Annotated in this window: 55 protein-coding genes and 1 pseudogene (1 of these 56 running past the window's edge); 39 read left to right on the top strand and 17 right to left on the bottom strand. The window is 35.5% G+C overall.

Annotated features, from left to right (window positions below; genetic code table 11):
• A pseudogene (locus tag K5S59_RS16005) lies at positions 1-362 on the bottom strand (cell wall anchor protein); the annotation flags it as partial.
• A 202-nt stretch (positions 363-564) separates the two neighbouring features.
• Here K5S59_RS16005 and K5S59_RS16010 point away from each other — a divergent pair.
• From K5S59_RS16010 to K5S59_RS16040, 7 genes are all read left to right on the top strand, one after another.
• Positions 565-1,443, top strand: a complete 879-nt coding sequence (locus tag K5S59_RS16010) for an ROK family protein (RefSeq protein WP_097844100.1) — start codon at positions 565-567, stop codon at positions 1,441-1,443.
• Positions 1,444-1,571: 128 nt separating this feature from the next.
• Positions 1,572-2,168 (top strand): TerD family protein, encoded by a 597-nt coding sequence (locus tag K5S59_RS16015; RefSeq protein WP_001121594.1) that lies wholly within the window; start codon positions 1,572-1,574, stop codon positions 2,166-2,168.
• Between the two features lie 23 nt (positions 2,169-2,191).
• Positions 2,192-2,776, top strand: a complete 585-nt coding sequence (locus tag K5S59_RS16020) for a TerD family protein (RefSeq protein ID WP_000146729.1) — start codon at positions 2,192-2,194, stop codon at positions 2,774-2,776.
• 80 nt (positions 2,777-2,856) lie between these two features.
• Positions 2,857-3,435, top strand: a complete 579-nt coding sequence (locus tag K5S59_RS16025; protein ID WP_000236651.1) for a TerD family protein — start codon at positions 2,857-2,859, stop codon at positions 3,433-3,435.
• 72 nt (positions 3,436-3,507) lie between these two features.
• Positions 3,508-4,299: a TerC family protein gene (locus K5S59_RS16030; RefSeq protein WP_000025698.1), complete on the top strand. Its 792-nt coding sequence runs from the start codon at positions 3,508-3,510 to the stop codon at positions 4,297-4,299.
• Positions 4,300-4,409: 110 nt separating this feature from the next.
• Positions 4,410-6,041, top strand: a complete 1,632-nt coding sequence (locus K5S59_RS16035; RefSeq protein ID WP_000492847.1) for a YceG family protein — start codon at positions 4,410-4,412, stop codon at positions 6,039-6,041.
• Positions 6,042-6,059: 18 nt separating this feature from the next.
• On the top strand, positions 6,060-7,142 hold the full coding sequence (locus K5S59_RS16040) for a toxic anion resistance protein (RefSeq protein ID WP_001064416.1): 1,083 nt from the start codon (positions 6,060-6,062) through the stop codon (positions 7,140-7,142).
• Positions 7,143-7,177: 35 nt separating this feature from the next.
• Here K5S59_RS16040 and K5S59_RS16045 read toward each other — a convergent pair whose 3' ends face one another.
• Positions 7,178-9,844 (bottom strand): cation-translocating P-type ATPase, encoded by a 2,667-nt coding sequence (locus K5S59_RS16045; RefSeq protein ID WP_120449434.1) that lies wholly within the window; start codon positions 9,842-9,844, stop codon positions 7,178-7,180.
• A gap of 193 nt (positions 9,845-10,037) precedes the next feature.
• Positions 10,038-10,262 (bottom strand): DUF1128 domain-containing protein, encoded by a 225-nt coding sequence (locus tag K5S59_RS16050; RefSeq protein WP_000366197.1) that lies wholly within the window; start codon positions 10,260-10,262, stop codon positions 10,038-10,040.
• 173 nt (positions 10,263-10,435) lie between these two features.
• On the opposite strand from K5S59_RS16050, the gene K5S59_RS16055 reads away from it, so the two are divergent.
• Genes K5S59_RS16055 through K5S59_RS16065 form a run of 3 tightly spaced genes read left to right on the top strand, consistent with a single transcriptional unit; the run spans position 10,436 to position 12,345 of the window.
• Positions 10,436-10,900, top strand: a complete 465-nt coding sequence (locus K5S59_RS16055) for a low molecular weight protein-tyrosine-phosphatase (protein ID WP_001992473.1) — start codon at positions 10,436-10,438, stop codon at positions 10,898-10,900.
• 53 nt (positions 10,901-10,953) lie between these two features.
• The gene (locus K5S59_RS16060; protein WP_001085386.1) at positions 10,954-11,469 is read left to right on the top strand and encodes a DUF4075 domain-containing protein; all 516 of its coding nucleotides are present in this window, start codon (positions 10,954-10,956) and stop codon (positions 11,467-11,469) included.
• A 6-nt stretch (positions 11,470-11,475) separates the two neighbouring features.
• Positions 11,476-12,345, top strand: a complete 870-nt coding sequence (locus K5S59_RS16065) for a YihY/virulence factor BrkB family protein (protein WP_001226525.1) — start codon at positions 11,476-11,478, stop codon at positions 12,343-12,345.
• A 184-nt stretch (positions 12,346-12,529) separates the two neighbouring features.
• Here K5S59_RS16065 and K5S59_RS16070 read toward each other — a convergent pair whose 3' ends face one another.
• Entirely contained in the window at positions 12,530-14,455 is a 1,926-nt protein-coding gene (locus tag K5S59_RS16070) for a heavy metal translocating P-type ATPase (protein ID WP_120449436.1), read from the bottom strand.
• A gap of 270 nt (positions 14,456-14,725) precedes the next feature.
• Here K5S59_RS16070 and K5S59_RS16075 point away from each other — a divergent pair, with 270 nt between their 5' ends.
• From K5S59_RS16075 to lepB, 3 genes are all read left to right on the top strand, one after another.
• Positions 14,726-15,676, top strand: a complete 951-nt coding sequence (locus tag K5S59_RS16075) for a DMT family transporter (protein WP_120449439.1) — start codon at positions 14,726-14,728, stop codon at positions 15,674-15,676.
• Positions 15,677-15,797: 121 nt separating this feature from the next.
• The gene (locus tag K5S59_RS16080; protein WP_001051061.1) at positions 15,798-16,478 is read left to right on the top strand and encodes a lysoplasmalogenase; all 681 of its coding nucleotides are present in this window, start codon (positions 15,798-15,800) and stop codon (positions 16,476-16,478) included.
• Between the two features lie 253 nt (positions 16,479-16,731).
• Positions 16,732-17,268: a signal peptidase I gene (lepB, locus tag K5S59_RS16085; RefSeq protein WP_098258679.1), complete on the top strand. Its 537-nt coding sequence runs from the start codon at positions 16,732-16,734 to the stop codon at positions 17,266-17,268.
• Positions 17,269-17,382: 114 nt separating this feature from the next.
• Here the strand turns inward: lepB and K5S59_RS16090 are convergent, their stop codons facing one another.
• Complete coding sequence (locus K5S59_RS16090) at positions 17,383-20,145, bottom strand: tetratricopeptide repeat protein (RefSeq protein WP_000151443.1); 2,763 nt, start codon at positions 20,143-20,145, stop codon at positions 17,383-17,385.
• A 422-nt stretch (positions 20,146-20,567) separates the two neighbouring features.
• On the opposite strand from K5S59_RS16090, the gene K5S59_RS16095 reads away from it, so the two are divergent.
• The gene (locus tag K5S59_RS16095; RefSeq protein WP_000434863.1) at positions 20,568-21,164 is read left to right on the top strand and encodes a DedA family protein; all 597 of its coding nucleotides are present in this window, start codon (positions 20,568-20,570) and stop codon (positions 21,162-21,164) included.
• A 7-nt stretch (positions 21,165-21,171) separates the two neighbouring features.
• On the opposite strand, the gene K5S59_RS16100 is transcribed toward K5S59_RS16095, so the two are convergent.
• The 3 genes from K5S59_RS16100 to K5S59_RS16110 all read right to left on the bottom strand — a co-directional run bounded on the left by K5S59_RS16100 (position 21,172) and on the right by K5S59_RS16110 (position 22,472).
• Positions 21,172-21,600: an EamA family transporter gene (locus tag K5S59_RS16100; RefSeq protein WP_000100307.1), complete on the bottom strand. Its 429-nt coding sequence runs from the start codon at positions 21,598-21,600 to the stop codon at positions 21,172-21,174.
• 154 nt (positions 21,601-21,754) lie between these two features.
• The gene (locus tag K5S59_RS16105) at positions 21,755-21,901 is read right to left on the bottom strand and encodes a BH0509 family protein (protein WP_001250571.1); all 147 of its coding nucleotides are present in this window, start codon (positions 21,899-21,901) and stop codon (positions 21,755-21,757) included.
• Between the two features lie 154 nt (positions 21,902-22,055).
• A complete protein-coding gene (locus K5S59_RS16110; RefSeq protein WP_000550223.1) occupies positions 22,056-22,472 on the bottom strand; it encodes a pyridoxamine 5'-phosphate oxidase family protein in 417 nt (138 codons plus the stop codon).
• A 177-nt stretch (positions 22,473-22,649) separates the two neighbouring features.
• On the opposite strand from K5S59_RS16110, the gene cax reads away from it, so the two are divergent.
• Both cax and K5S59_RS16120 read left to right on the top strand, forming a co-directional pair.
• A complete protein-coding gene (gene cax, locus K5S59_RS16115; protein WP_000482143.1) occupies positions 22,650-23,705 on the top strand; it encodes a calcium/proton exchanger in 1,056 nt (351 codons plus the stop codon).
• Between the two features lie 81 nt (positions 23,706-23,786).
• Positions 23,787-24,584, top strand: coding sequence for a YfkD famly protein (locus K5S59_RS16120; RefSeq protein WP_033655967.1), 798 nt, complete (start codon positions 23,787-23,789; stop codon positions 24,582-24,584).
• A gap of 35 nt (positions 24,585-24,619) precedes the next feature.
• Here the strand turns inward: K5S59_RS16120 and yfkAB are convergent, their stop codons facing one another.
• The gene (yfkAB, locus tag K5S59_RS16125; protein WP_220784065.1) at positions 24,620-25,747 is read right to left on the bottom strand and encodes a radical SAM/CxCxxxxC motif protein YfkAB; all 1,128 of its coding nucleotides are present in this window, start codon (positions 25,745-25,747) and stop codon (positions 24,620-24,622) included.
• Between the two features lie 214 nt (positions 25,748-25,961).
• Between yfkAB and K5S59_RS16130 the strand changes: the two genes are divergently transcribed.
• From K5S59_RS16130 to truA, 6 genes are all read left to right on the top strand, one after another.
• Positions 25,962-26,144 (top strand): SE1561 family protein, encoded by a 183-nt coding sequence (locus K5S59_RS16130; RefSeq protein WP_000513558.1) that lies wholly within the window; start codon positions 25,962-25,964, stop codon positions 26,142-26,144.
• A gap of 206 nt (positions 26,145-26,350) precedes the next feature.
• Positions 26,351-27,871, top strand: a complete 1,521-nt coding sequence (fumA, locus tag K5S59_RS16135) for a class I fumarate hydratase (protein WP_000413501.1) — start codon at positions 26,351-26,353, stop codon at positions 27,869-27,871.
• A 126-nt stretch (positions 27,872-27,997) separates the two neighbouring features.
• The gene (gene pdaA, locus K5S59_RS16140) at positions 27,998-28,780 is read left to right on the top strand and encodes a delta-lactam-biosynthetic de-N-acetylase (RefSeq protein ID WP_120449441.1); all 783 of its coding nucleotides are present in this window, start codon (positions 27,998-28,000) and stop codon (positions 28,778-28,780) included.
• A gap of 59 nt (positions 28,781-28,839) precedes the next feature.
• Positions 28,840-29,703 (top strand): DNA-3-methyladenine glycosylase family protein, encoded by an 864-nt coding sequence (locus K5S59_RS16145; protein WP_000269449.1) that lies wholly within the window; start codon positions 28,840-28,842, stop codon positions 29,701-29,703.
• 10 nt (positions 29,704-29,713) lie between these two features.
• Entirely contained in the window at positions 29,714-31,093 is a 1,380-nt protein-coding gene (gene rlmD, locus K5S59_RS16150; RefSeq protein WP_000615215.1) for a 23S rRNA (uracil(1939)-C(5))-methyltransferase RlmD, read from the top strand.
• A gap of 56 nt (positions 31,094-31,149) precedes the next feature.
• Positions 31,150-31,887 carry a tRNA pseudouridine(38-40) synthase TruA gene (truA, locus tag K5S59_RS16155; RefSeq protein ID WP_001067312.1) on the top strand — a complete coding sequence of 246 codons (738 nt, stop codon included), beginning with the start codon at positions 31,150-31,152 and terminating at the stop codon, positions 31,885-31,887.
• A gap of 53 nt (positions 31,888-31,940) precedes the next feature.
• Here the strand turns inward: truA and K5S59_RS16160 are convergent, their stop codons facing one another.
• The gene (locus K5S59_RS16160) at positions 31,941-32,138 is read right to left on the bottom strand and encodes a hypothetical protein (protein ID WP_000063922.1); all 198 of its coding nucleotides are present in this window, start codon (positions 32,136-32,138) and stop codon (positions 31,941-31,943) included.
• A 157-nt stretch (positions 32,139-32,295) separates the two neighbouring features.
• Complete coding sequence (locus K5S59_RS16165; RefSeq protein ID WP_001258434.1) at positions 32,296-33,699, bottom strand: sigma-54 interaction domain-containing protein; 1,404 nt, start codon at positions 33,697-33,699, stop codon at positions 32,296-32,298.
• Positions 33,700-33,974: 275 nt separating this feature from the next.
• Between K5S59_RS16165 and K5S59_RS16170 the strand changes: the two genes are divergently transcribed.
• The 3 genes from K5S59_RS16170 (at position 33,975) to K5S59_RS16180 (ending at position 37,133) form a co-directional block, all read left to right on the top strand.
• Positions 33,975-34,229 (top strand): biotin/lipoyl-containing protein, encoded by a 255-nt coding sequence (locus K5S59_RS16170; protein WP_000784766.1) that lies wholly within the window; start codon positions 33,975-33,977, stop codon positions 34,227-34,229.
• 99 nt (positions 34,230-34,328) lie between these two features.
• Complete coding sequence (locus tag K5S59_RS16175) at positions 34,329-35,750, top strand: amino acid permease (RefSeq protein ID WP_120449443.1); 1,422 nt, start codon at positions 34,329-34,331, stop codon at positions 35,748-35,750.
• Positions 35,751-35,858: 108 nt separating this feature from the next.
• Positions 35,859-37,133, top strand: a complete 1,275-nt coding sequence (locus K5S59_RS16180) for an acetylornithine deacetylase (protein WP_120449446.1) — start codon at positions 35,859-35,861, stop codon at positions 37,131-37,133.
• 99 nt (positions 37,134-37,232) lie between these two features.
• On the opposite strand, the gene K5S59_RS16185 is transcribed toward K5S59_RS16180, so the two are convergent.
• A complete protein-coding gene (locus tag K5S59_RS16185) occupies positions 37,233-37,886 on the bottom strand; it encodes a DUF1232 domain-containing protein (RefSeq protein WP_001123722.1) in 654 nt (217 codons plus the stop codon).
• A 130-nt stretch (positions 37,887-38,016) separates the two neighbouring features.
• On the opposite strand from K5S59_RS16185, the gene ytaF reads away from it, so the two are divergent.
• Positions 38,017-38,628, top strand: a complete 612-nt coding sequence (gene ytaF / locus K5S59_RS16190) for a sporulation membrane protein YtaF (RefSeq protein WP_000100743.1) — start codon at positions 38,017-38,019, stop codon at positions 38,626-38,628.
• A gap of 115 nt (positions 38,629-38,743) precedes the next feature.
• Positions 38,744-38,902 carry a hypothetical protein gene (locus tag K5S59_RS16195; protein ID WP_000532409.1) on the top strand — a complete coding sequence of 53 codons (159 nt, stop codon included), beginning with the start codon at positions 38,744-38,746 and terminating at the stop codon, positions 38,900-38,902.
• Positions 38,903-38,924: 22 nt separating this feature from the next.
• Here the strand turns inward: K5S59_RS16195 and K5S59_RS16200 are convergent, their stop codons facing one another.
• Both K5S59_RS16200 and glsA read right to left on the bottom strand, forming a co-directional pair.
• Positions 38,925-39,266, bottom strand: a complete 342-nt coding sequence (locus K5S59_RS16200; RefSeq protein WP_000766602.1) for a DUF3969 family protein — start codon at positions 39,264-39,266, stop codon at positions 38,925-38,927.
• 176 nt (positions 39,267-39,442) lie between these two features.
• A complete protein-coding gene (glsA, locus tag K5S59_RS16205) occupies positions 39,443-40,372 on the bottom strand; it encodes a glutaminase A (RefSeq protein WP_001149867.1) in 930 nt (309 codons plus the stop codon).
• A gap of 324 nt (positions 40,373-40,696) precedes the next feature.
• Between glsA and nagE the strand changes: the two genes are divergently transcribed.
• From nagE to K5S59_RS16265, 12 genes are all read left to right on the top strand, one after another.
• Positions 40,697-42,190: an N-acetylglucosamine-specific PTS transporter subunit IIBC gene (nagE, locus tag K5S59_RS16210; RefSeq protein ID WP_000938886.1), complete on the top strand. Its 1,494-nt coding sequence runs from the start codon at positions 40,697-40,699 to the stop codon at positions 42,188-42,190.
• Between the two features lie 262 nt (positions 42,191-42,452).
• Positions 42,453-43,694 carry a serine hydrolase domain-containing protein gene (locus tag K5S59_RS16215; RefSeq protein WP_098238092.1) on the top strand — a complete coding sequence of 414 codons (1,242 nt, stop codon included), beginning with the start codon at positions 42,453-42,455 and terminating at the stop codon, positions 43,692-43,694.
• Positions 43,695-43,885: 191 nt separating this feature from the next.
• Positions 43,886-44,701 (top strand): hypothetical protein, encoded by an 816-nt coding sequence (locus K5S59_RS16220; RefSeq protein WP_000022139.1) that lies wholly within the window; start codon positions 43,886-43,888, stop codon positions 44,699-44,701.
• 169 nt (positions 44,702-44,870) lie between these two features.
• Positions 44,871-45,272: an LSm family protein gene (locus K5S59_RS16225; protein ID WP_000335525.1), complete on the top strand. Its 402-nt coding sequence runs from the start codon at positions 44,871-44,873 to the stop codon at positions 45,270-45,272.
• Positions 45,273-45,289: 17 nt separating this feature from the next.
• Positions 45,290-45,484, top strand: coding sequence for a hypothetical protein (locus K5S59_RS16230; RefSeq protein WP_000899471.1), 195 nt, complete (start codon positions 45,290-45,292; stop codon positions 45,482-45,484).
• Positions 45,465-47,045 carry a glycosyltransferase family 2 protein gene (locus K5S59_RS16235; RefSeq protein ID WP_073518169.1) on the top strand — a complete coding sequence of 527 codons (1,581 nt, stop codon included), beginning with the start codon at positions 45,465-45,467 and terminating at the stop codon, positions 47,043-47,045. The genes K5S59_RS16230 and K5S59_RS16235 overlap by 20 nt, the downstream gene beginning before the upstream one ends.
• A complete protein-coding gene (locus K5S59_RS16240) occupies positions 47,035-48,279 on the top strand; it encodes a nucleotide sugar dehydrogenase (RefSeq protein WP_001103210.1) in 1,245 nt (414 codons plus the stop codon). The genes K5S59_RS16235 and K5S59_RS16240 overlap by 11 nt, the downstream gene beginning before the upstream one ends.
• Positions 48,276-49,241: an NAD-dependent epimerase/dehydratase family protein gene (locus tag K5S59_RS16245; protein WP_000037045.1), complete on the top strand. Its 966-nt coding sequence runs from the start codon at positions 48,276-48,278 to the stop codon at positions 49,239-49,241. The genes K5S59_RS16240 and K5S59_RS16245 overlap by 4 nt, the downstream gene beginning before the upstream one ends.
• The gene (locus K5S59_RS16250; protein WP_120449448.1) at positions 49,234-50,781 is read left to right on the top strand and encodes a glycosyltransferase family 2 protein; all 1,548 of its coding nucleotides are present in this window, start codon (positions 49,234-49,236) and stop codon (positions 50,779-50,781) included. Before K5S59_RS16245 ends, K5S59_RS16250 begins: the two co-directional genes overlap by 8 nt.
• Before the next feature lie 339 nt (positions 50,782-51,120).
• A complete protein-coding gene (gene pflB / locus K5S59_RS16255) occupies positions 51,121-53,370 on the top strand; it encodes a formate C-acetyltransferase (RefSeq protein WP_000195477.1) in 2,250 nt (749 codons plus the stop codon).
• A gap of 68 nt (positions 53,371-53,438) precedes the next feature.
• Entirely contained in the window at positions 53,439-54,170 is a 732-nt protein-coding gene (gene pflA / locus K5S59_RS16260; protein ID WP_000238465.1) for a pyruvate formate-lyase-activating protein, read from the top strand.
• Between the two features lie 412 nt (positions 54,171-54,582).
• Positions 54,583-55,749, top strand: a complete 1,167-nt coding sequence (locus K5S59_RS16265) for a diglucosyl diacylglycerol synthase (protein WP_000594695.1) — start codon at positions 54,583-54,585, stop codon at positions 55,747-55,749.
• A 371-nt stretch (positions 55,750-56,120) separates the two neighbouring features.
• Here the strand turns inward: K5S59_RS16265 and K5S59_RS16270 are convergent, their stop codons facing one another.
• The 3 genes from K5S59_RS16270 to K5S59_RS16280 form a co-directional block, all read right to left on the bottom strand.
• Positions 56,121-56,240, bottom strand: a complete 120-nt coding sequence (locus K5S59_RS16270; RefSeq protein WP_000358484.1) for a YfhE family protein — start codon at positions 56,238-56,240, stop codon at positions 56,121-56,123.
• A 110-nt stretch (positions 56,241-56,350) separates the two neighbouring features.
• Complete coding sequence (locus tag K5S59_RS16275; RefSeq protein WP_000914737.1) at positions 56,351-56,908, bottom strand: GNAT family N-acetyltransferase; 558 nt, start codon at positions 56,906-56,908, stop codon at positions 56,351-56,353.
• 241 nt (positions 56,909-57,149) lie between these two features.
• On the bottom strand, positions 57,150-57,671 hold the final stretch of the coding sequence (locus K5S59_RS16280) for an amidohydrolase (RefSeq protein WP_220784066.1). Its footprint extends 609 nt past the window's final position; 522 of the gene's 1,131 nt are visible here — the last part of the coding sequence; the start codon falls outside the window, past its right edge — the gene reads right to left on this strand; the stop codon is at positions 57,150-57,152.

The following is a 57,671-nucleotide window of genomic DNA, read 5'->3' on the forward strand; positions in this document are numbered from 1 at the left end:
GAACCACTGCCATCAGAGCCGTTACTGCCCGAGCCATTGCTGCCGGAACCACTGCCACCCGAGCCGTTACCACCCGAACCACTGCCATCAGAACCGTTACTGCCCGAGCCATTGCCGCCGGAACCGTTACCACCCGAACCACTACCGCCCGAGCCATTGCCATCAGAACCACTATCGTCCTGAGAACCATTGTTTCCTGGAGGTTTATTATTATCTTTTGAGTTACCTTCGGCTAAATGATCGTTATTTTGTACAATTGCGTTTGCTGCTGGAGAGAAGTTTTCTGTTGCTGCATTACCGATATTTAAACCGCTAAAAAAAGATAAAGAGAGTGTTGATGCTAAAATGAAGATTTTCGTCATTGTTTTCCTCCTAAGAAATTAATATTCCATCTAAAATACATCCCTTTGTAATATTTCTTAGGAAAAAGAGTTTTATGCAAAAAAAACTATATATAGAAAAAGGTGGTGTATTTCTGAAGAGAGAAAAGAGTTAGTGTAAATTCTTTATAATAGTAGAGCAGTAGGAATTTTACACGCATTACAGTAGAGGAAGTGACAGCAGATGAAAGAATATATTGCATTTGATATTGGTGGTACACAAATTAAATATGGAATTGTTTCAGAAACAGGAACAGTACGAAAGCATAAAACGGTTCTAACAGAAATTCATTTGGGTGGGGAACAAATCATTCAAAAACTTATTCTTCTATCCAAACAATTAATGAATGAACATACGATTTCAGGAATTGGCATTAGTACTGCGGGAATTGTTAATATTCATAAAGGAGTTGTAACGGGAGGGACAGAGCATATTCCGAACTACGCGACTATTCCTATTATTGATAGATTGCAAGAAGTATTACAAATTCCTGTGTCCGTTGAAAATGATGTGAACTGTGCAGCTTTGGGTGAGAAGTGGAAAGGTATTGGAAACGGAAAAAGAAATTTTATTATGCTTACTCTCGGAACTGGTATTGGAGGAGCGATTTTTATAGACGGAGAGTTATACAGGGGACATTCTTTTAGTGCTGGTGAATGGGGAAATATGTTAATAGAAGGAAAGCAGTTTGAAGAGGTCGCTTCCATTTCAGGGTTAATTCGTCTTGTGCGAAAATATAAAGGTGAAAGTGATTGGAATGGAAAAACGATTTTCGAACTGTATGATAAAGGAGATAGAGAAGTTACGCAAGCGGTTGAGGTTTTCTTTAAACATTTAGCGATTGGAATTAGTAATCTTGCTTATATTTTTAATCCCGAAATGATCGTTATAGGTGGAGGAATTACTGATAGAGGAAATGAGTTCTTAAAAGAAGTAAAAGAAGAGGTAGAAAAATATTTAAACAAAGAGATTTATAGTAATTGTGAGATTGAACTTGCACAAAACGGTAATTGTGCAGGAATGATTGGTGCTATTTACCACTTCTTACATCATCATAAGTAAGTTATATGAATGTTTTCATATAACTGAGAATTTATCCTTTTTATCACTAGGTAAATAATGCTACAATATAAGGGAAGAATACAATATTTTCCGCCTTGGAAAATGCTTTGTAGAAAGGAAGAAACTGCATGCCTATTATTTTAGAAAAAGGTCAAAAGATCGATTTAACGAAAGGACAACCAAAAGTAGCAAAACTACAGGTTGGCTTAGGCTGGGATCCAATTGGGCAATCAGGTGGGTTTCTGTCTTCATTATTTGGAAGTAAACCAAATGTAGATTGTGATGCATCTGTTGTTATGTTAGAAGGGGATCGTTTTGTAAACAAAAACGATTTGGTTTACTTCGGAAACAAGCTTTCTACTTGTGGTAGTATGATTCATTCAGGAGATAATTTAACAGGTGAAGGCGCTGGTGATGACGAAACAATTTTCGTAGAATTACATAAAGTTCCGAGCCGTATTAATCGTTTAGTATTCGTTGTAAATATTTATGACTGTGTAAATCGTCGTCAAGATTTCGGGATGATTCGTAATGCATATATTCGTATTCAAAACCCGCAAACTGGTGAAGAATTAGCACGCTATAATTTATCGGATAATTATGCTGGCAAAACGACTCTAATTGCAGGAGAAATGTATCGTCACGGAAGTGAATGGAAGTTTTCAGCTGTTGGAGAAGGCACACAAGATAAAAACTTAAGTGAGATTGTATCACGTTATCAATAAAATAAACCGAGGAGGAATTGTATATGGCATCAATTTCATTGAAAAAAGGACAAAAGGTCGACTTAACAAAAACGAATCCAGGTCTTTCGAAAGTTCTTGTAGGACTTGGTTGGGATACGAATCGTTATGATGGACAAAATGATTTCGATTTAGATGTTAGTATTTTCTTAGTAGGTGCTAACGGTAAAGTTTCAGGTGCAGAGGATTTCGTCTTCTATAATAACCCAAAAGGTGCGAATGGCGCTGTAGAGCATTTAGGAGATAACCGAACTGGTGAAGGTGAAGGCGATGATGAATCGATTAAAGTAGATTTGAAAAATGTACCTGCACATATCGAACGTATTTGTTTTACAATTACAATTTACGATGGAGAAGGTCGTAGCCAAAACTTCGGACAAGTTTCTAACTCTTTCGTACGCATTTTAGATGAAGAAAAGAATGCAGAGTTAATTCGTTACGACTTAGGAGAAGATTTCTCTATTGAAACAGCTGTTGTAGTAGGTGAATTATACCGTCATGCAGGTGACTGGAAGTTCAATGCAATCGGAAGTGGATTCCAAGGTGGATTAGCGTCTCTATGTAATAACTTTGGTTTAGATGTAGAGTAATAGATTAATAAATCCATCAGTGAAACGTATGTTTACTGATGGATTTATTTTTAAAAATTAAATTATAGAGGTGAATATAAATGGTTATTCAATTGCAAAAAGGACAGAAGATTGATTTAGGTAAGACAAGCCCAGGTTTAACAAAAGCAGTAATTGGTCTTGGGTGGGACATTAAATCTTATGACGGTGGATCAGATTTCGATTTAGATGCATCAGCATTCCTATTAGATGCCAATGGAAAATGTACGAAGGAAACTGATTTTATTTTCTATAATAATTTACAGTCCCCTTGCGGATCTGTTCTACATACAGGGGATAACCGCACAGGTGAAGGTGAAGGCGATGATGAACAACTTGTTGTGGACCTGAAGAAAGTTCCAGCAGATGTGCACAAAATTGCTATTACAGTTACAATTTATGATGGAGAAGGCCGTAGTCAAAACTTTGGACAAGTAGGAAACGCATTCGTTCGTTTAGCAAATGAAGAAACGAATGAAGAAGTTCTTCGTTTTGATTTAGGGGAAGATTTCTCCATCGAAACAGCAGTTGTCTTTTGTGAATTATACCGTCATAATGGACAGTGGAAGTTTAATGCAGTAGGAAGCGGTTTCCAAGGTGGCTTAGGCGCGCTTGTAAGAGCGTATGGCTTGGATGCATAGAAAGGAAACGATATTCGTTTCCTTTTTTTGACCTTTCTATAAATCTAGCAAAGAATAGGGGATATAGGTAAGATGAGTATTTTGCAAGGAATCCTTGATACGTATGCTCAGTTTTTCGACTTGGACATGTGGATTAAAGTGTTGCAAGATCCAGTATCTTGGGGATTAATAGGTACACTTGTTGTACTTGAAGGATTGTTATCTGCTGATAACGCACTTGTATTAGCAGTAATGGTAAAACACCTTCCGGAAGAAAAACGTAAAAAAGCATTATTCTATGGACTTATTGGAGCTTATGTATTTCGATTTATCGCAATTGGAATTGGAATGTTCTTAATTAAATTAGCATGGGTAAAAGTGTTAGGTGCACTTTACTTAGCATGGCTTTCAGTTAAATACTTCATTGATAAACGAAAAGGTAATGCAGAAGAAGAAGAAGCTCATGGTATGAACCAAAACAGTATTCTCTTCAGAATGTTTGGTGTCTTCTGGGGAACAGTTGCGATGGTTGAATTAATGGATATCGCGTTCTCTGTAGATAGCGTACTTGCTGCATTTGGTGTATCAAATCAAGTTTGGATTTTATTATTAGGTGGAATGCTCGGTATTTTAATGATGCGCGGTATCGCTGGTGTATTCTTAAAATTGTTAGAGCGTATTCCAGAACTTGAAACGACAGCATATATTTTAATCTTAATTATTGCAGCAAAAATGTTATTGTCTGTTATTCATATTGAAGTAAGCCATACGCTATTCTTTATTATTTTAGTTGTAGCATTTGGAGCAACGTTTATACTTCACTACATGAAGAATTCTGGACAAGCTAAAGAAGAAGTTGCAGCTACTAAAAATAATCATAAATAATTGAAATGGGTTTGCTCGTTATGCGAGCGCCCATTTTTTATAATCAAAAATAGTTTATAATAGAAGAGAGACTTTATAAAAAAAGTAAATGTTTTTGGAGGTGAACTGTTGTGTTTTCACGTTTTACACTTCAACCATATGCATTAAAAGACGAATCAGATTTAAAGCAATTTGAAGCACTTTTAGAAAAACGCCCACAATATGAACTGACAGAGAATGAGATGAAGTTTAGTTATATAGCAACTCGTATTCTTGGTGTTCCTAATGATGTAGATGAATATTTCAATGAGCTATTTGATTATAGTGAAGTAAAAGGGATTGAGGTTTTGCATGAACAAAATTTAAATAAGGTGATTGATCCCGAAAAACTGCGCCATATTCAAGATGTTTTTACATTACATCAAGAAGCACCGAATGGACTTACAGTAAATAGGCTTGTAGCCCATTTGTCTGGAAAACAACTCTTACCACAAGTAGACAATCCTGACTTACAGCATTATATACATACGATGTTTATTTCTGTATTGAAATTGTATGAAAAACAACATAACCAATCATTAAAAACAGAAGGATTCCGTCGTTTCTTAATCGATATGATTAAGTTAAGTGAAAATTACGTAGCGAAGTGGTTCTCTACGATTAATTATAAGAAACAAATGCCGCGTATCGTTTGGTACGGTGATGCACAGGAAAGTCGTATATATTTCTTATACTTTCTTATTATGCTCGGCTGCGATGTACTTTATTATCACCCAGAAGGAAAAGATGGATTTGAGAATGTTGATGAGGAAGGAAGAAGTTTTGTCGTGTCTCATCCAAGTCGGATTTCTCTTGAGCCGTTTCCAGATCGCCGCCGTGAGCGAGTTGCAACAGTAGCATATCAAGCTTCAAAAGAAATTGAGCAAGTACTTCACCACGATAATTCACTGCTATACAAGCCGTGGCAATTCCGTTCCTATACGCCTGTAGCTCGTACGCTCAAAACAACGTATGATGAACTCTTTTTAATTACGAAAGAAAAGGCATTTGTACGTCCGACATTCTTTGTTGAGAATAAACACATTTATATCCCTTCTTTATTTGCGAAAATATCAGGTGTTTCAAAAAATGATAAAGAGTATTTTCAGCGATTAAAGGCTGTTACATCGTTTGATAACAGTTTATTAATTAATACATTCCCATTTACGAAAGAACAAAAAGCAAATTTCCAATATCATTACCGAGATGCTTTAGACCGCGGGGGGAAATTACATCCAGATTTAATTATGAACAGTCATTGGTGGCCACATAAAAGATTGCCAGAAGGATTACAACATGGTATTGCAGAGGCGATCATTCATGCGTGCGAAAGTGAAATGTGTAAACCAATTGCAAAAGAGACGAAACAAGATGTAGCGCTATATGTTTTCGCGCAACTTTCTCAAATACCACCAAATATTTTAGAACAGCTTGAGAAATTTGATTATTCACAAGATGTACCGAAAATTGTTATATTTAATAATGAGAAGAGTGGAGAATTAACTCGTTCTGATGCTGTTTTATTACTATTTTTAAATCAAATAGGAGTAGATGTGTTCCACTTCAATCCAACGGGAAGAAATGATATTGAACCGTATATTGATGCAGCAGCATTTGATTCACATTGGCTTGAAGAAGTTAATTTCGATCTTGAGTTTCATGGTTCATCAGCCTATAAAAATTTATCACAAACAATAAAAGGACTATTTCGTCCATTTTTATAAGGAAAGGGAGAATACCATATGAATAACCCAGTCGTACTAGATTCGAAAACAGAATTAAATGAGCAAACAGCACAAGATGTTCGTTTACAACTTAGACAAGATGCAGAAGTACAACGTATTTATAATGCAGTAGATATTAAAGATCAGTTAGAATTAATCGAGCTTGGAAAAGAACCTTCTATGGAAATTTCACGTTTTGCTGATCAAATTTTACATACAATGTCATTATCAAAAATAGAAGATTCGGGTGAATTATTAAAACAACTTGGTAAAATTATGGACCGATTCGATAGCAAAGACTTTGCGGAAGAGAAAAGTGGTTTCTTCTCACGTATGTTCAAAAAAGCGGATAAAATGATTGAACAAATCTTTAGTAAGTACCAAACGATGGGCCGTGAAATTGATAAAGTATATGTGGAAATTACGAAGTATCAAGATGAAATGAAAAAATCAATTGGTACGTTAGACGGTTTATATGAGCAAAACTTAAAATATTACTTAGACTTAGAAAAATATGTAGTAGCAGGGGAAATGTTATTAGAGCGTTTAAATACAGAACTAGTTCCGATGTATGAAGAGCGTGTACGTAACAATGACCAATTAGCAGGTATTGAATTAGAGTCACTTAAAAACTCTGTTGAAATTTTAGAACAGCGTATTGATGATTTAGAAAAAGCACGTATGGTTGCGTTACTGACAGCACCACAAATTCGTATGATACAACGTGGTAATAATAAATTAATTGGTAAAATCAATACAGCATTTATTACGACGATTCCTATCTTTAAAAATGGTATCATTCAAGCGGTAAATGCGAAGCGTCAAAAGCTTGTTGCAGATTCTATGGCCGAACTGGATCGCCGTACAAATGAATTACTTAAGAAAAATGCACAAAATATTGCAACGCAAAGTGTGGAAGTGGCGAGATTATCAGGTTCTTCTAGTATTAAGATGGAAACACTTGAGGAAACTTGGAACATTATTTCAAGAGGTATGCAAGAAACGCAACAAATTGAAGAACAAAATAAACGTGAGCGTGAAGAAAGTCGCAAACGTATGGCTACATTAACTGAGAACATTAAAAAAGAATTACAAGGATAAATGAAAAGGCAATGAGGAAGAGTCCTCATTGCCTTTTAGTTTCTCTTCACTAATTTAATGATCTCATTCACAACAAGTGGAATGATACTTAATAAGAGAACAAATCCCCAATCTCGCATCGTTAATGCATGCACACCGAATATATTTGCAAGAGGTGGGATGGAGATAATACACACTTGCATAAGAATACCGATAAGAAGGGAGAAGACTAAATATTTATTTGTAAAAATCCCAATTGAAAAAATGGATTTCGTTCTTGAACGCAAGTTAAATGAATGAACGAGCTGAGAAAAACTAAGAACGACAAATGCCATCGTTTGAGCGTGTAATAGAGCATCCTCATCAATTTGCTCTGGGAAAAGAGGAAATAAATTTGTATCACCAGTATAGAATTTTGCTCCGGCGATAAAGGCTATTAACGTTAAAAGCCCAATGACAACCCCATTGAAAATAAGAAAAGGAACACTACCACTAAATAAGCTTTCTTTCGCATGTCGTGGTTTTTCCTTCATCACATCTGGATCCTCAGGATCAACCCCAAGTGATAATGCAGGTAGTGTATCTGTAATTAAATTCACCCACAAAATGTGAATAGGTCGTAGTGGTGTTGCCCAGCCGAGTAAAATGGCTAAAAATAAAGCGATAATTTCTCCAAAGTTACAAGAGAGTAGGAAGAGGATTGATTTTTTTATGTTCCGATAAATATTTCTACCTTCCTCAACAGCTTTCACGATAGATGAGAAATTATCATCTGTTAACACGACATCCGCAGCCCCTTTTGCAACGTCTGTTCCTGTAATGCCCATCGCTACGCCAACATCTGCTTGTTTTAAAGATGGAGCGTCATTGACGCCATCACCAGTCATAGAAACGATATTTCCTTTTGCGCGTAATGCCTTTACAATTTTCACTTTATGCTCTGGAGAGACCCTGGCGAATACATTTAAGTGATTAATTTTGCTTGCTAGCTCTGTATCTGAAATGTTATCTAATTCAGTTCCAATCATAATTTCAGATATGTCTGTAGCAATGCCAAGTTCTTTGGCGATTGCAAAGGCGGTATCTTTATGGTCACCAGTAATCATAACTGTGCGAATACCGGCTTTTTTACATTCTGTAATGGAATCTTTTACTTCAGTTCGCGGTGGATCAATCATACCGACAAGACCAATAAAGATGAGGCTTCCTTCAAGATGATCTATATCCATATCGTTTGAATTATATTGTTTAAACGCGAATGAAAGTACCCTTAAAGCCTCTTGAGACATTGCCCCGGCAGCTTCTAATATTTGATTTTTATCAACATCTGTTAGAACCTCGATTTTACCGTTTTTAAATATGTGGGTACATCGAGGTAAGAGTTTATCAATAGCACCTTTCGTCATGCTATAGTAGTTTTCATTGTATGTATGCACGGTTGACATCATTTTACGATCTGAATCGAAAGGCAGCTCGTTAATGCGTTCATGTAACTTTTCTAAATGATTTTTTTGCATGTTAAAAGTACTTCCAGCAACGAGAAGCGCAATTTCAGTCGGGTCTCCGGTTTGTGAGTCATTATTGTAAGATGCATCATTACATAGCACCATATTTTCTAACAATAGACGTTGCGCATCGTTATTTACATTTAAATTTTCTAAGTGATCGTATGTGTTATCGCTATAAAAGTGAGTAACGGTCATTTTATTCTGTGTTAACGTACCTGTTTTATCTGAGCAAATAATTGTGACAGAACCGAGAGCTTCAACAGCTGGTAGTTTCCGAATGATAACATTTTGTTTAATCATGCGCTGTACACCAATTGCAAGAACGATGGAAACGATAGCTGGCAACCCTTCTGGAATAGCTGCAACGGCTAAACTAATAGCAGTCATAAACATTTCTAACGTATCCCGGCCTTGTAAAAAGCCGATGAGAAACATAACGATACAAATAGCTACAGCGACAAAGCCTAAATACTTTCCGACTTGTGCCAAGCTTTTTTGAAGTGGTGTCATATCATCGTCTGCTTCATGTAAAAGGGTAGCAATCTTACCAATTTGTGAGTTCATTCCAGTTTCAACAGCGACACCGACGCCTCTTCCATATGTTACAAGAGTAGACATAAAGGCCATGTTTTTTTGATCACCAAGTGGTACTTGTTCTTCACTTTGCATGGAAGGGTGGTAAATTGCATCTTTATCAACAGGGACAGATTCACCAGTTAGAGCAGATTCTTCAACTTTTAAATTTGCGGTTTCGATTAGGCGTAAATCGCATGGGATATATCGTCCGGCGTCGAGCATAACGATATCACCTGGAACGACGTGCTCAGATGGAATTTCTTTTAGTTCACCATTTCGCTTGACGATAGCTTTAGGTGTCGCCATCTTTTTCAATGCCTCTAAAGCTTGTTCTGCTTTTGATTCTTGGACGACGCCAATAACAGCGTTTAAAACTACAACGAGCGCAATAATACTTGCATCAGCCCATTCACCTACAAAGGCTGAAATAAGAGCAGCAATAATAAGGACATATACGAGGATGTCATTAATTTGGGCGAAAATACGCTGCCATAAAGTGCGTTTTTGTTTTGTAGCTAATTCATTAAAACCGTATTGCTTTAAACGTTCATTTACGATTTCATCTGTTAAACCGTGTTGTTCGTTTGTTTCTAAGTCGATTAATGTTTGATTTTTCGTCTTACTGTACCAATTGCTCATAAGTAAGCACCTCCAGTAAAAACAGTTAGCAATGGTAGTGTTGCTATTATTTGTGAGTAGTATGTATGGAGAAAAAATCTAAGGTGAGGTTCTACTTCCATTGTACAGTATTTTACAGTTGGTTGAGGGAAAGAGAAGAGTTGTCATGAATTTGTTGGAAATAAAAAAAAGCCTCATATAAACGAGGCTTTTTTTACTTTTTAATTAATGTACCTAATTCTTCTGTAATAGCTTGCATTTCACTGATGCTGAATGTTTCACGTTTCATAACATGCTCATAAATGTCACGTAAGTCTTCGTACATTTCTTCATTAAAGCTAGCAGCTCTCATCGCTCCAGCATTAACCATACGTAATTTTTCTTTAATAGCTTCGACCATATATTCAACGTTTTCTTCTGACTTTACGGATAAATCCACCGAAGTGTCCCCCTTTAAAATAACATAAGGATATCTTAACATTTTTTATCATTTTCGTTAATGAATCTTTTCAATCCTATTAAATTAGTAGGGATTTCCTTTATAATTAATAATTGGTTGTTTATACTATAAGTATATATAAAGAAATGCACCAAGAAGGGAAGAACAAAAATATGATTCAAGTATTGTTTGTTTGTCTTGGGAACATTTGCCGTTCACCGATGGCAGAAGCAATTTTTCGAGATCTTGTCGTAAAAGAGGGACTCGAGGAGAAAATTGTCATTGATTCTGCAGGAACTGGAGATTGGCATGTTGGCCATCCGCCACATAAAGGAACACAAAAAATTTTAAAAGAAAATGCAGTCACTTTTGAAGGAATTAAAGCAAGGCAAGTAGAAAAAGAAGACTTAACAAAGTTTGATTATATTATTGCCATGGACAACAAGAATATAGCAGATTTAAAAAGTTTAGGTAAAACTGGAGGCTATATTGGCAGACTGTCCGATTTTGTTCCAGACGGTGGCTGGACAGACGTTCCCGACCCTTACTATACAGGGAATTTCCAAGAAGTATATGACCTTGTAACAGAAGGGTGTGCAAAGCTATTAGCTTTCATTCGAAATGAACAAGGAATATGAGGAAGCTTAGAAAGAAATACTTTCTAACATAAGAAATGAAAGGGTGAAGGAATATGGCAAAGAAAAATAATATTGCTCGAAACATTGCGATTGGTGTAGCTGCAGGTGTAGCTGTATCTATGTTGAAGAAGGAAAACCGTGAAAAGGTAAAAAATACTGCTGAAAAAGCAAAAACAAAGATGATTGAAATCGGTGAAAATGCGAAGATAAAAGAAAAAGTGCAAACTGTTACAGATAAAGGGCGCGAACTCGCTGACTTCAATGTAGTAAAAGCGAAAGTAGCAGAAATTAAAAAATTGACGCCGTCTGTTGTAGAGACGTTAAAAGAAACGAAAGAAATTTTTAGTAAGAAAAAGGTTGAGCCAGCAGAGAAGCCAGAAACGATTGAAATTCAAGCTGTATCTTCAAAGGTAGATGAGCTGAAAGCAGAAGAAGAGCCAGTAGTTGCTGAAGAGGGCGGTATGAAAGAAGCGCGTGAACTATTTATGAAAGACTCAAATGCAGAGGAAAAAAAAACTGAAGCGTACATTGAGTTGAAGCAAGATAAAGAAGAGAAGAAAAGCGTTTAAACATATATGAGAAAAATTTTAGAAAAGGTGAGAAGAAATCGTACTTATTCGTTTGGTAAAGATTTGTATGACCGGACGATGCGCGATGATGTAGCGGGCTTGGCAGCACAGCTCGCTTATTTCTTCTTGCTTGCGATTTTTCCTGGGCTTGTTTTCTTAATTACGCTTCTTGGATTCATTGACCTTCAAACAGAAAGTGTGCTCAACTTATTAGAACCGTACGTACCCGAAGATGCAATGTCTTTAATTGAAGTAAACGTTGATAAAGTTGTAAATGAGCAAAATGGTGGTTTATTATCATTTGGTTTATTATCAATGCTGTGGTTTGCTTCAAACGGGGTAAATGCGGTTATGAATGCTTTTAATCGTGCGTATGATGTAACAGAAACACGTTCCTTTATTAAAACGAGAGCTTTATCAATTGTGTTTACATTAGCGATTATTTTTATGATTGTGTTTGCGCTAATTGTTCCAGTGTTTGGACAAGTGATTGGAGCAGCGGTATTTAAAGCAATTGGGTTATCGGATAGTTTTTCTTACGTGTGGAGTATTATGCGATTAGTAGCGAGTTTCTTTGTTTTATTCGCATTGTTTAGTTTTTTATATACATTTGCACCAGATCGAAAGTTAAAAAGAAGAGAAGTCATTTCAGGAGCAACATTTGCTACTGTAGGATGGATTGTGGTATCGTACTCATTTGCTTATTATGTAGATAAGTTTGCGAATTACGCCAATACATATGGTGGTCTCGGTGGTATTATTATTTTAATGTTATGGTTTTACTTGACTGGATGGGTAATTTTACTTGGCGGTGAAATTAATGGTTTACTCCATCATTATAGGACGGGTGACAATAATTCCCGTAATGAAAAGTGAGCTCTTGTTCCATAATAATAGGGAACAGGGGGGATATTTCATGAGTAATAATAAAAAGAATCACAACAACAAAAATAACAATAAACAAAAGAGCAGTTCGCATCCAAAGCATAAAACGAGTAGTAGTGCGAACGGGCATAATAGCTACCATTAAAAAAACGGGTCCTCTATGAGGGACCCGCTTTTATTTGTTTCCTTTTAATAATCGTAAGCCATTTAAAATGACAAGAATCGTACTTCCTTCATGCCCAATAACACCGAATGGAAGAGCTAAAATTTGTAAGAAGTTTGAACAAATCAGCATTGCAATTACAGCTAGTGAAAAAATTACGTTTTGTTTTACAATACGGTTCATTCGTTTGGATAAACGAATTGCTTGGGAAAGGCGAGATAATTCGTTCTTCATAAGTACAACGTCTGCAGTTTCTAAAGCTACATCTGTTCCTTCTCCCATTGCTACACCAATGCTAGCAGTAGCGAGTGCAGGGGCATCATTTATGCCATCTCCGACCATTGCTACTGTCCCATATTTTGCTTTTAGCTTTTTAATCGTTTCAACTTTTGTTTCTGGTAAGCATGATGCGTAATATTCTTTTATATTACTTTCAGAGGCAATAGCTTTTGCCGTTTCTTCATTATCTCCAGTAATCATAATTGCCTCGACACCGATGCTTTGTAGTTCGCGAATAGCAGCTATTGTTTCTTGGCGAAGTGTATCTTTTAAAGCGATAAGTCCAAGAATACCTTCTTCATCACTAATATAAACGACAGTTTTACCTTCTTTTTCAAGTGAGGCAGAAATACCATTATGAAATGTCTTTGTTTCATCACCGATAAAATCAGCTTTACCTATTTTATAAGCTTTGCTTTCGAATATTCCTTTTAGCCCAAAGCCAGTTACATCTTCAACATTTTCTGGTTTTTTTAATGTAATGTCATGCACATGTTGTGCATATTTAACAATAGATTCAGCTAAAGGATGTGTAGAGTGACTTTCAATTGCTGCTGTAATCGAAAGTACTTCTTTTTCTGTCATATTTTCTCGAACATATACATCTGTTACCGTAGGTTTTCCTTGTGTTAATGTTCCTGTTTTATCAAAGGCGATCGCTTTTACGGAAGCGAGGCGTTCTAAATGTATGCCACCTTTGAAGAGAATTCCATTTCTTGCACCGTTAGAAATTGCAGATAACGTTGCTGGTGTAATGGCAGCAACGAGTGCACAAGGAGATGCGACTACAAGTAAGATCATAGCGCGATAAAACGTTTCATTCCAGCTCCAGTCCAGTAAGAAATGAGGAACGAACATCATAAGCGCAACAACGAGTAGTACCCCTTTTACGTATGTTCCTTCAAACTTTTCGATGAATAGTTGTGATGGTGATTTTTCGCTTTGTGCACTTTGGACGAGACGGATAATCTTTTGGAATAATGTTTGATCGCTCGGTTTCGTAATTGTAACTTCGATAGCACCGCGTAAATTTACAGTACCGGCAAATACTTCATCACCGAATTTTTTCTCATTCGGAATAGGTTCCCCTGTAATAGCAGCTTCATCGATATTTGTTTCACCGTTATGAATCGTACCGTCAGCAGGAACACGCTCACCTGGCTTAATTAAAATAATGTCGTTAATTTGTAATCGTCCAACAGGAACACGTTCCTCGGTTCCATTTGAAATACGTAATGCTTCTTCAGGTTGTAAATCAAGAAGCGCTGAAATTTCCTTTTGACTTTTACTTAATGTATAAGATTCCATTGCACCGCTTAGTGCGAAGATGAAGATTAAAATCGCGCCTTCTGCCCAGTAGCCAATGATTGCAGCACCGATAGCAGCAAAGAGCATAAGCATTTCGACATTTAGCTCTTTCTCTTCAATTGTATCTTCAATACCTTCTTTTGCTTTTGCATAGCCACCAACTATATAAGCAAGGATATAGCAAGTAATGCCTGCATTCATTACATCGTTCTTTGTGAATAACCAACCAGCTAAAATGAAAATACCAGATGCGATTGCAAAGATAAGCTCATAATGTTTCTTTAATGTATCCCATAAAGAGGGATGAGAAATAGACTTTTGTACTTGTAATGTTTTTACTTCTGAGTTCATTACTACTCGCTCCTTCCAAATTCTTATTGAGAAAAAGAATCAAAATCGAAACCCCTATAAAACGACGAAAGCTGCCATCCATATTGGATAGCAGCATTTCTGTTGAATCTGATTTTAATAGTTATTATGTTGTAATTATTCTATAGTATAGCATATGTTTTTATTAGATGGTATGTTTTTGTTTGCTTATAAACTGAAAACTTGTGTTTTCACACTTCCTTTGGTATATATGAATATTGTTCATAAAAAGATCGGAAAGGAAGACAACAAGTGAAGACAGAGAAATTTTTTACCCATCCGATTGGCGTACTGATTGCAGCAATAGTAGCGACTTTTTTATGGGGGAGCGCATTCCCTTTTATTAAATTAAGTTATGCTGAACTTGGAATTCAGCCACAAGAAGTTGGGGAGCAAATATTATTTGCTGGTTATCGTTTCTTTTTATCTGGAGTCATGCTCTTATTATTCTTTAAAGTGTTAGGAAAAGATATGAGCTTCAAAAAAGGAACGGGGAAGCAGTTAGTACAAATTGGTTTATTTCAAACATTTCTTCAATATATATGTTTTTATATTGGAATGAGTTATAGTTCTGGTATTGAAGGAGCTATCATTTCAGGAACATCATCATTCTTTCAAATTTTACTTGCTCACTTTTTATATAAAGATGACGCTCTCAATATGAGAAAAATAATTGGGGTCTCTATCGGCTTTTGTGGTGTCATTTTAGTAAATGTACCGAGTGATGGTAGTCTGTCATTCCATTTCGGAATCGGTAGCTTATTACTTCTTAGTGCAGCAATGTTGTATTCATATGGAAACATATTGGCGAAAGAAGGTAGCAAAACATTAGATGTTGGCTATATGACAGCATACCAAATGATTTTTGGTTCTATCGGGTTATTATGTATAGGGGCTTTGCAAGTTGGAGTCATGCCATTTACATTTAGTATACATGCAATACTTATGCTTATCTACTTATCTTTCTTATCCGCAGCAGGCTTTTGTATTTGGAATACAATTATGAAGTACAACAAAGTTGGAAAAGTATCAATGTACATGTTCTTTATACCCGTCTTTGGTGTGTTATTATCAAGCATGATTTTAGGAGAAGCAATTCATTCATTTGTATTATTCGGTTTAGCATGTGTAGCCGCGGGAATTATCGTGGTGAATGGTACGCCAGCTAAGCAGAAAATGGAGCAAGAAAAAAAAGTAGCATAAATAACAGGAAAACGATTACAATGGAAGAACAGTACTGTTCTTCTTTTTTATATAGAAAAAGGATAATAGACTAGGTATAACGAAAAAAGATACAAAAAGCATTTATTGAGGAGAACATGTTATGAATCTACTTTACATGGTGTTAATTGGGCAAATCATTCTTTTTTTAATTGGTGCAATGTATGCAATAGGACAGACAAAAAAGACAAGAAATAATATGCCGTTACCTTTAGCGGTGCGTCTTATTCTTAGTTTTTCTTTAACAGCAAGTGCAATTTGGATATGGTTACAAGATCCATCAGTGGAGTATAGTACGTGGGTTGCACTAGGTATGACGTTATCAACTGTAGGAGATTTATTTATGGCAGGTTTGATTCCAATTGGTCACAGGTTAATTGGAGGGATGATTACTTTCGCTCTTGCACATTGTTTTTATGTAAAAGCATTTTTGCAAACAGGCATCTCATGGAATGGTTTTTGGATTGGTTTACTCGTATACGGACTCTTTCTCATTATAGGATGGTTCTTTTTTATACGAAATGATAAACAAGATAAATTATTTACGATAGGAGCTCTAATTTACGGACTGTGGGTTGGAGGAATGGCTTGCTTTGCATTCGCCTTATACTATGAGAATACAGGAATATGGTGGATACCGGCTTTTGGTGGTTTACTATTTGTGATTTCTGATTTTATTATAGGCGTGACAGATATTGGAGGACGCAAATTAAAATATGAACCACTTTGGATTTGGTTTACATATGTAGCGGCTCAAATGTGTATTGTATATGTGGGAATATAAAAAGATACTCTCAAAAATAGTAGATAGACTATTTTGAGAGTATCTTTTTTACTATTTTATTTCAGCCGATTTTTGAGATGGAGTTTTACTGCTGACACATAGTGAGATAAATATAAATTATAGTATATAAAATAAGAAGTTTATGGGGTATTATTCTAAGTTTATAATATTCTAATTTTATAATTCAGAATTTTGTGGAAATTAGATGGTTGAAGTCCTTATAATAAAAGTAAAAAGATGATGAGATGGTGGAATGATGCAAAAGAAAAAACGTTGGCGTGAATTCTTTGGAACAATTGCAATTGCATGTTTGTTGGTGTTTTTGGCGAAAATTTTCGTGTTTTTTCCTACGACTGTAAAAGGAGCGTCCATGAAGCCAACGTTACAAGATGGGGATAAGGTGATTGTAAATAAGTTGGCAAAGCAATTTGAAAGCTATGGGAGAGAAGATATTATTGTTGTGAAGACGGATAATTTTTATGTGAAAAGGGTTATTGGTTTGCCTGGCGATGTCATTGAGGTGAGAAATGATCAATTATATGTGAATCATGAAGTGATAGAGGAAGCGTATTTGTATAGTAATAAAAAACAAGCTGAAAAAAAACTTATGAATTTAACAGAGGACTTTGGACCGATTACAATTCCTACAAATAAGATTTTTGTTATGGGAGATAACCGTTTAATAAGTAGAGATAGTAGAAATGGTTTAGGACTTATTGATAAAGCTGATGTGTTAGGTGAATTAGCTGCAATTTATTATCCATTTGAACATATGAAAATAATGAATTAATGTAAAAAACCAAGCAAATTTTAGTTTGCTTGGTTTTTTATCCCGCTTTAATTGGTTCAACTAATAATCAGTGGCGGATGAAGACCCCCCCACTGATTAAAGTTTCACTTTATGTTAAATCGTAGGAGACTCATTAAATTCATAGGCATCTTCATTATTTTTGTTCGTACTTAAAACGAATTTGTGCTGCAATAGTTGCAGTTTAAAGAATGCTAACGGATCGTGATAAGTTTCTGGGTTGCTTCTTAACGTTGCTAATGTTTGCTCGTCTTCCTGTATTTCAAGTTGAGCTGATTCTACATTTTGTTTCAGTATGCTAAGTGGATCTTTAAAGAACATCATGATATCTCGTTCTAATGCGCCTTCAAATACTTCAAATTGAAGGAAGAATTGTTTTGAGATTGTTTGAGCAATTTCCGTATAATCTTCCGTTTCAATGTATTGTTTATATTTGTTTGCAAGCATAGATTGATTTTTTTGCATGTTACCAAATAGTTTTCCCGCACTCTTTAAGAAAAATTGTGTTGGTGTAAAGCGTAATAAAATATTGATGTTCGATACTGTAATTCGATTTGTCATACGTACAACATCTCGATGCCAATCATCTAGTAATTTGAAATCGCAAGGAAGTTTCATGCGTTCTTCTTTATATAATTTATTAAACGTTTCACTCATTTCATCTAAATAAGATTGAGCTTGAATAAATTCATTATGCGCTGTTTCAATCCACTCTTGAATAAACCCAGTAAATTTAGGAAGAAGCACTTGCTGTACATGTTTTTGAATTCGTTCGTTCATTGCAGCATTTAATTCCTCATGAACTAATTTGAAATCACTATCTTCTTGAACAAGATCAGAACAGCTCTGTAATAATTCAGGAATTTGAGAATGGATATCTCGTGTGATTTCTTCTTTCGTTAAAAGATAAGATTCTGTAATAGAACGGATTTTATCTTTTTCAAGAGCAGTAAGATTGTTAATAAATCCGTTTAGTTTTACTGAGATATGTTTATTCCAGCGTACTGATTTCACTAATGTATTTTCTAATTCCACACGTTCATTTACAAGGTATGCGATTGTTTTTTGCGTAAACCATATTAGTTTTTTTATACGTTCTTGTTCTATGTCGCGTTCAGCTAGATTAGCAAGAATAGACTCTGTCACGTCTCCAAGTTGCTGGCTACTCTCTTGTGAAGGAGAGTATGGGAAGAACTTTGCATTTGGGAAATGGACCTTAATCTTACTCATTAGTTTTTCATTATTGGCCGCACTATTTGTGTGTAATACGAAATGAATTTGTAAGTTTGGCACTTGTTCACGTAAATAAAGTAATGTATCAAGCTCTTCACCATGCAATGGTGAAGCAGAATTTAATACGTAAATAAGGCTATCTGCTGCTTGTAAGTATTCAAAATACGAGCTGTTTTTATCCACTTGCCCTTGAACAGATGGCGTAACAAGGAATGCAAATTTATTCTTTCTTAAAAATCTACTTGGTAACTTAATTTCTATACACTTCTTCTCAAGTTCTGACTCGGAAGGTGTAGCCATTATTTGATGGAATTCATCAAAGTTCGGTATATTGTGTACATCTAACGCAGTGAATTCTGTTATTTCAGTTTTGCTATCATCTTTAAATAGAATAGGAGTTGTTACAGTCTCAGTTAAGATGTTCTCTCCTAATATTGAATTGATGAATGATGACTTATCATGGTCACTAGTTCCCGCTATTAGTAATTGTGTAACATTTAAATCACATAGTTCATGAACAAGTAACGTAAATTGATGACTTAAATCCACATCATTTTTTTCAGCCCATACAGCAATTGTTTCGAATAAATGAGAAACGGTTTCCAGATTTACATTTTTTTCAGCTGTTGAATTAGAGAGTAGGGCTCCCGCACTTTTTACAAGTAATGACTCTAAAGTTGTAGGTGAAACTTCATTCCATGCTAACACTGCAGCAGAGACAAATAGGGCATCTTTTGCTTTCGTTAAACTAAACCAATTTGTTAATAAATCTGGTACAAGTCCCTGCATTTCATGCATGAAATGTTCACCAGTAATTAATTCAAAGTACGTATCTTGGTAGCGTTCAACAATTTCATGCCAATCGTCATTGTTATCTGTTTCAATATGTAAGAATAAATGATTTATTGTTTGAATCCAAGGTAGATGCAAGTTTTCATTTTGATAGCTGTTCCAAAGCGCAATAACAAGTTCTTTAAATTGGACTTGATCAATCGCATATAAAGCTTTTAAAGATTCATAGAAATATTCTGGTTTGATTTGTTTCGTGAATCCTTGATTCACATAATTGATTAAAGTATCGAACCAGTGTAATGATTTTGTTCGAATTCCTTCTTGAACGGCAAGTTCGATGGCGTTATTCCAATCTTCTTGTTTTTCATAGAATGAGCGAGCAATTGCGGTAATATTTGGATAGTCAGGTTGAAATGCAACAGCCTCACTAATCGTCTTAAATGCTAGACCTAAACGATCTTGTTCGATATAAAGAGAAAGAAGTTGTAAGGAAACTTCCATTGTAAGAGTTGTATCTTCCGTTTGGATAGATTGATAAATTTCTTCTGCTTTTGGCAAGAATCCTAATTCAAAATAAGAATCTGCAATATTTTTGGTTGCCCAAAGTGCAAGTTCGTTATTTACTTTCTCCCATTTAAATATTGCTGCTTCAAAGTCTTTATTTTGGTAATAAAATTCACCTTGAGCAAAGCGGATATTAGAAATGTTGGAGAATTCGTTTGTAGATTCATTTATATATGCTTCACCGAGTACTTCCGATACTGGAGTAGAAGTTTCTTCTGTTAAAAATGTTTTATAGTAAACCTTTTGGATAAATTGATTTTCAATGGTCATGTTCGTTCCCCCTGTATAATTTAGAAAAATGATGTTGTATGTAAAGGGTGCATGTTCTTTTTATAGGTAGAAGTTGCATTATATCGACCAAACTACGTTTTTGCTAGATATATCATTTTTCCTGAGAGTTAAACCGTTGCGAAAAGTAACTTTCCTTTATTGTAACAAAAAAACAAGCATATGAATTTTTATTTTTTAATCCCGCTATTTACGGATAATAAGACTAGCATTTCAAAAAGAGGTGAATACAAGGGAAGTAGGCGGGCACACGATTAATGGTTTACTTTCTTCCTGCTAAGGGAATGGATAGAAGTAGAGTTCATTATAAAAACAATGTATAGTGAATATGTATACCATGTTTGTCTGAAAGATAGAAAGGGCACAATGTGGAATAACGATCGTGCATAGGATGTGTCTTCCGAATGGAACAACATATTGGCGAGTTAATCGCGCATTATGGGTATTTTGGAATTATTATAGCGTTGGCCGGTGGGATTGTTGGGTTACCGATACCAGACGAGTTTTTATTGACCTTTGTTGGCTATAACGTTTCAAAAGGAGTTATGTCAGGAACTGCTGCTTTTTTAAGCGGGATGGCTGGTGCGATGTTGGGTATTACATTAAGCTACATATTAGGTTTAAAACTTGGACTCCCTGTTTTAAAAAAATATGGCCCTAAAATTAGAATTAAGGAACATCATATTGAAAAAACACATATTTTATTTGAAAAATATGGCCCATTTCTTTTAATGATTGGTTACTTTATCCCGGGAGTACGTCATTTAACAGCATATTTTGCTGGGATGTCGAATTTAACACTTTGGCGTTTTTGTTTGTATGCTTACGGTGGTGCGCTTATTTGGATAAGTGTTTTTATTGGACTTGGCTGGAAGTTAGGAGAGAAGTGGCGTTTCGTTGAGTATAGTTTACATCATTATGGAATATGGATTTTATCCATTTCAATAGTTGTTACATGTATTGTATGGTTTTACATAAAGAAAAAGAAAAACCGCTATTAGCGGTTTTTTAGCTGAAAGCAATAAATAATACACCAGCTGTAATAAAGACTACACCAACACCGGTCATAAAGTTTAACTTTTCACCGAGTATAATCATCGCGAGAATGATAGAAAATACGACGCTTAATTTATCGACAGGAGCCACTTGTGAAACTTTCCCTGTTTTGAGGGCAAGAAAATAAAATAGCCATGACGAAGCACCTGCAACCCCACTTAATGTGATAAAGAGCAGTGCTTTTTTATTTAGTAGTACGTCGCCGATATTTTGAAATTTACCTTGTATAATAATAACGCCCACCATAAATAATGCCATAATAATAGAACGAACTGTTGTTGCAACGTTGGCATCGATTCCATCTAAACCGATCTTTCCGAAAATAGATACAAGGGCAGCAGCAATTGCTGATAATAGTGCGAATAAGAGCCATGAACTCATAGTAAAATTCCTCCAATCTTACATTATTATACATGAAAATCATTCTCACGTATAAAGCGAAACTTTAATCAGTGGGATTTTACTGCCCCGCAAATCGCGGAATAAATAACGAAATAATCCCACCTTATATTTTTAATAAGGTGGGATTATTATACTACTCTGCAATTTCTTCATATAAAAAGTACGTTACATTATAAATATGTTCTACTTCATCGTCTGTCATAAACAATAATTCGTCACGCTCAATCCCTTTTTTCTTTTCAATAAACTCAATCATGTTTTTGCGTTCTTCTCTTCTCATCAATTTTATTTCTCCTCTCAACCTGTTTTAATACAGTTTATTTAAGTTAATGCTATTATATAACAGAATCTTTAGAAAGTTCCACCTATTTTATTGTTTTTTTGAGAAGAACTTTTCGACAAAACAAGCCCACCTAAAGGGGGCTTGTTTTATTTTATAGTCGTAAAAACTCGGGCTCCGTCGTACCAGCACCATCGATGTAATAAATTGTGTCAGGATTGATTTTAATTAGTACATAATTAGGGTCTTCAGGACCAAGTAACCAGCGTTTTAAGCTATTATTCCAAAACTTGTTTTTTAATGTGGAGTCTTCCTCAATGGAGGCTAAGCCTTCCATTTCAATATAATCTTCATCTAATTTTTTTCCTTCACGACCAAGTAGTACATGTACATTTGGATTTTTTTCAATATCTGTTATCTTTTTTGATTTTCGATCTGTTGCAACATATAGTACAAAATCTTCATGGAAAAACATCATAAAGGCGCTATGAGGTTTATTTTCACGTACAGTAGATAATACCCCGGTTCGTTGACCGCAAATAATTGTTTCAATTTTTTCTTTTAAATGCATGCTTTTAGCCTCTTTTCATAATTTGTAATTTTTCCTCTTCTAAATAAAAATGAAGTATCTTTCATACTCTTTTCATCAACATGATTTTTTAAACGTAATTGTGATGAAATCGGACAAGTTAGGAGAAGAATAATAATAATATCGAGGAGAAATACATACGATGGAAGGATGAAAAGCATGTTTAATAAAATATTTCTTATCGTAGCGCTTATAGGTGTACCACTTTCAGTACTTGGAAAAACACTTCATTGGCCTCAAACAATTATGTTCGCTGTGTATTGTATTACGATTATCGCATTAGCGGGTTTTATGGGAAGGGCGACAGAAAGTTTGGCAATTGTATCGGGTCCTAGAATAGGTGGATTATTAAATGCTACTTTCGGTAATGCTGTTGAACTAATCATTTCGATTTTTGCACTTCAGGCAGGATTAATTGAGGTTGTGTTAGCCTCTTTAACGGGTTCAGTACTTGGAAATTTATTATTAGTAGGAGGGCTATCCTTCTTTGTAGGAGGGCTTAAATACAAAAGACAAAGTTTTAATGTGTATGATGCAAGGCATAATTCAGCTTTATTAATATTTGCTGTTGTAGTAGCTTTTGTTATTCCGGAGATTTTTTCAATGAAGATGGACGCTGGAAAGACGTATCAATTAAGTATCGGTGTTTCTATCATTATGATTATTATGTACATTGCTGCGCTACTATTTAAGCTCGTTACGCATCGTGGTGTATATCAACATAAAACGGATGAAGTAGCTCATGAGGAAGAACCAGAGTGGTCGAAAGGTAAAGCGCTACTCATTTTAGCAATAGCGACAATTGCGGTAGCTTATGTGTCAGAGGCGCTTGTGCATACATTTGAGACAGTTGCAAAATCATTTGGTTGGTCAGAATTATTTATAGGGGTTATTATCGTAGCGATTGTTGGGAATGCAGCGGAACATGCATCTGCAATTATTATGGCGTATAAAAATAAAGTAAATATTGCAGTTGAGATTGCAATAGGTTCTACGTTACAAATTGCCATGTTTGTTGCTCCTGTATTAGTACTGCTTTCTATGTTCTTCACGCAAAGGATGCCTTTAGTATTTACAATACCAGAACTTGTTTCTATGATTACAGCTGTTTTCTTAACGATTGCAATTTCAAATGATGGAGATACAAACTGGTTTGAAGGCGGTACTTTATTAGCGGCGTATGTCATTATGGGAATTGGTTTTTATTTATTATGAAAAATAGGCATAACAATTGTATTGAGAGAAAACAATAAACAAAGTAGTATATATACCTTTACGTAGGAAGGAGCCAGACAGGTGAAACGAGTATACAGCATATGTCTTTTAACTATGGTCTCGTTTATTCTATTATTTCCTAACATGAGTTTTGCAAAGACAACGGTAGAAACAAAAATGCCTTCATCTGTTTTAAATATTTCTAAAGACAATACGTTTCCAAATGATGCGCAAGATTTGCCGCGCTTACAACCGAGTAAGTTTGCTCAAGAACTATTGAAAACAGCAAATATTAAAATTGAAAATCCGGACTTAATTCGAATGTTTAATGAAACGACAATTTCGAATGCGCCGCTTGCGGTAGGGTACCGAGCGAAGATTTATTTAGGGCAATGGGCTTTGCATTATGAATCGATTGATACATCGGTTAATTGGGAATATAAACAAGTAAATCGCAATGTGTATGATAATCGCGGAGGAGATCGCCTATATCCGCTACGCTATAAGCAAGAAACACAAAAGACGGTTGAAGGCGATTTAACAGCAGATATGAAAGATGCTGCAGATGTGAAGAAAATGATGCTTCTCAAAGCACTTGAAAAAGTACAATTGCCGCTTTCATTTAAAACGACTATTGGTTATGGTACAGGGCATGAACGCGTGTATAATATTAGTCCGAGTCAACTTGGATATTTATATGCTTATACACCAGCAGTAAATGAAAAAGGAAAAGTGACATTTGGGGAAGTATACCTCGTATTAAAAGGAAATCAAAAAAGGCTTGTTGTAAAAAATATTACTTCTCAAGGAATCGGAGCTGCTATTCCAATTCACGATCATTTGTATTTTAAATTCATTTCTTCTTCTCACTCGCAATAATATAAAAAAACGTCAGCTTATAAGCTGACGTTTTTTTATAATGTAATATTTGCTGTTTTTGATAAGAAATCTTCGGTTGGATAGTAGCTGTTTTTTACAAGAACATTCGGTCCAAGACATTTTACTGCAGGACAGTGACAGCTTAATGATTTTGCTGTTTTTGAAGCGCTCCATTTGTCATACGCTTCTTGTAACGTATTTGTTTGTATGTTTCCTAGAAGTGGAACATCACCAAAGTCCGTCACAATAATATTTCCATCAAAAATATTTACATTTAAACGAGAACGGCCATCTGGATCGTTACGAACAGTGACGTTTTTGCTCTCTTGTAATTTTTTAAATGTGGCAATGTCTCGCTCATCATCGCTACAAGCATAGAAAGGTAAAGTTCCAAATAACATCCATACATTTTCATCGCGAATTTCTAGTAAATGCTCAATTGCATCACGAATTTCAGCTTTTGTTAAAATCTCTAGATTACTCGCGAAGTCACTTGGATACATTGGGTGAACCTCATGACGTTTACATCCCATTTCGTCAACGATTTGACGATGAATATGTTCCATGTGTGGTAGAGTTCGTTTATTCAGCATCGTTTCGGCTGATACGAGTACACCTGCATCTGATAGAGCTTTACTATTTGTAATCGTGCGTTCAAATAATTTTGCACGTTGTTCATACGTAGGTTTACGCTCCATCATTGCAAATCCGCCTTCAACGAAGTCGTCAATTGTTCCCCAGTTATGAGATATATGCAATACGTCTAAATAGGGAATAATTTGTTCGTAACGTGCTAAATCTATAGTTAAGTTTGAGTTGATTTGAGTGCGAACGCCTCGTTCGTGGGCGTATTTTAAGAGTGGTGTTACATAGTTGTCGACGGATTTTTTTGAAAGCATAGGTTCTCCGCCAGTAATACTTAAAGAACGTAAATGAGGAATCTCATCTAATCGTTTTAATAAAAGATCCATCGGAAGCGGATTCGGGTCTTTCGGCTGTAACGTGTAACCAACAGCGCAATGCTCACAGCGCATATTGCATAACGTCGTCGTTGTAAACTCAACATTTGTTAATAGTAGTTTGCCGTACTCTTCAAGGTCCATATACGCTTCCCATGGATCGTAAGAAGGAGTAATCGGCTTCATTTTTTGTGATATCGTCATATGAAATACTCCTTTGACTATTGAAATAACAATTTGTCCATTCTCTATAATAGAAGAATATGTGCTTTTTATAAAGTGAAACTTTTTTGTAAAAAAAGAGATAGGGCTTACATTTGAATGAATTACTGTGACAAAATTGATGAAATTACATATCCACAGCAATCATTTTTGCGGTATAATAAAAGTAACTCGAATTAAAAAGGAGAGTGCCTTCATGGGAAAAGCAATTCAAGATAAAGATACACAATTAGTATATTTAAAAGAACGTTTAAATATGTTCATTGAAGTGATTGATACAATTGAACCTGAAGAAGTAGAATTAGAAGATGTGGATCGCCTTCTTGCAATGTTAGATGAATTAGAATTAAAATGTGAGCAATTTAAAAAAGACGAATAATATATTAAAAAGGCTGCCAATTCCAATTTGGTAGCCTTTTTCTGTGCGGATAATAGAAGGACGATAGAAAAAGAGGTATAATCAAGTTGTGAAAAATTTCATTTATGCTTGAATAGCGTGAAATAAATAAAAAGCTGAAGAGCATAACAATGGGGTTTTCATCTCATAACGTTTTGGTAGCGTTCACAATTGAGGGGGAAGTAACAATGGAAAAGCTTCAAGAAAGTATGTATCAACTAATTGTTGAAACGTCAACGAACTTACCGAAAGATGTTCGTCGTGCGATTCAACAAGCGAAAGAACGAGAAAATGCAGGGACTCGTTCTGCGATGGCACTTGGCACAATTACGAATAATATTAAAATGGCTGATGATAACATCTCGCCAATTTGCCAAGATACAGGGATGCCAACGTTTAAAATTTATACACCAGTTGGTGTGAATCAACTAAAGTTGAAGGAAGCTATCTATCATGCGCTTGAGCGGGCGACAAAAGATGGTAAACTTCGTCCAAATTCTGTTGATTCTCTTTTTGGAGACAATAGTGGAAATAATTTAGGACCAGGTACACCGGTTATTAAGTTTGAACAATGGGAAAAAGATTATATTGATGCACGTTTAATTCTAAAGGGCGGCGGCTGTGAGAATAAAAATATTCAGTATAGCTTACCGTGTGAATTAGAAGGACTTGGACGAGCTGGCCGTGATTTAGAAGGGATTCGTAAATGCCTTCTTCATGCAGTATATCAAGCACAAGGTCAAGGGTGTAGTGCAGGGGTAATTGGTGTTGGTATCGGGGGAGACCGCACATCAGGTTACGAATTAGCAAAAAATCAATTATTCCGTACATTAGATGATGTCAATCCAATCCCAGAGTTACAAAAACTTGAAGAGTACGTATTAGAAAATGCGAATAAGCTTGGCATTGGTACGATGGGATTTGGCGGAGAAACAACTTTACTTGGCTGTAAAATTGGCGTGTATAACCGTCTGCCAGCTAGCTTCTACGTATCTGTGGCATATAATTGCTGGGCATATCGCCGCCTTGGCGTAACAATCCATCCTGAAACAGGTGAAATTATGGATTGGCTATATCAAGAAGGTGACGATACACTTCAGCAAGAAGCACAAGAAAAAACAGAGCAACGCGAGATTGTATTACAAGCTCCAATTACAGAAGAGCAAATTCGTGAACTTCGCGTTGGTGATGTTGTAACAATTAACGGCATGATGTATACAGGTCGTGACGCAATCCATAAGCATTTAATGGATAACGATTGTCCGGTAGATTTAAATGGACAAGTTATTTATCACTGTGGTCCAGTTGTCGTGAAAGATGAAAATGAAAACTGGCAAATTAAAGCGGCAGGTCCAACGACAAGTATTCGTGAAGAACCGTACCAAGGCGATATTATGAAGAAATTCGGTATTCGCGCTGTAATTGGAAAAGGCGGTATGGGTGCGAAAACATTAGCGGCTTTAGAAGAGCACGGCGGTGTATATTTAAATGCAATTGGCGGTGCAGCACAATATTATGCTGAATGTATTAAAGAAGTAAAAGATGTTGATTTCTTACAATTTGGTATTCCAGAGGCAATGTGGCATTTACGTATCGAAGGATTTAAAGCAGTTGTAACGATGGATTCTCATGGTAATAGCTTACATGCAGATGTTGATAAAACATCACTCGAAAAATTAGCTAGCTTTAAAGAGCCAGTATTTAAGTAAACAAAAATGCATCTCGAATCATTCGGGATGCATTTTTTTGGCATATATAGAAAAACATGTTCAGCATGAAAGAATGCGTAGCAACAGAAACTACAAGTACGATTATATATGGAAAGGAGACTATTTATGAAATATAAATGGTTATATATCGGTCTCATTTTTTCAATTATGATGGCACTTGTTCCAGTTTCAACATTAGCTTATACAAATACCCCACATAACTGGGGAATCCCGCGCCCTAAAAATGAAACAGTACCAGATGCAGGAAAGTTATATACAGATTTACTACAAAAAAATGGTGGGTTTTATTTAGGGGATACAAAGAAAAAAGATATTTATTTAACATTCGATAATGGGTATGAGAATGGATACACAGGGAAAATCTTAGACGTATTGAAAGAGAAAAAAGTACCGGCAACTTTCTTTGTAACGGGTCATTATATTAAAACACAAAAAGATTTGTTATTAAGAATGAAGGATGAAGGACATATTATTGGAAACCATTCGTGGAGTCACCCTGATTTTACAGCGGTAAATGATGCGAAACTTCGTGAAGAATTAACGAGTGTAACAGAGGAAATTAAAAAAGTAACTGGGCAAAAAGAGGTCAAATATGTACGCCCTCCGCGAGGCGTGTTCAGTGAAAGAACGTTAGCTCTTACGAAAGAAATGGGCTATTATAATGTATTTTGGTCACTTGCATTTTTGGATTGGAAAGTGGATGAGCAAAGAGGATGGCAATATGCACATAATAATGTCATGACGATGATTCATCCAGGATCTGTTTTATTACTTCATGCAATCTCGAAAGATAATGCAGAAGCACTTGCGAAAATCATTGATGATTTGCGCGAGAAAGGGTATCATTTTAAAAGTCTAGATGACTTAGTAAAAAGCAATCAACCGTAAGCATGTATGCTTGCGGTTTTCTCATGCTATAATGATGTGTAAAAAGGATGGGGAAACGTATGTGGAGCGAACATGTTACGTTAGAGTATCCGTATCATTTTGAAGAGGTATTAAAACGGTTATCTTTTGATCCTCTTAACGTCATTCAATTAGATGAGAAAGTCATTTATGTCCCGCTTTGTATAGATGAGGAACAGGTTGTTGTTCGCTTGCAAGGGATTGGTACTGTTCAAAATCCACAGTTTTGGATTTCTAGTCAAACAGGAGAGCCGGAGAAAGTCATGAAACGAATGAGAGCCATTTTTCATTGGAATGAACCGTTTCAAGATATACAAAATCATTTTTTAAACACATCATTACGTCCACTATTTGAAACATATGCTTATACTCCAATTATTTTAGAATTTGATTATTTCGCTTGTCTTCTTCGCTGTATCATTCATCAACAAATAAATTTGAAATTTGCTACTGTGTTAACAGAACAATTTGTAAAACGATATGGAACAGAGAAGAATGGTGTATTCTTTTTCCCCACTCCGGAAATAGTAGCAAATATTTCAATAGAGGAATTGAGAGGGCAGAAGTTTAGTCAACGAAAGGCTGAATATATAGTAGGATTAGGTCAAAGTATTGTCAGTGGTACATTAGACTTAGCGAGTATAGAAACCAGGGCGGAAGAAGAGGTTTCGGCACAATTGTTACCAATTAGGGGGATTGGTGCATGGACAGTGCAAAACTTTTTAATGTTTGGGCTTGGACGGAAAAATATGTTTCCGAAAACTGACATTGGGATTCAGCGTGCGGTGCAAGGGATATTTCAATTAGAGGATAAACCTGATGATGTATTTTTAGAAAAAGTGAAACAAGAGTGTGAACCATACTGCAGTTATGCAGCGTTATATTTATGGAAAAGTATAGAGTAGAGGTGTAATAATGATACAAAAGCAACATGAGAGTAAGTTGGAAGTTGGTCAAACGTTTCCTGTGACAATTAAACGTCTTGGGATTAACGGAGAAGGCGTTGGTTATTTTAAGAGACAAGTTGTTTTCATTCCAGGGGCATTACCAGGAGAAGAAGTTGTTGCAGAAACAACGAAAATCCAGCGTGGCTTCGCTGAAGCGAAAGTGAAAAAAGTTCGTAAAGCTTCACCACATCGTGTGAAAGCACCGTGTCCGGTATATGAAGAGTGTGGCGGTTGTCAGCTGCAACATTTAGATTATAAAGAACAATTAAATCAAAAGCGTGATATCGTTGTACAAGCATTTGAGAAGTATATGAACAACAGTTTGGAAGAGAAAATCCGTCCAACGCTTGGTATGGAAAATCCATGGCATTATCGTAATAAGAGTCAACTACAAGTGGGACGTAAAGACGAAAAGGTTATTACAGGGCTGTATAAGCAAAACTCACATCAGTTAATTGATATTGCTCATTGTATGATTCAACATAAAGCAACGAATGAAGCGACAAAAGTTGTAAGACGTATATTAGAAAAGTTAAATGTTTCTATTTACAATGAGAAAAAACAAAAAGGTTTAGTACGCACAATTGTGACACGTACTGCAGTTCAAACAGGGGAAGTACAAGTTACACTTATTACAACAAAAGAAGAATTGCCAAATAAGGAGCAGTTTATCGCAGAAGTACAAAAGCAAATGCCAAGTGTGAAATCAATTATGCAAAACGTGAATTGGCGTAAAACATCAGTTATTTTCGGTGATAAAACATTTAAATTAGCTGGAAAAGAAGTAATTCAAGAAACACTTGGTGATTTATCATTTGAATTATCAGCACGTGCATTCTTCCAGTTGAATCCAGAACAAACGGTTGTTTTATATGATGAAGCGAAAAAAGCAGCAGCTTTAACAGGCGATGAGAAAATTGTAGATGCGTATTGTGGCGTTGGTACAATCGGTCTTTGGCTTGCAAATGATGCAGCGGAAGTACGTGGTATGGATGTAATACCAGAAGCAATTGCAGACGCAAGAAAAAATGCGAAGCGTCACGGATTTACAAATACGAAATATGAAGCGGGTAAAGCTGAACAATGGTTACCGAAATGGGTAAAAGAAGGATGGCGTCCAGATGTAATTGTTGTCGATCCACCTCGTACAGGTTGCGATGATAAATTACTGGAAACAATTTTAAAAGTGAAGCCGAAACAAGTTGTTTACGTATCTTGTAATCCTTCTTCATTAGCACGTGATGTACAAGCATTAATGAAGAGTTATGAAGTGGAGTATGTGCAACCAGTTGATATGTTCCCGCATACAGCTCATGTAGAAAATGTAGTGAAGCTTGTTAGAAAGTAAAGTGTATTCATATTCCCTCACGATATGAGGGAATATTTTCTATGAAGGAGAATAAAATGAACAATTATAAATTAACGATTCAGTACGATGGTGCACGTTTTAAAGGATGGCAACGTCTCGGTAATAACGATAATACGATTCAAGGGAAAATCGAAAGTGTTATCTCTGAAATGGTCGGAAAAGAAATTGAAATTATCGGTTGTAGTAGAACAGACGCTGGTGTACATGCTTTGAATCAAGTTGCTAACTTTCAAAGTGATGAGAAGTTAGTGGAACATAAAGTGAAAAAATATTTAAATCAATATTTACCTAACGATATTAGCGTTACGGATGTAGAAGAAGTTCCAGATCGCTTCCATGCTCGTTACAACTCTAAAGCAAAAACGTATCTTTATAAGATTTGGAATGAAGAGCATACAAATCCATTTATGCGTAAATACAGCATGCATGTGAATAAAAAATTAAATGTGAAAAGCATGAAAGAAGCTGCGAAACATTTAGTTGGTTCACATGACTTTACTGCTTTTTCAAATGCGAAATCAAAGAAAAAGTCTATGGTTCGAGAAGTATATACACTTGATGTGATGGAAGAGGCAGGATTTGTACAAATTAGAGTAAGTGGCAACGGATTCCTTCATAACATGGTCCGAAAAATTGTTGGAGCATTAATTGAAGTTGGATTAGGACAATTAGATGCAGAAGCAATTCCGTACATTTTAGAGGCAAAACAACGTAATCAAATTAATTGCCTTGCTGAGGCGAGTGGTTTGTATTTGGAGAATGTTGAATTTTAATAAACAATAAAAAAATCGAGCTGAGTAAGCTCGATTTTTTTATTGTTTTGGCATTAAGAAGATTTTTCTTTCTTCATACGTATCTTCAAATTCCAAAAAGTAGCAAGCATAATAGCTGCAAAGGAGCCGCTAATTGTTGCTAATAGCTTTGCATAAGGATAGGTATTTATATCAACTAGTAACATCATACATACAACGGTAGGGAAGAAGGCTAAGTATTGTAATAACTTTAATTTGTTATCATTACTCATATATATCATTCCTTTCTAGTATGTTATATGTTTATTGTAGCATATTTTACCAATTTATATTTACACTTGGAAGCAGGTTGATCCTGCATTAACAGGAAATAAAGGTCCAATTAGTGAGGGTGGACAAAACCTCCACAGATTAAAGTTTCACTTCATTTCATATGTGTAAATGCAATTTTTTAATTCGATATTGTAAGTTTTGCCTACTTAATCCCAAAAACTTTGCAGCCTGTGAGATATTACCGTGGTACTCTTTCAGAATTTGATTGATGTAGTTCTTTTCCATTGCCTCTATTGTGTGTTTTAACGTTTTAGGTGCATCAGCATCGTTATTAGTTAGGAAAGGTTGCATATTGAATTCTTTTTTTATTCGTTCGCGAAAGCGAGTGGGAAGATGAAACGCTGTAATGATATCTTCTTCTTCAACTAAATTCATTGAACCTTCAATGATATGTTCTAATTCTCGTACGTTTCCAGGCCAATCATATGCATACAAAAATTCTCTTACATGTACATCTAGATCCGTCACGCTGAGCCCAAATTGAATGTTGTACTTTTCGATAAAGTGCTGAACAAGAGCTGGAATATCTTCTTTTCGTTCGCGTAAAGGCGGGAGACATAAAGTAACGACGCTTAATCGGTAATATAAGTCTTCCCGTAATCGATTGTGTGTAATAGCTTCAAGAGGATCCTCATTAATAGTTGCTATAATACGAACATCAATTTCTTTTTCTTGTGTGCCCCCGATTCTTCGTATTGTTTTTTCTTGTATAGCTCGTAGTAACTTCGCTTGAAGTGCTGGACTTAATGAATTGATCTCATCTAATAATAAAGTACCTCCGTTTGCTTCTTCAAATAAACCAGCTTTATCGATGGCTCCTGTAAATGCACCTCGGTTCGTACCAAATAATAGGCTTTCCATGAGTGTATCAGGTATAGCGGCACAGTTTTGTGAAATAAATGGTTTTGTTGAACGCTGACTTTCATTATGGATGCTTTGTGCAAATAGTTCTTTACCGGTCCCTGTTTCTCCTACGAGAAGTATGGATGAGGATGTACGAATGACTCTCTTTGCTTCTGTAATGACGGATTGAATAGCACTAGAATCACCGATTATGTGATCAAAGGTAAACTTATTATTTGGTTTTCGAGAAAGGTTTGTTTTCATTGTTTGTTTGGAATGGCTAATCTCTGTTGAAATTTCAATAGCGCCTTTAATTTTTCCGTTTTCTATTATAGGGAAAGTGTTGTTAATCGTCGTAATTTCTTGCCCTTTATTGTTAAAATACGTTTGTTTTATATTTTTGTTTGTTTTTCCTAATTTTAATGCCTCTATAAGAGTACTATTTTTATTTTCTTCAAATGCGAATACTTCTAAAGGACTTTTATATAGCACATCTGAGCGTTCCATTGATTCAATTTCCATCATTTTGCGGTTGTAGATAATCGTTTTACTTTCCTCATTAATAATATGAATCCCGATATCGAGCTCATTGAGCAAAGTTTCATATAGCATATTCATTTCAATGACCTGTTTAAAATTAATTTCTTCTGTACGCATAGATTATCTTCTCCTCATTTCACCCTATGAAGACTGACTTTTTATAATTTTATTAAAATTCTTATAAAATCGCAAAATTTTTTTGCTATTTTCCTTTTAAAACTTCTCAAATGATAGAAAAATTTTGCGGTTGTGCACACTTTTTTGTATGAAACTCTCATTTAATATATGAATCAGAGACTTGGTACGCATTTTGCATAAATAATAGTTGAAATCTCTAAAGGAGGGATATGCAACGTTTCAGTACCGATTAATAAGAAGGAGGAGTTTATAAAGTGAAGATGGTTATAGAAGGCGTGTATAGTCCTTGTTACGGGAAAGTAGAGAAGTTATTTGTTACGGAAAGTTCTTACGTATATGAGTGGGAGAAATTAGCGTTAATTGAAACAATAGATAAACAGAAAGTAGAAATTAAAGTAGGAATCAGTGGATATATCGAATCATTAGAAGTAGTAGAAGGACAAGCTATCGCTGATAAAAAGTTATTAATAACAGTGAGGGATGATCTTTTAATAACAGGTAGTGATTGATACTATGTATTTTGCTCTTTTCAATAATTATTCTTATTATGAACATTTTTAAAAACGCTTACATGAAATGGGTTTCCAAAGTGAAAAGGGGGGATTTATATGATGGATCAAAACCAAGGGTTAAAAAGGGAATTGAAAAGCAGGCACATCTTTATGATTGCACTTGGAGGAGTTATTGGTACCGGTCTTTTTTTAGGATCTGGGTATACAATTCATGAAGCTGGGCCTGGAGGAGCGATTGTAGCGTATCTTGTTGGAGGATTTGTTATGTATTTAACGATGCTCTGTCTTGGAGAGTTAGCTGTTGCGATGCCTGACGCAGGATCTTATCAAACGTATGCTACAAAGCACATTTCCCCTGCAGCGGGTTATGTAGTCGGCTGGATGTCATGGCTAAACTGGTCTGCTACGATAGGTATTGAACTGATTGCAGTTAGTATTTTAATGAAACGATGGTTTCCTGATGTACCGTCATGGATTTGGTGCGTAGCGTTTGCGGTGCTTCTCTTCGCTATCAATGCGTTATCTTCAAGAAGTTTTGCAGAAGTTGAATTTTGGTTTGCAAGTATTAAAGTCATTACAATTATTGCATTTATTATTTTGGGCGGGGCAGCGATGTTTGGTTTTCTAGATATGAAAGGAAATGAACCAGCACCGATGTTCTCCAGCTTTACTGATTATGGTGGGTTGTTTCCAAATGGATTATCAGCTATTTTAATTACGATGATTGCAGTTAATTTTTCCTTCCAAGGAACGGAACTAGTTGGTATTGCAGCTGGAGAGAGTGAAAATCCAGAGAAAACGATCCCGAAGGCAATTAATAATACAGTTTGGCGCATACTGGTGTTCTTTGTATTATCTATTTTCATTCTTGCGGGATTATTCCCTTGGCAGCAAGCGGGAGTGATAGAAAGTCCATTCGTAGTTGTATTTGATAAAATTGGTATTCCTTATGCAGCCGATATTATAAATTTCGTTATTATTACAGCGGTTCTATCCGTTGCGAATTCAGGATTATATGCAACTTCTCGTATGCTATGGTCTATGTCTAATCAAGGAATGATTAGTCCAATTTTCGGTAAGTTATCTAAAAATGGTGTTCCTATTTATGCATTGATTGTAAGTACAATTGTAGGGTGCCTTTCATTACTATCAGGTATTTATGCGGAAGATACAGTTTATTTATGGCTACTTTCTATTGCCGGATTTGGGGCAATATTAGTTTGGGCATCTATTGCTCTATCTAACTTATTAGCTAGAAGGTCATATATTAAGCAGGGCGGGGATGTAAAGGACTTGAAATTTAAAACCCCGCTATATCCATTCGTACCACTCCTTGCATTAACATTAAATGTAACAGTTATAGTTGCTATGGCTTTTATCCCAGAGCAAAGAATGGCATTATATTGTGGAATTCCATTTATGATTGTTTGTTTACTGTTTTACCGTGCGACAAAAAATAAGGAAAGCAAAATAGAACATGTTGAAAAAGTAAATACAACAGAAGCAGAAGGTTTATAAATATATTAGAAACTTATACTGAAAAAAGAGACTGTAAAATTGTAAACAGTCTCTTTTTTTGTGACAATAAAGCTGGAAACATACTATGTATGCAAAGGGGAATTAGTGATGAATCAAGAAGTTTCACAGCTATTAGAACAGATTGATCTACGAAAAGATGAGTTACTAGAGCTTACAAAGAATTTAATCCGTTTTGAAACACCAGCACCGCCAGCGAGAAACACAAATGAGGCACAGGAATTTGTTGCGGATTTTCTAAGAAAACGAAATTTTAGTGTTGATAAATGGGATGTATATCCGAATGATCCGAACGTTGTTGGGGTGAAAAAAGGGATAGAAAGTGACACACATAAAAGTCTTATTATTAACGGACATATGGATGTAGCTGAAGTTTCAGCAGATGAGGCGTGGGAGACTAATCCGTTTGATCCGTTTATAAAAAATGGTTGGTTAGTTGGGCGTGGTGCGGCAGATATGAAAGGTGGATTGGCTGGAGCGCTATTTGCTATTCAGATTTTACAAGAAGCAGGCATTGAATTACCTGGAGATTTAATCTTTCAATCAGTAATTGGTGAAGAAGTTGGAGAGGCAGGTACACTTCAATGCTGCAAAAGAGGTTATGATGCTGATTTTGCAGTCGTAGTGGATACGAGTGATTTACATATGCAAGGACAGGGCGGCGTAATTACTGGATGGATTACGGTGAAAAGCCCTCAGACGTTTCATGATGCAACACGCAGGCAAATGATTCATGCTGGAGGACATTTATTTGGAGCAAGCGCGATTGAAAAAATGATGAAAATTGTGCAAAGTTTACAAGAATTAGAGCGTCATTGGGCAGTTATGAAAACATATGAAGGTTATCCATCTGGAACAACAACAATTAACCCAGCTGTTATTGAAGGCGGAAGGCATGCAGCGTTTATTGCGGATGAGTGCCGGTTATGGATAACAGTGCACTTCTATCCGAATGAAACACATGAACAAATAATAAAAGAAATTGAAGAGTATATTGGGAAAGTAGCAGCTGCCGATCCATGGTTAAGTGAAAATCCACCACAATTTAAGTGGGGCGGAGAATCAATGATTGTGGATCGTGGCGAAATTTTCCCTTCTTTAGAAGTAGATAGTGAACATGCAGCAGTAAAAACTCTTAGCTCAGTACACGAATCAATTCTATCTAAACATGCAATTTTAGATATGTCTGCAACGGTAACGGATGGTGGTTGGTTTAGTGAATTTCATATTCCAGCTGTTATTTACGGACCAGGTACATTAGAAGAAGCTCATTCAATAAATGAGAAAGTTGAAGTAGAACAGTTAATTGAATTTACAAAAGTAATAACAGCATTTATATATGAATGGTGTCATACAAAAAAATAGATTAGTATGTTGAAATCGTACAGGTAGGTATACTTGTACGATTTTTTAGTGAACTATTTCAGAGTTGAACAGAAACAACTGAAATAGTTCTTTGTTTTTCTATGTCTTTCGTTTTAGTTCGATTAATTTCTCTTTCGCTAATTCAACAGCAATTGCATCATCTAAATAGCCAATTGGAAAGAGATAGTCGGGGATAATGTCTGTTGATAAAATGAAATACAATAATGCGCCTCCAAGAACCGCACGTTCCTCATTTGAAATAGTTTCATTGCAAAATTGTTGATACATATCTGTTAGTTGTTCAATAAAAGGGCCAGCGCTATCAATTTGTTCTAATTTACTCGCGAAACTTTCATGAATACGTTTTTCACCTTCTGTTGTTTGAGCATAGCGTTCATAGTTTTCAAGTTCTTGTTTTACGCGCGTTGTTGTATAGTCGAAATCGAATAAGTTAGAGGATTGCAGCGTTTGCTGAATTGTATCAAGAGATGTGTACATATCCGTCTTTTCTTTATTAATGTGAGGAGAATCAGGATACATTTCATCAAATAATAGTTGGGGTGGGACTTGCAAGCATTCTGCAAATTTTTGTATATGTTTTTGTTTTGGCGCTTGTTTACCATTCATAATTCTTGAGATTGTTGCGGGATCAATATTGGTATGCATTCCTAATTGGCGCATGGATAAGGCACGCTCTTTTAAAAGTTTTTTTATTAATGTACTAAGCCGCTCATTTGGATTTTCTTTAGGCATAGTGAAGGCACTCCTTTTTTATTGTTGAAAAAATGTTGAGCATTTCTTACATGTATATGAAACAGACAGGCACAGTTGCTCAACATTTTCATAAGATGCATGGAAAAGTGAGAAAAAGGGGTGGCTGTTTATGAGTACGGCAGGTCTATTTTCAATTTTTTTAATCGGAATTGCTTCTAATTTAGATAATGCAGGTGTTGGGATTGCATATGGCATTCGTAAAATTCGAATTTCGTGGCTTAATAATTTTATCATTGCATTTTTTGGATTTTTATTCACTTTATTAGCTGGATTTTTTGGGAACTGGATCGCGTTATTTATTTCAGAGTTTACGGCAAATTTAATTGGGGCCATTGTTTTAGGCATAATTGGAGTGTTTATTTTGTGTCAGCCTTTCTTTGGGCAAAGAAATACCGTAGACTCTAAAGGTGATAGTGTACTTATAGGCATTTTACGTGATCCAGAAAAAGCAGATTTTGATGGTTCTAAAACAATTAGTTTTTCAGAAGCAATTGTTTTAGGGATAGCGTTGTCTATTAATAATATTGCGGGTGGATTTGATGCTGGGGTAACAAACTTGAATCTGTGGCTTACAGCAACTATTTCTGGGGTGTTTAGTTTTATTTGTATTAGTGGTTTTGCGTATGTAGGAAAACGATTTTTAGCAGCATACTTAGGGAAATGGGCTACTGTTATTGCGGGCGTGCTATTAATTCTTATTGGGATAGATCAGTTATTGTGAAGAGAACAGAAAACAATGTTCGAGTATTTCCTTGGAAATATGGCAAAGGATTGCATATATCGACGTACTTTTCTCCATACTAATACGGATTTCTTTTAAAGAAAGGGTGATCCGTATGGGACGCGGAAAAGCATTTGATCATAAGAAAAAAGGGCATGACCATCAACCGCCTAAAGGTGCGTTTATTCATAAAGATGTAAATGAACATACTTTAGAAGAGGAAGAGCTACCAGTAAATATTGAGGCGTATAAAAATAGTTTAAAAAAACATTAAAAGCACCTACATAGGTGCTTTTTTAACGTATATCTTCAATTAATTGTTCCGATTCTTCATGCATGCTGTACTCACTTAAAACTTGAATGCAAAGCCACTTTAATTCTTCGATAGTATGTTCAAGTTCTTCAGGAAGTACATGATGAATGTCTTCAAGCCCCATTCCGAAATGGATAAGTTCAAGTACTTGATCATCGATGTTCCGATCCATTAATAGTTCAAGTACTTCTAAATTGAATATGTATCGGTGAGCTTCATCGAGTGAAACCACTTTTAACTTCAGGCTTTCTACAATACTCAATATAAAAAGAAGAATTGTTTTTTCAAGAACAGGCTGTTTTTCCATTTGAAATATTAGTTTCATCTTTCACACCTCCACATATAGCGCTAGGTTGTACTATATTATTCAGGAGGGGGGAGCAAATATGCATGATATAGAGAAACTTTCAATACGGTTTTTGTAAGGGGGATGGATAGCTGATAAAATTGAGGATTTTATGAAATAAAAAAATCCTGCTAGTATAGCAGGATAACTCTCAATTAAAAAATGCTCCAACCTTCTTGAGCAGAAAGAAGTTCAAGAATTTTAAAACCAGCAATACTATTTCCGTTTGCATCTAAAGCCGGTCCGAAAATACCAATTCCTATTTCTCCTTTTACGCAGCCGAAAATGCCACCAGCTACACCACTTTTTGCTGGAATACCAACACGAATCGCAAATTCACCAGACTCGTTATACATACCACATGTAACCATAAATGTTTTACAGATTTTTGTAATATGTTTAGGGATAATTTGTTTTTTCTTATATGGATCATAGCCATCCATCGCAAAAATTAAGCCGATACGTGCTAAATCGATACAGTTTACTTCAACTGCACATTGACGAGTGTATAAATCCATAAGTTCTTCAATATCACAATCGATAATTCCGTTTTGTTTCATATAGTAACAAAGTGAACGGTTTAAGTAAGCTGTCTCTAATTCTGAATTGGCAACTTTAGAAGAATAGTTAATAGTAGGATTATCTGTTATTTCACGTACAAAATGAAGAATGCGCTCCATTTTTTCTTCATTATCTTTTCCTGTTAACATGCTTGTAATGGCTAGAGCTCCTGCATTAATCATTGGATTAAGTGGCTTAGAAGGACTTGTCGTTTCTAACTTAATAATAGAATTAAATGGATCACCAGTTGGTTCCATTCCAACTTTAGAAAATACATATTCTTCACCACGATCTAAAAGGGCAAGTGCAAGTGTAATTACTTTTGAAATACTTTGAAGAGTAAATAGTGTTTGTGAGTTGCCAGCATGGATGTATTCTGTTTCTTTATGGAAAATGGCAATCCCTAAATCATCTGGATTTGCATTTCCTAGTTCGGGGATATAAGTAGCAAGATTTCCTTTTTTCGTATATGGTTTTACTTGTTCTAACAACTGTTGTAAGTTGTTTGTTTCAATGCACTGCATAGTACCAACGCTCCTATTTCGAATTAACTAAGTTTACTTTTCCCGATATGCTCGGAAATAAATAATAACATGAAAAAGTGGAATGATAAAACGAAAGTTACATGTTCTATAGTAGGTAGTTCGTTTTGAGTATTCTATATTGAAAAAGGAGAATTTCCCTTTTATATAACAGTTTGGAAATAGGAGATTTATCCATAAAAAATTCGAAAATAAAAACTACACATCTATACAACTATATGTTATTATGGTTATGTAAATAGAAAGCGTTTTCTAAGGCGTACTTATAATGATAACGATTTCATAAATTTGATAGGGGGAATTAAAATGTTGCAGTTTCTACAACGTATTGGTAAAGCGTTAATGCTTCCAATCGCAGTGCTACCAGCAGCAGGATTATTGCTTCGTCTAGGACAAGAAGACGTATTAAACATTCCTGTTATGGCACAGGCCGGTGCAGCAATTTTTGATAATTTAGCACTTATTTTTGCAATTGGTGTTGCAATCGGTTTGTCTGTTGATGGTAGTGGGGCAGCTGGTCTTGCAGGTGCTATCGGATTTTTAGTTATGAAGAATACAACTAATGCTTTAAGTGTTACTTACTCAACAGCAGAACTAAACGATAAATTAAAGAGTGTTCAAGATTTAGTCGGTTCAGTAGATCCAACTAAATTAGCGGATACAATGAATAAGGTTTCTAAAGCAGCAGCTTTGACGCCAAAAATAAATATGGCCATACTCGGTGGTATTATTGCAGGGGTTGTTGCGGGATTACTATACAACAAATTCCATAAGATTAAACTACCAGAATGGTTAGGATTCTTTGCTGGAAAACGTTTCGTACCAATCATTACTTCTATTGTAATGCTTCTTTTAGGATTAGTATTCGGTCAAATTTGGCCAACAATCCAAACTGGTATTGATGCAGTATCACACGGTATCGTAAACTTAGGTTCAGTTGGTGCTGGTTTATTCGGATTATTAAACCGTTTATTAATTCCAATCGGTTTACATCACGTAATGAACACATACTTCTGGTTCGTACTTGGTGACTTTACAAATGCAGCTGGCGATCTTGTTCATGGTGATATCGCTCGCTTCTTTGCAAAAGATCCATCAGCAGGTATGTTTATGACTGGTTTCTTCCCAGTTATGATGTTTGGTTTACCAGCAGCATGTTTCGCAATGATTGCGGCTGCTAAACCAGAAAAGCGTAAAATGGTTACAGGTATGTTAGCTGGTCTAGCATTAACTTCATTCTTAACTGGTATTACAGAGCCAATTGAGTTCTCATTCATGTTCTTATCACCAGTATTATATGGTGTGCATGCAGTATTAACAGGTCTGTCGCTATTTATTACAACATCACTTGGCATTCGTGATGGTTTCACATTTAGTGCCGGTGCTATTGATTACGTTATTAACTTTGGTATTGCAACAAAACCTGTATTATTAGCAGGAATCGGTTTAATTTATGCAGCAATTTACTTTGCAGTATTCTACTTCTTAATTAAGAAGTTCGACCTGAAAACTCCTGGTCGTGAAGATGACGATGAGTTAGCTGAAGAGGGTGATGCACCAGTGGCAGGTTCAATTGGTGAAACTTACGTAGCAGCTTTAGGTGGAAAAGAAAACTTAACAGTTATTGATAATTGTGCAACACGTCTACGCTTACAAGTGAAAGATGCTGGTCAAGTAAACGAAGCAGCATTAAAACGTGCTGGTGCAAAAGGTGTTATGAAATTAAGTGAAACAAGTGTACAAGTTATCGTAGGTACAAATGTTGAATCTGTTGCCGATGATATGAAAAAACACGTATAAATAATGAGATAAGAGGATATCCAAAAAGATTGATAACATCAATTTTTAGAGGATATCCTCTTTTTTTTGTTAACAATTTAACGGGAATCTTACTTTTGTAAATTTTCTTTTTCTTTTTTATGCATATAGGTTGGTAATATGTGCAGTGCGTGATAAAGTAGGGATGACGTCGAATGGAATGTCGAAAATCTATGAAAAAGATCCGGAATGAATCTTGTGTAGTGGAATTAAATTATCGGTAAATAAGGGGAAAAAAGCAATTATGGATCAAGAAAAAAATAATGCGAATGGGAAGTCACGTCGGCCGATTGTATACATAAAAAGAACAATCATTCTCGTCTTACTATTTTCAGTTGTATATTTCATGTATACAAAAATTGTTGCGCATAATAAGAAAGAAGAAACTTTAAAAGCAGCGGCAGAAATGAAGAAACAAGAAGAGCTAAAAAAGAAAGAAGAAAAAAAGCAGCAAGAAGCACAAAAACAAAAAGAGCAGGAAGAACAAGTAAAGCAAGTACAAGCTGTGGAAAAGCCTGCTGAGGGACCACCTCAAGAAATTAATGAAAACGCTCAATTAGATCAATATTTACAAAACGCAGGATTTAGCGGAACAGCTGTTATTGTGAAGAACGGAAAAGTTCTTTTGAATAAAGGATACGGTATGGCGAACAAAGAGAAACAAGTACCGAATAATTCAGAGACAACTTTTTATATTGGTTCGATTTCAAAGGCGTTTGTAGCGACTGCTATTATGCAATTAAAAGATCAAAATAAATTAAACGTAGAGGATACCGTTGCAAAGTATATTCCAGATTTCCCTCAAGGTAATGGTATTCAGTTAAAACATTTACTAACACATACATCAGGAATTCCAGAGTATGAGCAAGGAACAGAGGATATTTCTCATGAAGAATTGATAAAACGAATAGGAAAGCAAAAGCGTATTGGGAGTCCAGGAGAGAAATGGAAGTATTCCGATTCGAACTATTCTATACTGGCCTACATCGCTGAGAAGGTAAGTGGACAACCGTTAGAAGAGTATATTAAACAACATATTTTTGCTACTGCGGGTATGAAGCAGTCTGGTTTCGGTAAAGCGCTAGAGCAAACAAGGTTTCCATCGACAGGTTATAAAATAGTAAATAACAATATGACAACACCTAATATTCCAAGTATGTCACAACTATATGGTTGTGGTGATATATATACAAGTGCACATGATTTATATTTATTTAATGAAGCGCTCTTCTCTGGAAAATTAATTTCAAAAGAGAGCTATGATCAAATGTTTACAGGCGGAAAAAAAGATTACGGATTTGGTTGGTATGTAGACCCGGGCAGTTATTCAAATCACGGTGTAATGCCAGGATGGAATTGCTTAAATGGATTTAGTAAAAACGGAAGTGTGTATGTCGTTTTATTATCTAACATTCAAAATAACATTAAATCGTTTGGTAAAGTGAATAACGACATTTATACGATGTTGCGAAATGTTGAAGTGTAAGAGACTATCCTATTGGATAGTCTTTTTTTATTGAGGAAGTGTAGGGGGTAATGAGATAATGAAATAAAGTGAAACTTTAACCAGTGGGGGGGGTGTTCATCCCCCACCTAACTTCTTTGCTTTCGCTGGATTTTGAAGTGGGGGTCTTACTGCCCGGCGAATAGCGGGATAAATGGAAAAGGGGGAGGGATATGAGTATACATAAGCATCACGCACGTAATGCAAAACGCATATTTTTTGTATCTGTCATTGTATGGATTATCGTCGCAATTGTATTAGTGATGGAATATAAAAAAGGGATGCTATTCACTTCGGAGAAAGAAAATCTGAAATTAATAAGTGTTGTACTACCAGCAATTGGATTATTAATATATAGTTTTATGGAAAAACGAAGATCAAAAATACTTAAACAGGAAAATTATAATATAGAGACTTCTGAATTATTTGAGCAACAAAAATTTGTTGTTCGCAAAGAGGTAGGGGTATTTCAAGCAATAACGTACTTTGGACTAGATGGCAGTGCAGTAGGGTTTTTAAAAGAAGAGTATGATTTTGTTATTCAACGTGTATGGCAAGCTGTACTTTCTTTTCTTTTTAGGGGATTACATAAGCAACAATTGTATTTATATAATCACTCGGGAGAAAGATTGTTGCGTGTTCAAAAGAAGATGGGAGTACGCAACGTCTATATTTTTTCTAATGTAGACGGAAAGAAAATTGGAGAGTTAACACAAATACTAAGTTTAACAAAGTGGGAATGGATTTTTTTAGGGGTGGATGGTAAAGAATTTGGTAAAGTGACTGGGGACCTTTCAGCAACAATGCAGAAAATAGATTGGCGAGATGGAACGCATATTGATGTAAAACAAGATGGTATTCCGTTAGAAGCTGTTAAGTATTTTTCGGCAAGCGGTGGTTCACTTGTTACAGCTTCTATAAGTGAACAGGCAGAATTACCACCAGCGGTTTATTATAGTGTAGCTGCCATTGTTACAATTGAACATTAAAATATATATAAAGATAGATGGGACACCATCTATCTTTTTTATGTGATTAGAAAAGATTGTTTATTTGAAAAATGTATGCCTTACCTATCACAAAAAAAGCCTGCTTTGTATACATTAAGATGTATGGATGTAATTTTAAAACTTAAAAAAATAATAGGAGGAGAAGTATATGTGTCTGTTCAAAAAATATTGGCATAAATTATCCCGATTATTTAATAGACAATTAGGCTATTTTTTAGATGACAAATTATTACCTGCTGTGGAACGACTTTTATTTTCGCAAAACTTCGCAAGGTTTATTCAAAGAAATTCAAAGAAAGCTACGGAAGAATTTATTGAATCAAGTCAATTTCAATCTATTATTTGTAACATATTAAAAGAATGTAATACATCACCGTTTAAAGAAATTGCAAAGCAATATTTAGGTAAAAACGTTGAAATTACTGTGACGGTTGGACAGTTGACAGGTGTAATTGTAGCAGTTGGTGATGATTTCTTAACACTGCAAGAAGGAATAGGGACAGAAGTTTTATTACCATTTACAAGTATTATATCAATAAAAGAAGCGTAAGAAAGGAGACTTATATTATGTTATTTACTGATGAATTGCGTAACCATGTTGGTGAGTTAGTGCAAGTTGTTACAGCTGTAGAAATTGTTGCAGGCATTCTGTTATCTGTGACGGATGGGGCAGTAAGTGTTCGTACTTCTCCTTCTTATGGACCACCGGAAGATGTAATCGTGCGTACTCCTATTATTGCTTATGTTCGCTTGGAAGGGTAAGAGTGATACAAGTATGAGAGTATCAGTTGTTATTCCAGTGCATAATGAAGCGAGTACTTTAGCACAAGTTTTAGTAGAAGTAGAGAAATTGAAACCATATGAAATTATCGTAGTAGATAATGGATCGACAGATGGGACAAAAGAAATAGCGTTACAACATCATTGTCATGTCATTTATTATCAATATTCTCTTGGCAATGATGTTGGACGGGCGATTGGAGCAAGAGAAGCGAAGGGTGACATGGTTTTATTTTTAGATGGTGACATCGTTATTGATAATAAAGAGTTGCAACATTTCATAAAAGGAATTCAGCAAGGCCACCAAATTGTTGTGAATAATTTAACATGGTCCGTATATTTAAAGGTGAGACCGCATTATACGACAGTTGGCAAATTTATGTTGAATCGCTATTTGAATAAAAAAGAGCTTGTTGTTGGATCTTTAATCGCAATTCCACATGCAATGAGTAGGGAAGTTATTCAGAAATTTGGTTGGTGGAATTTAGCAGATCCAGCACTGTTTCAAGCGATGGCGATGTCTAGAGGAGTAGATATTGTCGATATGGCTTCGGTCGATGTTATTCATACAAATAAAGTGCGTCCTGTTCATACTGGTACATCACCCGGTTCTCCTTATCCGAAAGCGACTAGTCGTATTATGGGAGATCATTTACGTGCTTTGCAATATGCAATCGAAATATATGGTAAGCGTGGTGGTTTTTCAGAAGGAAATAGGGATAGAGCGTTTATAGGAAAGTATAAACCAGTTGTATTACAAAAGAAAAAAGCGAAATATAGTGCCATTATCCCCGTATCAGAAGAGAAAATGACTATAAGATCTGTTATACAAGAAGTGAAAAAAGCAGGTGTAGATGAAATTATAGTGGTTGCGAATGGAGCTGATATGGAGACAATTAAACAAGCAAAGTTAGAGAATGTTATCGTTATTGAATTCGAGGAAGCGCTCGGACATAATGTGGCTCGAGCGATAGGAGCTATGCATGCCACGGCCGACATTTGTTTATTTGTCGATGGTGATTTTGTTATTCCAGGAAAAAAACTAATTCCATTTTTACATGCGATTGAAGATGGACATGATGTGGCATTAAATGATTTACAGTGCTTATTAGATATGTTTCATCCGGCAGATCCAATTAGCATGGGAAAATATTTTGTGAATTTGGTAGCGAAACGACCAGATTTATGGAATAACTCATTAACGGCAGTACCACATGCTATGCATAAAAAGGTAATAGAGAAAATAGGATACGATTCTCTTATCATTCCGCCACTAGCTCAAATGAAAGCTATTTTGGAGGGATTCTCTATTACAGCGGTAGAGTTTGTAGATGTTATAAAAACAAATCGGGTACGCCCAGAGCAACATGGATTTGTAAATGGACGTATTCCAGCATTTGACCGTATTTTCGGTGATCAGCTTGAGGCAATTGCATATTTATTGCAATCCACAGATGAGCGTGGGAGTTTTACAGATGGAGAGCGGGATAGAAATATAATTCAACAATTGAGAAAGGAAGAAGAGAATACAGATGAATGTTAGTAGTACAGTTGCTATTATCGGATTAGGATATGTTGGCCTTCCTTTGGCAGTTCATTTTGCAGAGAGAGGACATACAGTAATTGGATTAGATAAAGATACTAGAAAAATAGAATCGATTATAAAAGGAGAAAGTTATATTCCAGATGTTTCTTCTAAATTGTTACAAAGTTTATTGACTAAAAAAAAATTAATAGTAAATACACCAGATCAAGGCATTGCTGATTTTCAAAATAGTGATTATGTTATTGTCACTGTTCCGACTCCAATTAATGAAAAAAGAGAACCAGACTTAAGTGCCCTCATTTCAGCTTCTCATTATATACAACAACATCTTCAAAAAGGACAAACCTTCATTTTCGAAAGCTCCACATATCCAGGCACACTTGAGGAAGTTATTATTCCGATTATTTCTCAAGCAGGTCAAAAGGTAGGAGAAGATTTCTATATCGGATATTCCCCTGAGAGAATTGATCCGGCTAATAGTCATTATTCCGTTCAAACGATTCCAAAAGTTATTAGTGGACAAACAGAAACGTGTAAACAAAAAGTACAGGAGTTGTATAGTACTACATTTGATGTAGTTGTTCCAGTTAGTTCTCCGAAAGTAGCGGAAATGTGTAAGTTATTTGAAAATATTCAGCGCCTAGTCAATATTTCATTAGTAAATGAGTTAAACACATTATGTGAAAGTTTAGGAATTGATTTTTATGAGGCGCTTGAAGCTGCATCTACAAAACCGTTTGGATTTACTCCATATTGGCCAGGGCCAGGGATAGGGGGACACTGCATTCCAGTAGACCCTTTATATTTTCAATGGAGAATAAAAAAGAATGGAGCAATTAGTCAATTAATTGAGGCGGCACATGTAATTAATGAAGAAATGCCAGAGAAAATAGTTCGGAAAGTAAAAGGCATGGTGCAATCACCTGCATCAGTTTTAATTGTAGGAATTGCGTATAAGAAAGATGTAAATGACTTAAGAGAATCACCAGCGTTGCCAATTATTGAATTGTTAATAGAAGAAGGATATGAGATAGAATATCATGATCCATATATTTCTTCTGCAAAATTTGGAGATAAGGTATACCAATCTGTTTCTTTGGATGAACAAGTCATTAAACAAGCGGGTTGTATTTTAATTTTAACTGATCACTCTAATATCGATTGGAAGCTTTTTAAAGGAATGAAGCGAGTAATAGATACACGTGGAATTGTAAAGAAGGTGAGTGTATGAGTAAGAAATGTTTAATTACAGGTGGAGCAGGGTTCATTGGATCACATCTAGCTGAAGAATTGGTGAAAAGAGGTTATGGGGTCACAATCGTTGATAACTTCTATAAAGGAAAAAATAAATATCATGATGAGTTAATGAAAGAAATTCGGGTTATTCCAATAAGCGTTTTAGATAAAAGCTCAATTTATGAATTAGTAAATCAACATGATGTAGTGTTTCATTTAGCAGCAATTTTAGGTGTGAAAACGACAATGGAAAAGAGTATAGAGCTTATTGAAACGAATTTTGATGGAACGAGAAACATTTTACAAGCAGCACTAAAAGGAAAGAAGAAAGTAGTCTTTGCGTCTACTTCAGAAGTATATGGTAAGGCAAAGCCACCCTTCTCTGAAGAGGGGGATCGATTATACGGGGCGACTTCTAAAATACGTTGGAGTTATGCAATTTGTAAAACGTTAGAAGAAACATTATGTTTAGGATACGCTTTAGAAGGTTTACCTGTAACGATTGTTCGTTATTTTAATATTTATGGTCCAAGAGCGAAAGATGGTCCGTATGCAGGGGTAATCCCACGATTTATCAGTGCGGCCCTGCAAGGAGAAGACATTCTCGTATATGGAGATGGAAAGCAGACACGTTGCTTTACGTATGTAAGTGATGCGGTAGAGGCAACGATTCGAGCGATGGATGAGAAGGTAAATGGTGAGATTATTAATATAGGTTCTGAGAACGAAAAGAGTATAAAACAAGTAGCAGAAATAATTAAAAAGCTAACGAAATCTTCTTCAAAGATTGTCCAAGTTCCTTTCGAAGAGGTATACCCACATGGCTTTGAAGAAATTCCAAATAGAAGACCAGATGTAACGAAATTAAAAGAACTTGTGCAGTTTAAAGCGATAGTAACGTGGGAACAAGGATTGAAAGAAACTATTAAATGGTTTCGTGAAGAAAACAATGGCTAAGTCGCTATCAATTATTATACCTGTATGTAATGAAGCGGATACGATTTCAGACGTTATTCAATCTGTAAACGGATTAAATCCAGTAGAGATTATTGTAGTAGCAAACGGTTGTAACGATGGTACAGAAGAGGTTGCCAGTCGTTTAGGGTGTAAAGTAATCGAGTATACAGAGCTACTCGGGAACGACGTTGGACGTGCGGTCGGTGCAAAACACGCGATAGGTGATGTACTACTATTTATAGATGGAGATTTTGCTATTCAAACTTCAAAATTACAATTATTTCTGAATCCAATTTTACATGATCAGGCCGACATCGTTTTAAATAATTTGGACGCACTATTTTTAAAGAAACAAAAACCGCACTCCGTGACAGTATGGCGCCAAATATTAAATGCAATGTTAGAGCGTGAAGAGTTAAAAATTGATTCTTTATTATCTGTACCTCATGCGTTGACGAAAGAAGTTGTTCAAAGCATTGGATATGAATGTTTTGTTAATCCTATTGTCGCTCATTTACGCCTAGTACAAAGCAAATGGAGAATTAGTCGTCATTGTGCAATTGACGTTATTACGCCGAATAAATTTCGGCCGACCGAGCATGCTGCATATGGCACGGGTCTTTCTCAATCTGAAAAAAGGATGATAGGTGATCATATAGAAGCTGTAGCGGAGCGAATAGTAGGCAGTGATGAGCGCGGAGGATATTATGATGGAAATAGGAAAAGAGAGTGTGTTTATCATACTTTAAGTTTCGAAGATTTTTATCAAGGATGGGGCGTCACCTCTAAGTTGTATAAAGGAAAGCAACTATCGGTCATTATTCCTGTACAAGATGAAGAGAAAACAATTGGAAACGTTATAGAAGAGCTCCGCAAAATTGAACCTTTTGAAATTATCGTTGTTGTAAATGGTTCAGCTGATAAAACAGCAACGATTGCAAAAGAAAAGGGAGCAACAACAATTGTATATAAAGAAGCACTTGGAAATGATGTGGGGCGTTCACTTGGAACTTATTTTGCAAAAGGGGAAATTGTATTATTTATAGACGGCGACTTTGTTATTCCGGCTAGGGAGTTATATCCTTTCGCAAAAGCTATTGCAGATGGAATGGATGTCGCCTTAAATGATCTAAATCATTATTTAGATTTAAGAGTACCGCTTCATCTTGTAACTGCATTTAAATATGCATTAAATTTAGCTTGTGATAGAAAAGATCTAGGAGTAGGCTCTCTTATCGCTGTACCGAATGCGTTTAGTCGTAAGTGTTTGAAAGAAATCGGATATAGATCTTTACTTTCACCTTGTGTAGCCCAAGTGAAAGCTATTCTGTCAGGATTCGAGATTGCGTGTGTATGTCGTGTAGAGGTCGATAAGATGAACCGTATTCGTCCCAGTGAACATTTTGCAAAAATAGGTCATCCTCCAGCTGTCTTGCGAATTATAGGTGATCATATAGAAGGATTAGAGCAATTAATTGTATTAGAAGGCAGTCGTGGTGGATTCTATGATGGGAATAGAAAAAGAGATGCTTTAGAGTAGTAACAAAAAAAGTGTACAACATATGTACACTTTTTTGTTCTGTTATAAAAACTATAACAGATTAGGAGATAAGAGTATTACAGCTCTACAATGGGTATTGTTCTTATATTACAAAATAGGACTCGTATATAAGGATACCAAAAAAATACAATTAAGGAAAGGGTTAATTATAAAGACTTTTAAGTGAAGTTAACACTGTGCATATAGTAGTTTGCTCAACATTTCACAAACATTTCACAACTATTTCGTTCACTTTCGCAAAAAAGTAGTATTCTAAGTGTGTAAGCTGTTATATAAAAAATCTTAGTCCTGTACTAATCAAAAATGGAGGAGATTAGGATGACTCAAGTATTAGAAAATGTTAAAAACGCATGGGAAAACTTTAAAGGTGAAAAATGGAAAGCAGAGATTGATGTTCGCGATTTCATTTTAAATAATGTAAACGTTTTCGAAGGAGATGAATCTTTCTTAGCGGGAGCAACTGAAGCAACGAAACAACTTTGGGATCAAGTAATGGATTTAACAACGAAAGAACGTGAAAACGGTGGCGTTCTTGATATGGATACAAAAATTGTTTCTTCTATTACATCACATGAACCAGGATATTTAAATAAAGATATTGAAAAAGTAGTCGGTTTCCAAACTGAAAAACCATTTAAACGTTCTTTACAACCATATGGTGGTATTCGTATGGCGGAACAAGCTTGTGAATCTTATGGATACGAAATGGACAAAGAGCTTAGTCGTATTTTTAGAGATTGGAGAAAAACTCATAACCAAGGTGTATTCGATGCTTATACACCAGAAATGAGAAATGCACGTAAATCAGGTGTAATTACTGGTCTTCCAGATGCATACGGACGTGGACGTATTATTGGTGACTACCGACGCGTAGCATTATATGGTATTGATCATTTAATTGAAGCGAAAAAAGCTGATTTAAATTTAACTGGCGGTGTAATGAGCGAAGATACAATGCGTTTACGCGAAGAGTTATCTGAGCAAATGCGTGCGCTTCAAGAGTTAAAACAAATGGCTGCTTCTCATGGCTTTGATATTTCTAAGCCGGCAACAAATACACAAGAAGCATTCCAATGGCTATACTTCGCATATCTTGCAGCAATTAAAGAGCAAAACGGAGCTGCGATGAGTCTTGGACGTACTTCTACATTCTTAGATATTTATATTGAAAGAGATTTAGCAAATGGTACTTTAACAGAAGAAGAAGTACAAGAAATTGTGGATCACTTCATTATGAAATTACGTCTTGTGAAATTTGCAAGAACACCTGATTATAATGAATTATTCTCTGGTGACCCAACTTGGGTAACTGAGTCTATCGGTGGTATGGCATTAGATGGTCGTCCATTAGTAACAAAGAACTCATTCCGTTTCTTGCATACACTAGATAATTTAGGACCAGCTCCAGAACCAAACTTAACAGTTCTTTGGTCTAAACAATTACCACAGAACTTTAAAAACTACTGTGCGAAAATGTCTATTAAAACATCAGCAATTCAATATGAAAATGATGACATTATGCGTGCTGACTACGGCGATGACTATGGAATTGCTTGTTGTGTATCTGCAATGAGAATTGGTAAACAAATGCAGTTCTTCGGCGCACGTGCAAACTTAGCAAAAGCATTACTATATGCGATTAACGGTGGTAAAGATGAAAAATCTAAAGCACAAGTTGGTCCTGAGTACGCACCAATTACTTCTGAAGTATTAGATTATGAAGAAGTTATGCATAAGTTTGATATGACAATGGAATGGTTAGCGGGTCTATATTTAAACACATTAAATGTTATTCACTACATGCACGATAAATATAGCTACGAACGTATTGAAATGGCACTCCATGATACAAATGTTCTTCGTACAATGGCAACAGGTATCGCGGGTCTATCTGTAGTAGCAGACTCTTTAAGTGCAATTAAGCACGCAAAAGTAAAACCAATTCGTGATGAAAACGGTATTGCAGTTGACTTTGAAATCGAAGGAGATTTCCCTAAATACGGTAACAATGATGACCGTGTAGATGAAATCGCTGTAAATCTTGTAAAAACATTTATGAATAAACTTCGTAAACATAAAACATACAGAAATTCTGTTCATACAATGTCGATCTTAACAATCACATCTAACGTTGTATACGGAAAGAAAACTGGTAACACTCCAGATGGTCGCCGTACTGGAGAACCATTTGCACCAGGTGCGAACCCAATGCATGGCCGTGATACAAAAGGTGCATTAGCTTCATTATTATCTGTAGCTAAATTACCATATGAAGATGCACAGGATGGTATTTCTAATACATTCTCTATTATTCCAAAAGCACTTGGTAAAGAAGATGATGTACAAGTACGTAACTTAGTATCAATGCTTGATGGTTATGCAGTAAAAGAAGGTCATCACTTAAATATTAACGTATTTAATCGTGAAACATTAATGGATGCAATGGAACATCCTGAAAAATATCCACAATTAACAATTCGCGTATCTGGTTACGCTGTAAACTTTATTAAATTAACTCGTGAACAACAAATCGATGTAATTAACCGTACAATGCATGAAAGTATGTAAGTGAAAAAGTGTCCCTCTGCTTTATATAAATAGTAGAGGGAGGCTGCTTCAATAAAGGAGGAAGTAACATGGTAAAAGGAAGAATTCATTCTGTAGAGTCTTGTGGTACTGTTGATGGCCCAGGAATTCGTTATGTCATATTTACACAAGGGTGTTTATTACGTTGTCAATATTGTCATAATGCTGATACGTGGGAGATCGGTAAAGGAAAAGAAATAACAGTTGAAGAAGTAATGCAGGATGTGACATGTTACCTTCCTTTTATTGAAGCTTCCGGAGGCGGTATAACAGTTAGTGGTGGGGAACCATTATTACAGTTAGATTTCTTAATTGAATTATTTAAGAAATGTAAGGAAGCTGGAATTCATACAACAATTGACTCTTCGGGTGGTTGTTATTCAGAAGAACCAGAATTCCAAAACAAGCTAGACATTTTAATGGATTACACAGATTTAGTTTTATTGGATTTGAAACATATTGATTCAAAGAAACATCGTAAATTAACAGGAAAACCAAATGAACATATTTTACAATTTGCTCGTTATTTATCGGATAAAAATAAACCGATTTGGGTACGACACGTATTAGTTCCTGGTATTACGGATAATGAAGAGGATCTACAAAAATTATCTAGCTTTATTCAAAGCCTGTCTAATGTTCAGAAAGTTGAAGTGCTACCATATCATAAGCTTGGTGTATATAAATGGGAGGCACTTGGGCATAAGTATCCACTTGCAAGTGTAGAACCACCTACTGAAAAGAATGTAGAGAAAGCAAGACATATTTTACAAGCAGTCTAATCCAAATATTGGATTAGACTTTTTGCTTTCTTTACAATAAAACCTAGAGTATGTATATAGAAAAGAGTATACTGAAAATAGAATATCCATATTTTTGTAAGGAATAAGTGGATAAATTTACATAATTGTAAAGGGAAATCAAAATAGTAAAAAGAATTAAGAAGTAAAAGAGTGAGTATCATGGAATAGAGAACATTTGTAAGTTATTGCGAAAGCTCTTATAGGAAAGTATAATGTAAAGATATGAGCACAGATAGGATTAAGGGGTCAATCTTATATGCTTTGCATATCCACGACAGGTACATAGCTGAAAGAGAAGTATTAGAATCTGTTTATGTAATTTTTAAGGAAAATGTTTTTCCTATTGTCGTATATGCAATATGGAGAAACAATAAGCTAGGAGTGGATTTGTTTGATAAAAAACCCCAAGGTTTTAATATTAACTGCACATTACGGTAATGGTCATGTGCAAGTAGCGAAAACATTAGAACAAACATTTCGCCAAAAAGGAATTGAAGATGTAATTGTATGCGATTTGTTCGGAGAATCACATCCAGTTATAACCGATATTACAAAATATTTATATTTAAAAAGTTATACAATAGGAAAAGAATTATACCGCTTGTTTTATTACGGCGTAGAAAAAATTTATGATAAAAAAATAGCATCTTGGTATGCGAATTTTGGAAGAAAACGTTTGAAATTACTTTTACAAGCAGAGAAACCGGATATTGTTATTAATACATTTCCGATCATAGCTGTACCAGAGTTAAAAAAGCAAACAGGTATTTCAATTCCTGTGTATAACGTATTAACGGATTTTTGTGTGCACAAAATATGGATTCATCGGGAAGTAGATCGTTATTTTGTAGCAACTGATCACGTGAAAAAAGTTATGGTTGATATCGGTGTGCCTGCGGAGCAAATTGTTGAAACTGGAATTCCGATTCGTAGTAGTTTTGAGCTGAAGATCAATCCAGACATTATATATAATAAATATCAGTTATGTAAGAATAAAAAGATTTTACTAATTGTAGCAGGTGCTCATGGGGTATTAGGAAGTGTAAAAGAACTATGCCAATCATTTATGTCAGTACCTGATTTACAAGTAGTTGTCGTTTGTGGGAAAAATGAAGCGTTAAAACAGGATTTATTAGGGCTTCAGGAAAAAAATCCTGATGCATTAAAAGTATTTGGTTATGTTGAAAATATTGATGAATTATTCCGTGTTACTTCTTGTATGATTACGAAGCCGGGCGGTATTACGTTAAGTGAAGCGGCAGCATTGCAAGTACCTGTCATTTTATATAAGCCTGTTCCAGGACAAGAAAATGAAAATGCGATGTACTTTGAAAGAAAAGGAGCTGCAGTTGTCATTCGTGATGATAGTGAGGTTTTTGCAAAGACAGAGGCGTTATTACAAGATGATATGAAGCTTCTTCAAATGAAAGAAGCGATGAAAAGCATTTATCGTCCGGAGCCAGCTGGTCATATTGTGGATACAATTTTGGCAGAAAATCATGTAGAACCGAATCATATACCTATTAAATCACCTGCTCTTGCACAATTATTTACTTAATATGAAACCCTCTTTTATATGTTTAAAGAGGGTTTTTTATTGTTTTATACGATAAAGTAGTAACTTATCCACATGGAGATTACGCTTTTAATAAACAGTAAAGTCGAAATATTAACAACTATATCCACATTGTCCACAATTTTTAGAAAAATATCCACAATTCTAACATTTACTATGCGTTGCAACATATAAACTTGTGAAAGGTTTATTGAATTTATTCACAATTCTATAAATTGTGTGGATAACGTTATCCACACAAAAAAAGGTTCCTTATTTATAAGGAACCTTTTTTGTCTATTCTATCACGTAGAAAAAATATGTAATGAGAATGAATAATTAGGGGGGAAAACTTCTAATTATTCATTCTCACTTTAAATACTTTTCGAGCGATAACCCGCTGCGCGATCTGCTTTGCGAAATTCTCGTTGGTAGAGAACCTCTTGTGTACTAGATAATGTATTTTTTGCTTTGTCACGTTTCTTTTTATCCATTACAAATCACCTCGTGTCCTAAAGTCACTATCTATCGTTTCCAAAGACATGGGGTGATATACGTATATGGCAAAATGTTAATGGTTAATTATTTTTTCTAAAAATTTAGATTATGCTTCTTTTAATTGGTGAGCATCTTGGAACGTTGTATCTCGCATTGTAGCAAGTGTATATTGATCTTTTGGGATTTCATATAAGTTATATACTTCTTCATTTGCGTTAATTTCATCATAAACGGCTTTTCTTGTTTCGTTAGCTAGATTAACATATTGTAGTTTTTCGGCAGCTTTAATAGAACGAATATTTATTTTGCGAATACGCATAAAGATTGTTTCAATATCTAATTCATAGAAAAGTTCACTAAAAAATGAATCTTTCGCCAATTTATTATAGCCTTTTCCATGATAGGGTTTGCCAAGCCAGGTTCCGAGAAATCCGGCTTTTTCTTGCACATCAAATAAAGTAATTGTTCCGATGGGGTTACCCCATTCATCTAAAATTGTGCGTGAAATTAATTCCCCGCGCTCTTCAGCTTCAATCGTTTGTTTCGTTAAAAATAAATACTCCTCATAAGAATAAGCCTTTTGACGCACAAAAGGGAAGACAGCTGGATCCACCATTAACTCGTATAGAACGTGGCTGTCGTGTAAGTCGCGTTTTTTCAACATACTAATTCCTCCTCACACGAGGGTAGCATGACGAAAAAGCACCCCACCCTCGAAATTTTTATATCAATCTTTAAAAAATTTCGGGGTGGGAATCGAACCCACTAGAACCAGTTTCTAACGCTGGTGGCGCACCATTTGCCTTCCCCATTCATCAATTTGAAAATGATAATCACGACACAAATTGATTATGGTTTCATTCAGTTTATAATCGTATAATACTTTATCTAGTCAAAAAAATAAACTAGTTTTTTTTATTTTTTTTGTAAATTATTTTCCCATCAATCATGGTTAGTACAGGCTTGGCTAAATAATGGAAAGGATGATGAGTCCATAACACGAGATCAGCGTCTTTTCCAACCTCAATGCTGCCAATTCTATCCTCTAAACGTAAATTTCGTGCTGGAAATATAGTGATTCCTTCTAGTGCAGTTTTTTCGTCTAATCCTTCTCTTACTGCGACAGCAGCACAAACATTTAAATATTGAATTGGTGTATAAGGGTGATCTGTTGTTATAGAAACTTCCACTCCATTTTTCGATAATATATGGTAAGTATCCCATGTTTTGTTTTTAAGTTCGATTTTAGAACGACGTGTAAGAGTGGGGCCAACTGAAACCTTCAAATTGTATTTTGAAAGTTCTTCAACAATAAAGTGTCCTTCTGTGCAATGTTCAATACGTAAATCGAGATTGAACTCTGTTGCAAAGCGTAGAGCAGAACTAATATCATCTGCTCGGTGAGCGTGGATACGTACGGGTATTTC

Source organism: Bacillus sp. BML-BC051, assembly GCF_019656175.1.
In the GTDB taxonomy this organism is placed as follows: Bacteria; Bacillota; Bacilli; order Bacillales; family Bacillaceae_G; genus Bacillus_A; species Bacillus_A mobilis.

What these genes read in the sequence shown, in the direction of transcription:
- K5S59_RS16010 (WP_097844100.1), top strand. Translation starts at nt 565, where the DNA reads ATGAAAGAATATATTGCATTTGATATTGGTGGTACACAAATTAAATAT.
- K5S59_RS16015 (WP_001121594.1), top strand. Translation starts at nt 1,572, where the DNA reads ATGCCTATTATTTTAGAAAAAGGTCAAAAGATCGATTTAACGAAAGGA.
- K5S59_RS16020 (WP_000146729.1), top strand. Translation starts at nt 2,192, where the DNA reads ATGGCATCAATTTCATTGAAAAAAGGACAAAAGGTCGACTTAACAAAA.
- K5S59_RS16025 (WP_000236651.1), top strand. Translation starts at nt 2,857, where the DNA reads ATGGTTATTCAATTGCAAAAAGGACAGAAGATTGATTTAGGTAAGACA.
- K5S59_RS16030 (WP_000025698.1), top strand. Translation starts at nt 3,508, where the DNA reads ATGAGTATTTTGCAAGGAATCCTTGATACGTATGCTCAGTTTTTCGAC.
- K5S59_RS16040 (WP_001064416.1), top strand. Translation starts at nt 6,060, where the DNA reads ATGAATAACCCAGTCGTACTAGATTCGAAAACAGAATTAAATGAGCAA.
- K5S59_RS16045 (WP_120449434.1), bottom strand. Translation starts at nt 9,844, where the DNA reads ATGAGCAATTGGTACAGTAAGACGAAAAATCAAACATTAATCGACTTA.
- K5S59_RS16055 (WP_001992473.1), top strand. Translation starts at nt 10,436, where the DNA reads ATGATTCAAGTATTGTTTGTTTGTCTTGGGAACATTTGCCGTTCACCG.
- K5S59_RS16060 (WP_001085386.1), top strand. Translation starts at nt 10,954, where the DNA reads ATGGCAAAGAAAAATAATATTGCTCGAAACATTGCGATTGGTGTAGCT.
- K5S59_RS16065 (WP_001226525.1), top strand. Translation starts at nt 11,476, where the DNA reads ATGAGAAAAATTTTAGAAAAGGTGAGAAGAAATCGTACTTATTCGTTT.
- K5S59_RS16070 (WP_120449436.1), bottom strand. Translation starts at nt 14,455, where the DNA reads ATGAACTCAGAAGTAAAAACATTACAAGTACAAAAGTCTATTTCTCAT.
- K5S59_RS16080 (WP_001051061.1), top strand. Translation starts at nt 15,798, where the DNA reads ATGAATCTACTTTACATGGTGTTAATTGGGCAAATCATTCTTTTTTTA.
- lepB (WP_098258679.1), top strand. Translation starts at nt 16,732, where the DNA reads ATGATGCAAAAGAAAAAACGTTGGCGTGAATTCTTTGGAACAATTGCA.
- K5S59_RS16090 (WP_000151443.1), bottom strand. Translation starts at nt 20,145, where the DNA reads ATGACCATTGAAAATCAATTTATCCAAAAGGTTTACTATAAAACATTT.
- K5S59_RS16095 (WP_000434863.1), top strand. Translation starts at nt 20,568, where the DNA reads ATGGAACAACATATTGGCGAGTTAATCGCGCATTATGGGTATTTTGGA.
- K5S59_RS16100 (WP_000100307.1), bottom strand. Translation starts at nt 21,600, where the DNA reads ATGAGTTCATGGCTCTTATTCGCACTATTATCAGCAATTGCTGCTGCC.
- K5S59_RS16105 (WP_001250571.1), bottom strand. Translation starts at nt 21,901, where the DNA reads ATGAGAAGAGAAGAACGCAAAAACATGATTGAGTTTATTGAAAAGAAA.
- K5S59_RS16110 (WP_000550223.1), bottom strand. Translation starts at nt 22,472, where the DNA reads ATGCATTTAAAAGAAAAAATTGAAACAATTATTTGCGGTCAACGAACC.
- cax (WP_000482143.1), top strand. Translation starts at nt 22,650, where the DNA reads ATGTTTAATAAAATATTTCTTATCGTAGCGCTTATAGGTGTACCACTT.
- yfkAB (WP_220784065.1), bottom strand. Translation starts at nt 25,747, where the DNA reads ATGACGATATCACAAAAAATGAAGCCGATTACTCCTTCTTACGATCCA.
- K5S59_RS16130 (WP_000513558.1), top strand. Translation starts at nt 25,962, where the DNA reads ATGGGAAAAGCAATTCAAGATAAAGATACACAATTAGTATATTTAAAA.
- fumA (WP_000413501.1), top strand. Translation starts at nt 26,351, where the DNA reads ATGGAAAAGCTTCAAGAAAGTATGTATCAACTAATTGTTGAAACGTCA.
- pdaA (WP_120449441.1), top strand. Translation starts at nt 27,998, where the DNA reads ATGAAATATAAATGGTTATATATCGGTCTCATTTTTTCAATTATGATG.
- K5S59_RS16145 (WP_000269449.1), top strand. Translation starts at nt 28,840, where the DNA reads ATGTGGAGCGAACATGTTACGTTAGAGTATCCGTATCATTTTGAAGAG.
- rlmD (WP_000615215.1), top strand. Translation starts at nt 29,714, where the DNA reads ATGATACAAAAGCAACATGAGAGTAAGTTGGAAGTTGGTCAAACGTTT.
- truA (WP_001067312.1), top strand. Translation starts at nt 31,150, where the DNA reads ATGAACAATTATAAATTAACGATTCAGTACGATGGTGCACGTTTTAAA.
- K5S59_RS16160 (WP_000063922.1), bottom strand. Translation starts at nt 32,138, where the DNA reads ATGAGTAATGATAACAAATTAAAGTTATTACAATACTTAGCCTTCTTC.
- K5S59_RS16165 (WP_001258434.1), bottom strand. Translation starts at nt 33,699, where the DNA reads ATGCGTACAGAAGAAATTAATTTTAAACAGGTCATTGAAATGAATATG.
- K5S59_RS16175 (WP_120449443.1), top strand. Translation starts at nt 34,329, where the DNA reads ATGATGGATCAAAACCAAGGGTTAAAAAGGGAATTGAAAAGCAGGCAC.
- K5S59_RS16180 (WP_120449446.1), top strand. Translation starts at nt 35,859, where the DNA reads ATGAATCAAGAAGTTTCACAGCTATTAGAACAGATTGATCTACGAAAA.
- K5S59_RS16185 (WP_001123722.1), bottom strand. Translation starts at nt 37,886, where the DNA reads ATGCCTAAAGAAAATCCAAATGAGCGGCTTAGTACATTAATAAAAAAA.
- ytaF (WP_000100743.1), top strand. Translation starts at nt 38,017, where the DNA reads ATGAGTACGGCAGGTCTATTTTCAATTTTTTTAATCGGAATTGCTTCT.
- K5S59_RS16195 (WP_000532409.1), top strand. Translation starts at nt 38,744, where the DNA reads ATGGGACGCGGAAAAGCATTTGATCATAAGAAAAAAGGGCATGACCAT.
- K5S59_RS16200 (WP_000766602.1), bottom strand. Translation starts at nt 39,266, where the DNA reads ATGAAACTAATATTTCAAATGGAAAAACAGCCTGTTCTTGAAAAAACA.
- glsA (WP_001149867.1), bottom strand. Translation starts at nt 40,372, where the DNA reads ATGCAGTGCATTGAAACAAACAACTTACAACAGTTGTTAGAACAAGTA.
- nagE (WP_000938886.1), top strand. Translation starts at nt 40,697, where the DNA reads ATGTTGCAGTTTCTACAACGTATTGGTAAAGCGTTAATGCTTCCAATC.
- K5S59_RS16215 (WP_098238092.1), top strand. Translation starts at nt 42,453, where the DNA reads ATGGATCAAGAAAAAAATAATGCGAATGGGAAGTCACGTCGGCCGATT.
- K5S59_RS16220 (WP_000022139.1), top strand. Translation starts at nt 43,886, where the DNA reads ATGAGTATACATAAGCATCACGCACGTAATGCAAAACGCATATTTTTT.
- K5S59_RS16225 (WP_000335525.1), top strand. Translation starts at nt 44,871, where the DNA reads ATGTGTCTGTTCAAAAAATATTGGCATAAATTATCCCGATTATTTAAT.
- K5S59_RS16230 (WP_000899471.1), top strand. Translation starts at nt 45,290, where the DNA reads ATGTTATTTACTGATGAATTGCGTAACCATGTTGGTGAGTTAGTGCAA.
- K5S59_RS16235 (WP_073518169.1), top strand. Translation starts at nt 45,465, where the DNA reads ATGTTCGCTTGGAAGGGTAAGAGTGATACAAGTATGAGAGTATCAGTT.
- K5S59_RS16240 (WP_001103210.1), top strand. Translation starts at nt 47,035, where the DNA reads ATGAATGTTAGTAGTACAGTTGCTATTATCGGATTAGGATATGTTGGC.
- K5S59_RS16245 (WP_000037045.1), top strand. Translation starts at nt 48,276, where the DNA reads ATGAGTAAGAAATGTTTAATTACAGGTGGAGCAGGGTTCATTGGATCA.
- K5S59_RS16250 (WP_120449448.1), top strand. Translation starts at nt 49,234, where the DNA reads ATGGCTAAGTCGCTATCAATTATTATACCTGTATGTAATGAAGCGGAT.
- pflB (WP_000195477.1), top strand. Translation starts at nt 51,121, where the DNA reads ATGACTCAAGTATTAGAAAATGTTAAAAACGCATGGGAAAACTTTAAA.
- pflA (WP_000238465.1), top strand. Translation starts at nt 53,439, where the DNA reads ATGGTAAAAGGAAGAATTCATTCTGTAGAGTCTTGTGGTACTGTTGAT.
- K5S59_RS16270 (WP_000358484.1), bottom strand. Translation starts at nt 56,240, where the DNA reads ATGGATAAAAAGAAACGTGACAAAGCAAAAAATACATTATCTAGTACA.
- K5S59_RS16275 (WP_000914737.1), bottom strand. Translation starts at nt 56,908, where the DNA reads ATGTTGAAAAAACGCGACTTACACGACAGCCACGTTCTATACGAGTTA.